Annotated in this window: 53 protein-coding genes (1 of these 53 running past the window's edge); 21 read left to right on the top strand and 32 right to left on the bottom strand. The window is 71.1% G+C overall.

The features are described 5' to 3' along the window. Positions 1–160 precede the first annotated feature (160 nt). The 3 genes from ASC58_RS00005 to ASC58_RS00020 form a co-directional block, all read right to left on the bottom strand. Positions 161–667 carry a histidine kinase dimerization/phospho-acceptor domain-containing protein gene (locus tag ASC58_RS00005; protein ID WP_369796170.1) on the bottom strand — a complete coding sequence of 169 codons (507 nt, stop codon included), beginning with the start codon at positions 665–667 and terminating at the stop codon, positions 161–163. A gap of 807 nt (positions 668–1,474) precedes the next feature. Next, entirely contained in the window at positions 1,475–1,903 is a 429-nt protein-coding gene (locus ASC58_RS20375) for a nuclear transport factor 2 family protein (RefSeq protein WP_162246801.1), read from the bottom strand. Between the two features lie 184 nt (positions 1,904–2,087). Beyond that, positions 2,088–2,870 carry an alpha/beta fold hydrolase gene (locus tag ASC58_RS00020; RefSeq protein ID WP_056918012.1) on the bottom strand — a complete coding sequence of 261 codons (783 nt, stop codon included), beginning with the start codon at positions 2,868–2,870 and terminating at the stop codon, positions 2,088–2,090. A gap of 211 nt (positions 2,871–3,081) precedes the next feature. Here ASC58_RS00020 and cysM point away from each other — a divergent pair, with 211 nt between their 5' ends. Continuing rightward, complete coding sequence (cysM, locus tag ASC58_RS00025; RefSeq protein WP_056918013.1) at positions 3,082–3,969, top strand: cysteine synthase CysM; 888 nt, start codon at positions 3,082–3,084, stop codon at positions 3,967–3,969. Positions 3,970–4,060: 91 nt separating this feature from the next. On the opposite strand, the gene ASC58_RS00030 is transcribed toward cysM, so the two are convergent. Beyond that, positions 4,061–4,426 carry a hypothetical protein gene (locus tag ASC58_RS00030; protein ID WP_056918014.1) on the bottom strand — a complete coding sequence of 122 codons (366 nt, stop codon included), beginning with the start codon at positions 4,424–4,426 and terminating at the stop codon, positions 4,061–4,063. A gap of 271 nt (positions 4,427–4,697) precedes the next feature. Here ASC58_RS00030 and ASC58_RS00035 point away from each other — a divergent pair, with 271 nt between their 5' ends. After that, positions 4,698–5,318, top strand: a complete 621-nt coding sequence (locus ASC58_RS00035; RefSeq protein WP_157598312.1) for a hypothetical protein — start codon at positions 4,698–4,700, stop codon at positions 5,316–5,318. Between the two features lie 247 nt (positions 5,319–5,565). Then, complete coding sequence (locus ASC58_RS00040) at positions 5,566–6,735, top strand: low temperature requirement protein A (RefSeq protein WP_056918016.1); 1,170 nt, start codon at positions 5,566–5,568, stop codon at positions 6,733–6,735. 287 nt (positions 6,736–7,022) lie between these two features. On the opposite strand, the gene ASC58_RS00045 is transcribed toward ASC58_RS00040, so the two are convergent. Both ASC58_RS00045 and ASC58_RS00050 read right to left on the bottom strand, forming a co-directional pair. Beyond that, positions 7,023–7,418: a hypothetical protein gene (locus ASC58_RS00045; RefSeq protein ID WP_235529028.1), complete on the bottom strand. Its 396-nt coding sequence runs from the start codon at positions 7,416–7,418 to the stop codon at positions 7,023–7,025. Positions 7,419–7,621: 203 nt separating this feature from the next. Continuing rightward, positions 7,622–8,860: a helix-turn-helix domain-containing protein gene (locus tag ASC58_RS00050; protein WP_056918017.1), complete on the bottom strand. Its 1,239-nt coding sequence runs from the start codon at positions 8,858–8,860 to the stop codon at positions 7,622–7,624. Positions 8,861–8,994: 134 nt separating this feature from the next. On the opposite strand from ASC58_RS00050, the gene ASC58_RS00055 reads away from it, so the two are divergent. Next, on the top strand, positions 8,995–10,785 hold the full coding sequence (locus ASC58_RS00055; protein WP_056918018.1) for an NAD(P)/FAD-dependent oxidoreductase: 1,791 nt from the start codon (positions 8,995–8,997) through the stop codon (positions 10,783–10,785). Positions 10,786–10,892: 107 nt separating this feature from the next. Here ASC58_RS00055 and ASC58_RS00060 read toward each other — a convergent pair whose 3' ends face one another. After that, positions 10,893–11,852: an SDR family NAD(P)-dependent oxidoreductase gene (locus ASC58_RS00060; RefSeq protein WP_056918019.1), complete on the bottom strand. Its 960-nt coding sequence runs from the start codon at positions 11,850–11,852 to the stop codon at positions 10,893–10,895. A gap of 61 nt (positions 11,853–11,913) precedes the next feature. Between ASC58_RS00060 and ASC58_RS00065 the strand changes: the two genes are divergently transcribed. The 3 genes from ASC58_RS00065 (at position 11,914) to ASC58_RS00075 (ending at position 14,348) form a co-directional block, all read left to right on the top strand. After that, positions 11,914–12,258, top strand: coding sequence for a nucleoside triphosphate pyrophosphohydrolase (locus ASC58_RS00065; RefSeq protein WP_056918020.1), 345 nt, complete (start codon positions 11,914–11,916; stop codon positions 12,256–12,258). Between the two features lie 25 nt (positions 12,259–12,283). Next, positions 12,284–12,847, top strand: coding sequence for a DinB family protein (locus tag ASC58_RS00070; protein ID WP_056918021.1), 564 nt, complete (start codon positions 12,284–12,286; stop codon positions 12,845–12,847). A 115-nt stretch (positions 12,848–12,962) separates the two neighbouring features. Then, the gene (locus tag ASC58_RS00075; protein WP_056918022.1) at positions 12,963–14,348 is read left to right on the top strand and encodes an HNH endonuclease signature motif containing protein; all 1,386 of its coding nucleotides are present in this window, start codon (positions 12,963–12,965) and stop codon (positions 14,346–14,348) included. A gap of 123 nt (positions 14,349–14,471) precedes the next feature. Here the strand turns inward: ASC58_RS00075 and acnA are convergent, their stop codons facing one another. The 5 genes from acnA to ASC58_RS00100 all read right to left on the bottom strand — a co-directional run bounded on the left by acnA (position 14,472) and on the right by ASC58_RS00100 (position 22,397). After that, positions 14,472–17,264, bottom strand: a complete 2,793-nt coding sequence (gene acnA / locus ASC58_RS00080; protein ID WP_056918023.1) for an aconitate hydratase AcnA — start codon at positions 17,262–17,264, stop codon at positions 14,472–14,474. Positions 17,265–17,368: 104 nt separating this feature from the next. After that, entirely contained in the window at positions 17,369–17,899 is a 531-nt protein-coding gene (locus ASC58_RS00085) for a thioesterase family protein (protein WP_056918024.1), read from the bottom strand. A gap of 81 nt (positions 17,900–17,980) precedes the next feature. Beyond that, on the bottom strand, positions 17,981–19,096 hold the full coding sequence (locus ASC58_RS00090) for an MFS transporter (protein WP_056918025.1): 1,116 nt from the start codon (positions 19,094–19,096) through the stop codon (positions 17,981–17,983). Positions 19,097–19,146: 50 nt separating this feature from the next. Then, positions 19,147–20,442, bottom strand: coding sequence for a class I SAM-dependent RNA methyltransferase (locus tag ASC58_RS00095; RefSeq protein WP_056918026.1), 1,296 nt, complete (start codon positions 20,440–20,442; stop codon positions 19,147–19,149). Next, the gene (locus tag ASC58_RS00100) at positions 20,439–22,397 is read right to left on the bottom strand and encodes an APC family permease (protein WP_157581555.1); all 1,959 of its coding nucleotides are present in this window, start codon (positions 22,395–22,397) and stop codon (positions 20,439–20,441) included. Before ASC58_RS00100 ends, ASC58_RS00095 begins: the two co-directional genes overlap by 4 nt. 151 nt (positions 22,398–22,548) lie before the next feature. On the opposite strand from ASC58_RS00100, the gene ASC58_RS00105 reads away from it, so the two are divergent. Beyond that, complete coding sequence (locus ASC58_RS00105; RefSeq protein ID WP_056917145.1) at positions 22,549–23,217, top strand: TrkA family potassium uptake protein; 669 nt, start codon at positions 22,549–22,551, stop codon at positions 23,215–23,217. A 14-nt stretch (positions 23,218–23,231) separates the two neighbouring features. Beyond that, on the top strand, positions 23,232–23,915 hold the full coding sequence (locus ASC58_RS00110) for a TrkA family potassium uptake protein (protein ID WP_056914834.1): 684 nt from the start codon (positions 23,232–23,234) through the stop codon (positions 23,913–23,915). A 2-nt stretch (positions 23,916–23,917) separates the two neighbouring features. Here ASC58_RS00110 and ASC58_RS00115 read toward each other — a convergent pair whose 3' ends face one another. The 5 genes from ASC58_RS00115 to ASC58_RS00135 form a co-directional block, all read right to left on the bottom strand. After that, positions 23,918–24,652, bottom strand: coding sequence for a DUF3159 domain-containing protein (locus ASC58_RS00115; protein WP_235529029.1), 735 nt, complete (start codon positions 24,650–24,652; stop codon positions 23,918–23,920). Continuing rightward, positions 24,642–24,959, bottom strand: coding sequence for an OB-fold nucleic acid binding domain-containing protein (locus ASC58_RS00120; protein ID WP_056917147.1), 318 nt, complete (start codon positions 24,957–24,959; stop codon positions 24,642–24,644). The genes ASC58_RS00115 and ASC58_RS00120 overlap by 11 nt, the downstream gene beginning before the upstream one ends. 116 nt (positions 24,960–25,075) lie before the next feature. Beyond that, entirely contained in the window at positions 25,076–25,918 is an 843-nt protein-coding gene (locus ASC58_RS00125) for a DUF3710 domain-containing protein (protein ID WP_056918027.1), read from the bottom strand. An 8-nt stretch (positions 25,919–25,926) separates the two neighbouring features. Further along, complete coding sequence (gene dut / locus ASC58_RS00130) at positions 25,927–26,406, bottom strand: dUTP diphosphatase (protein ID WP_056918028.1); 480 nt, start codon at positions 26,404–26,406, stop codon at positions 25,927–25,929. 32 nt (positions 26,407–26,438) lie between these two features. Beyond that, entirely contained in the window at positions 26,439–26,738 is a 300-nt protein-coding gene (locus ASC58_RS00135; protein ID WP_056883993.1) for a DUF4193 domain-containing protein, read from the bottom strand. A 442-nt stretch (positions 26,739–27,180) separates the two neighbouring features. Between ASC58_RS00135 and ASC58_RS00140 the strand changes: the two genes are divergently transcribed. Further along, positions 27,181–27,366, top strand: coding sequence for a hypothetical protein (locus tag ASC58_RS00140; protein WP_056914835.1), 186 nt, complete (start codon positions 27,181–27,183; stop codon positions 27,364–27,366). Between the two features lie 160 nt (positions 27,367–27,526). Here the strand turns inward: ASC58_RS00140 and ASC58_RS00145 are convergent, their stop codons facing one another. The 3 genes from ASC58_RS00145 to ASC58_RS00155 are packed head-to-tail and all read right to left on the bottom strand — an operon-like array spanning position 27,527 to position 30,173. Continuing rightward, on the bottom strand, positions 27,527–28,387 hold the full coding sequence (locus ASC58_RS00145; RefSeq protein ID WP_056918029.1) for an inositol monophosphatase family protein: 861 nt from the start codon (positions 28,385–28,387) through the stop codon (positions 27,527–27,529). A gap of 2 nt (positions 28,388–28,389) precedes the next feature. Continuing rightward, the gene (locus tag ASC58_RS00150; RefSeq protein ID WP_235529030.1) at positions 28,390–29,541 is read right to left on the bottom strand and encodes a ferrochelatase; all 1,152 of its coding nucleotides are present in this window, start codon (positions 29,539–29,541) and stop codon (positions 28,390–28,392) included. Further along, positions 29,538–30,173 (bottom strand): trimeric intracellular cation channel family protein, encoded by a 636-nt coding sequence (locus ASC58_RS00155; RefSeq protein ID WP_056918030.1) that lies wholly within the window; start codon positions 30,171–30,173, stop codon positions 29,538–29,540. The genes ASC58_RS00150 and ASC58_RS00155 overlap by 4 nt, the downstream gene beginning before the upstream one ends. A gap of 94 nt (positions 30,174–30,267) precedes the next feature. Between ASC58_RS00155 and sepH the strand changes: the two genes are divergently transcribed. Then, the gene (gene sepH, locus ASC58_RS00160) at positions 30,268–31,584 is read left to right on the top strand and encodes a septation protein SepH (protein WP_056914838.1); all 1,317 of its coding nucleotides are present in this window, start codon (positions 30,268–30,270) and stop codon (positions 31,582–31,584) included. 5 nt (positions 31,585–31,589) lie between these two features. On the opposite strand, the gene ASC58_RS00165 is transcribed toward sepH, so the two are convergent. From ASC58_RS00165 to ASC58_RS00190, 6 genes are all read right to left on the bottom strand, one after another. Beyond that, complete coding sequence (locus ASC58_RS00165) at positions 31,590–32,264, bottom strand: thymidine kinase (protein ID WP_056914839.1); 675 nt, start codon at positions 32,262–32,264, stop codon at positions 31,590–31,592. A gap of 11 nt (positions 32,265–32,275) precedes the next feature. After that, a complete protein-coding gene (locus tag ASC58_RS00170; RefSeq protein WP_056918031.1) occupies positions 32,276–33,496 on the bottom strand; it encodes an alkaline phosphatase family protein in 1,221 nt (406 codons plus the stop codon). A gap of 66 nt (positions 33,497–33,562) precedes the next feature. Next, positions 33,563–34,165, bottom strand: coding sequence for a DUF5998 family protein (locus ASC58_RS00175; protein WP_056914841.1), 603 nt, complete (start codon positions 34,163–34,165; stop codon positions 33,563–33,565). Between the two features lie 85 nt (positions 34,166–34,250). Next, complete coding sequence (locus ASC58_RS00180; protein ID WP_056918032.1) at positions 34,251–36,917, bottom strand: bifunctional GNAT family N-acetyltransferase/acetate--CoA ligase family protein; 2,667 nt, start codon at positions 36,915–36,917, stop codon at positions 34,251–34,253. Between the two features lie 69 nt (positions 36,918–36,986). Further along, positions 36,987–38,417 (bottom strand): hypothetical protein, encoded by a 1,431-nt coding sequence (locus ASC58_RS00185; RefSeq protein WP_056918033.1) that lies wholly within the window; start codon positions 38,415–38,417, stop codon positions 36,987–36,989. Next, on the bottom strand, positions 38,414–38,935 hold the full coding sequence (locus tag ASC58_RS00190; protein WP_200947694.1) for an RNA polymerase sigma factor: 522 nt from the start codon (positions 38,933–38,935) through the stop codon (positions 38,414–38,416). Before ASC58_RS00190 ends, ASC58_RS00185 begins: the two co-directional genes overlap by 4 nt. A 99-nt stretch (positions 38,936–39,034) precedes the next feature. On the opposite strand from ASC58_RS00190, the gene ASC58_RS00195 reads away from it, so the two are divergent. The 8 genes from ASC58_RS00195 (at position 39,035) to ASC58_RS00230 (ending at position 48,230) form a co-directional block, all read left to right on the top strand. Then, a complete protein-coding gene (locus ASC58_RS00195) occupies positions 39,035–39,682 on the top strand; it encodes a nitroreductase family protein (protein ID WP_056918034.1) in 648 nt (215 codons plus the stop codon). A 65-nt stretch (positions 39,683–39,747) separates the two neighbouring features. Further along, positions 39,748–42,192, top strand: a complete 2,445-nt coding sequence (locus tag ASC58_RS00200) for a DNA topoisomerase (ATP-hydrolyzing) subunit A (protein WP_056914846.1) — start codon at positions 39,748–39,750, stop codon at positions 42,190–42,192. Further along, a complete protein-coding gene (locus ASC58_RS00205) occupies positions 42,189–43,265 on the top strand; it encodes a sucrase ferredoxin (protein ID WP_056918035.1) in 1,077 nt (358 codons plus the stop codon). The genes ASC58_RS00200 and ASC58_RS00205 overlap by 4 nt, the downstream gene beginning before the upstream one ends. Before the next feature lie 174 nt (positions 43,266–43,439). Continuing rightward, positions 43,440–44,708 carry an ABC transporter substrate-binding protein gene (locus ASC58_RS00210; protein ID WP_056918036.1) on the top strand — a complete coding sequence of 423 codons (1,269 nt, stop codon included), beginning with the start codon at positions 43,440–43,442 and terminating at the stop codon, positions 44,706–44,708. Between the two features lie 155 nt (positions 44,709–44,863). After that, complete coding sequence (locus tag ASC58_RS00215) at positions 44,864–45,949, top strand: carbohydrate ABC transporter permease (RefSeq protein WP_082552796.1); 1,086 nt, start codon at positions 44,864–44,866, stop codon at positions 45,947–45,949. Position 45,950: 1 nt separating this feature from the next. Beyond that, complete coding sequence (locus ASC58_RS00220) at positions 45,951–46,865, top strand: carbohydrate ABC transporter permease (RefSeq protein WP_056914849.1); 915 nt, start codon at positions 45,951–45,953, stop codon at positions 46,863–46,865. Positions 46,866–46,892: 27 nt separating this feature from the next. Beyond that, the gene (locus ASC58_RS00225) at positions 46,893–47,117 is read left to right on the top strand and encodes a hypothetical protein (RefSeq protein ID WP_056914850.1); all 225 of its coding nucleotides are present in this window, start codon (positions 46,893–46,895) and stop codon (positions 47,115–47,117) included. 18 nt (positions 47,118–47,135) lie between these two features. Then, positions 47,136–48,230 (top strand): LacI family DNA-binding transcriptional regulator, encoded by a 1,095-nt coding sequence (locus tag ASC58_RS00230; protein WP_082552797.1) that lies wholly within the window; start codon positions 47,136–47,138, stop codon positions 48,228–48,230. A gap of 48 nt (positions 48,231–48,278) precedes the next feature. Here the strand turns inward: ASC58_RS00230 and ASC58_RS00235 are convergent, their stop codons facing one another. Together ASC58_RS00235 and ASC58_RS00240 are read right to left on the bottom strand one after the other, a co-directional pair. Beyond that, on the bottom strand, positions 48,279–49,715 hold the full coding sequence (locus ASC58_RS00235; RefSeq protein WP_056914851.1) for an APC family permease: 1,437 nt from the start codon (positions 49,713–49,715) through the stop codon (positions 48,279–48,281). Positions 49,716–49,820: 105 nt separating this feature from the next. Beyond that, positions 49,821–51,968, bottom strand: a complete 2,148-nt coding sequence (locus tag ASC58_RS00240; protein ID WP_056918037.1) for a type IIA DNA topoisomerase subunit B — start codon at positions 51,966–51,968, stop codon at positions 49,821–49,823. Between the two features lie 381 nt (positions 51,969–52,349). On the opposite strand from ASC58_RS00240, the gene ASC58_RS00245 reads away from it, so the two are divergent. Further along, entirely contained in the window at positions 52,350–52,571 is a 222-nt protein-coding gene (locus tag ASC58_RS00245; protein ID WP_056914853.1) for a hypothetical protein, read from the top strand. Positions 52,572–52,594: 23 nt separating this feature from the next. Beyond that, positions 52,595–53,077, top strand: coding sequence for a DUF456 domain-containing protein (locus ASC58_RS00250; protein ID WP_056918038.1), 483 nt, complete (start codon positions 52,595–52,597; stop codon positions 53,075–53,077). A gap of 3 nt (positions 53,078–53,080) precedes the next feature. On the opposite strand, the gene ASC58_RS00255 is transcribed toward ASC58_RS00250, so the two are convergent. From ASC58_RS00255 to ASC58_RS00270, 4 genes are all read right to left on the bottom strand, one after another. Continuing rightward, entirely contained in the window at positions 53,081–53,515 is a 435-nt protein-coding gene (locus ASC58_RS00255; RefSeq protein WP_056914855.1) for a DUF3040 domain-containing protein, read from the bottom strand. Between the two features lie 191 nt (positions 53,516–53,706). Beyond that, a complete protein-coding gene (dinB, locus tag ASC58_RS00260; RefSeq protein WP_056914856.1) occupies positions 53,707–54,984 on the bottom strand; it encodes a DNA polymerase IV in 1,278 nt (425 codons plus the stop codon). Beyond that, the gene (locus ASC58_RS00265) at positions 54,981–55,808 is read right to left on the bottom strand and encodes a methyltransferase domain-containing protein (protein WP_235529032.1); all 828 of its coding nucleotides are present in this window, start codon (positions 55,806–55,808) and stop codon (positions 54,981–54,983) included. The genes dinB and ASC58_RS00265 overlap by 4 nt, the downstream gene beginning before the upstream one ends. 1 nt (position 55,809) lies before the next feature. Next, positions 55,810–57,671, bottom strand: the 3' portion of a protein-coding gene (locus ASC58_RS00270; RefSeq protein WP_056918039.1) for a DNA polymerase III subunit alpha. Its footprint extends 2,266 nt past the window's final position; the window shows 1,862 of its 4,128 coding nt (coding positions 2,267–4,128); the start codon falls outside the window, past its right edge; its stop codon occupies positions 55,810–55,812.

Here is a 57,671-nt window from a genome sequence, read left to right on the forward strand (position 1 = left end):
GGGGGGCCTTGACGTACCCGCGACACGGCCGGTGGGGAGCCATCATTTCTGGGGGGCCTTGACGTACCCGCGACACGGCCGGTGGGGAGCCATCATTTCTCTCGATGACGAGCCATGTCCGTCGGGTCTCGCCTGAGTGTCGATGGCGCGGGTGTCGGGACTACGGGTGCACCTTTCGATCCACGTACTCGGCGAAGTCGACTGCTTCGCCCTCGCCCTCAGATGGGTAGGCGAGGTCGATCCATTCGGAGATCGAGGTCACCACGTCTTTGAGGTGGTGACCCGCCCGCCACACCGCCTCAAGGGAACGAGCGGCTCCCGGGGGGAATTCGTCCTGCTGGTCGATCAGCAACTCGGCGTGACCCAGGATCGTGGTCAGTGGTGTCCGAAGGTTGTGGTTCACGGTCTCGGCCATGGACCGGTTCAGCTCTCCGCGGGCGGCCGCCACCAGGCTGGTGACGTCGGTGATGACCGCCCAAGCGCCCTGCTGCTCGCCGTCGAGCCCCACTATCGGCGTGGCGTTGACCCGAAGGTGACGGACCGGCTGCCCCGGAGCCCTCACCGTGACGGTGGCGTCTTCGACCACCTCTCCTCTCGAGGCCCGCACGATCGGCACCTCATGCGGTTGGAGGACCCGGTCACCGCCCTCGGTGTAGAGGTGGAACACCTCCGCCAACGACTCGGCCCGCACGGCTGCGAACGGCTGATGCAGCAGGTGCTCGAGGCCCGGACTCAGCATCGACAACCATCCGGACCCGCCGAGGACTGCGACAGCAAGCCCGGAGCGGCACATCAGCGCCTGAAGAGCGGCTGGGTCGACCGGTTGGGCTGAGGCAGGAAGGCTGTCCTGGGTCGACCTCATGGTGCGTTCTGCCTCCGTTGTGGTTCGGGCTCCTCACCGAGCGAGCGCCCCGGGCCCCCGGGTCTGAGGACCGACGCTCCAGCGGTCCTTGCGGTTTGGAGCGCCCACGAAGGGGCGTCCCCTCACCGTGCCGGTGGCGCCGTGCTCATTTCGACCGGTTTGGCGGGGCATTTCTCGACCTCCTAGCCGAAGCATGGCCGCCTCCCCGACGAATGCGACCCAGTCGGCCAGAGAGCTTCGCAGTCTGGATACAAACGTGCGCTGAGCGGTCACCAGGACGCCCAGGTCGCCATGACCCGGCGCAGCTGCCCCAGTTCAGGTGTTGGAGCATTAGCCATCAGGCTAACGACGCAGTCGGTGCCCGACCGGGCGACCGATCGGGCACCGACTGCCGCGCTGAGTCAGGAGCGGGTGCTCTTGATGGCGTTGAGGATGAGGTTCGTGACGACCACCGGGTGGCTGATCATCGCGACGTGCGAGCTTCTGATCTCGACGGTGTGCGCCCTTGCCCTGGCGGCCATCGCGCGCTCGGCCTCAGGCGGGATGGCGCACCGCACGATCGCGGCAGTCGCTGCCCTACCGAGCTGAATCGCCTTGCAGGTGGATTCCGGCTCAGTCCTGCAGTTGAGGGCGGTGGCCCGACTGGGCCTGCACCGAGTCGTTGATGTCGGCTCCACCCTGCTCGACGAGCTCCGCGAAGAGCCGCCCACGCACGACGAGACCTTCCCGCACCGTGAACTGAGTGATCGCGCGCAGGTCGAACGGCTCACCCTGCTCGGTCGTGCCCCACCAGTGCCACTCACTCCACACGACATCGCCGTCCTGCACCGAAGCCGGAACCTCGGCGCGCAGATCCGGCACCCCAGTGAGAATCGGGCCCCAGTTCGCCTTCATCTGCGCCCGTCCGCCGAAGCCTCGGGCCGGATGAAAGGGCTGCTCGCTCTGGTAGTCCTCATGGATCAGTGCCGCCATGCCCTCGAGGTCGTGGGCGTTGGTCCGCTCGACCATCTGCCGGATGACCTCCATACCGGTTGCTGCCACGTCCCTCTCCTCAGCCTTCGCCCGCCCTGACAAGCGTCGCACGGCCGACCCAGCCAAACCACACCCCAGCGCACGGAGTTGACCGATGCGACGACTGGTGGCGCGGTGCCACAGTCGCAGCGTTGCCCGCCGCGCCATCCGCCCACGCCAACGGATGTCGCGTGGCTGGGGAGAGCAACCGCTCTCAGCTGGTGCTGTCGAGAATGAGTTGTACCGCTTCGTGCGGTGCATCCCATTGCGGAAAGTGACCGCACCGCTCGAACCAGTGCAGCACCGCGTCGGGAAACAGCTCCGTGGCGCGTGCGGCTTGTCTCGGCACGGTCACCAAGTCACGGCGCCCCCACCCGATCGTGACCCGGCCGGGCACTGTGCCAGCCGGGGCGCCCCGTTGCTTGGGCCCCTTCGTCAGGGCGTCCATGGCCGCTGCGGTCGCCGGGGAGTCGGCCAGGCCGCGCACGTCTGGCAGCACCGTGTCGCGCGAGAGCGCCCAGGGCCGCGCCGACAGCTGCGCCAGCAGCACGGTCCTGGCGACCGGGTTGCCGAGCAGTGACGGCAGCACGCCCCGCAGCGCCCTGACCAGAGCGATCGACGGCCGCAGGGTGGCACCGAAGGCCACCAGCTCGCGGTCGCTCCAGAAGCCGCCCGGGTCCAACGCCACGGTGTCGCCGCCGACTCCCCGCCGCGCGAGCTCGAGCACGATGCGGCCCCCCATCGACTGGCCCACGGTGGAGACCCCGTCAAGCCCCTGTTCCCGGGTGAACTCCGCGACGGAGTCGGTCAAGGTCGCGATCGATACCTCACCGGTCAGCGGAGGTGTCTCACCGAACCCCGGAAGGTCGACGGCGATGACCTCACGGTGCTCGGCTAGGTCGTCGATGATCGGAGCCCAGGACTGCCACCCTGCTCCCAGACCGTGCACGAGTAGCAACGGACTTCCGCTTCCGCGTCGAACATGGTTTAGCGTCACCCCGCGACGCTATCCCAAGCGGATCCGGCGGGTTTGGCCACCACAAGCCGATCGTCCGAAGGGAAGGAAGAATCCGCCGATGGTTTCACGGCATCCGCGGCGGAAAGACGCAGGTTCACCTCGAGCCGGGGTCGAGCAGTTGGCTTGCGGCTCTTCGGCTCTGCGCCGCCGTAGACTCCGGCGCGTGAGCAACCCTCCGGCGTACCCCACGATGGAGGACGTCATCGGCGACACCCCGCTCGTGCGTCTGCAGCGTCTGCCCGGACCGGAGAACGAACGTCGCGGCAATGTGCTGCTCGCCAAGCTCGAGGGGAACAACCCGGCCGGCTCGGTGAAGGACCGGCCAGCGATCGCCATGATCCGGGGCGCTGAGTTGCGAGGGGATATCTCCCCCGGCGACACCCTGCTGGAAGCCACCTCGGGCAACACCGGGATCGCCTTGGCGATGGCGGCGGCGATCAGCGGCTACCCCTTGGTCATCGTCATGCCCGAGGACGCCTCCACCGAGCGGATCCAGACGATGAAGGCGTACGGAGCCGACCTTGTCCTCACCCCGGCAGATGGCGGCATGGAAGAGGCTCGCGATGTCGTGACGCGGATGGAACGGGATGGTCGCGGCCGGGTCCTGGACCAGTTCGGCAACCCGGACAACCCCCGTTCCCACGAGGACGGGACGGGCCCGGAGCTCTGGCGTCAGACTGATGGACGGATCACGCACTTCGTGTCCGCGATGGGCACCACCGGCACGATCACCGGGGTCTCGCGGTTCCTGAAGTCTCGCAACCCCGACGTCCAGATCGTTGGGGCACAGCCCGCAGAGGGCTCCAAGATTCCCGGGATCCGCGCCTGGCCCCCGGAGTACGTGCCGAAGATCTTCGACCCGTCGGCGGTGGACCGGACCATGGAGGTCACCCAGACCGACGCCGAGGAGACGGCCCGCCGGCTGGCCCGCGAGGAGGGCATCTTCGGCGGTGTCTCCGCGGCCGGCGCCTGCTGGACCGCCCTGCAGGTCGCCCAAGAGGTCGAGGGGGCGACGATCATCTTCGTGGTCTGCGACCGCGGCGACCGGTACCTCTCCAGCGGCGTGTTCCCCGCCTGAGATCTGGCGCACCGGGCGATCTGGCGCCTTGCCCAGCGCTACGTTCATTGGCTCTTCCTGCGGGAGGATCCCCGCGGTTCCCACTGCGGGGTCAGTGAGACGAGCGGAGGCTCTGGGGGTGACCTTGGGAAGTCCGCAATAGGTACACGCTAAGCGCGACGACGAACAGGATCAGGGACACGGGACCGGCTATCGCGAGAACCCAACCCCTGAGCACAATTTCGATTGCCCGCAGCGTGCAGAGTGCTGCGACGCCGAGCGCGGTCCGTCGCAGCCAGGACGGGCCGAGAAGCCCGCGAGCGCACGCCGCAGCGAAGAAGGCAATGGTCAGAAACAGCACCACGTCGACCATGTCGGAGAGCAGTGCCAACGTGTCGATCAGGGCTGCGGACGCGCTCGAGGCGGCCACGCACAACCACAGCGGTGGGACGGCCGTCAGGACGGCGGCAGTTGCCATCGTCAAACCGGCAGCCCTGAGCTGGCGACCAACGCCGACCAGTGTGGATCGCGCCAGGAATGGACGCCCGGTCGCGGCCAGCCGGGCATCAGGTACGGCGCTCCACTGTCCAACTCCAGTCAGAGGGCAGCGGCAAGTTGGAGAGTCGCGCCCGGGCACGACCGGCACGGCTCCGGTCATCCCCCGTACCGGGGATGACAGGCGGGCCGCCCGACCGGCACGCTGAAGTCTCCCCCCCGGCCAGCGGTCGGGATCGTCACCGGGAGTCGAGATGCATGTGCGATCCACCCTGATCACGGCCGACCCCGCACGGCTCGAGGATGCCGTCCATTTCATCGAGACCGACGCACGCAAGATCGTCGAGGACCTGGCCGGCAATCTCGGCATGTCGCTGAAGGTGAACCGTGCGCTCGGAGTCGCGGTGGTGAACAGCTTCTGGGTGTCAGCCGACGCGATGCGGGAGAGTGACAAGCATGTGCGTTCGACCCGGGAGACCGCTGTCCACCGCGCGAGCGGCACGGTCTCCGCTGAGACCTACCGGGTTGCGAGCGTGGTGCGGGTGGCCCCTTGGGTGTCGGGGGCCGCGGTCCGGGTGACCCGAGCTGACGCGGACCCATCCCGGCTCGACTCGGTGGTCGCCGCCTACGAAGACACCGCCGTCCCGTGGCTCACCGAGACTGCGGGCTTCTGCGGAGCGCTCTTCGTCGCGCAGCAGCGCACGGGCCGCACCGTCAGCGAGACGATATGGAGCGACGAGGCCGCGCTGGCCGAGAGCCGGAGCGTGGCGGCTGCCATCAGGGTCGACACCGCAGCCGCCGCCGACCTGGCCGTACGAGGGCTCGAGGAGTACTCCCTCCTGTTCGGCACGGTGCGGCCCGCCCCCGCCGAGTGACCCTTATCTCCCGGGCGCCTACTCGACGGGCCCCCGGTCCCCTGATCGAAGGGGTTCGTCGAGCGCGTGCAACGTTGTGGTGCCCGAGCTGCAGGAGGCGGCATGTCGGCAGCGATGCTTGGCGATTGCGACGTCCAGCTCGGCCACGCCCCGACAAGGACGCTTTCGACCTGGGCCGACCTGGAGTAGCCCGGCTCACCGGGTGCGCAACGAAGCTGGTGCTGTCCGATCCGTCAGGGGATTGCCAATGGACGTAAATGCCGAGCCGGGCATCGACCAGGACGACCGGACCACAGACACCCTCGAGTTGTTCTTCGACCTGGTCTTCGTGTTTGCGATGTCCGAGGTGACCCAGTTGATGCTCGCCGAGGGCTCGTGGCTTGGACTCGGACGAGGCGCGTTGGCGCTGACTGCGGTGTGGTGGGCCTGGGTCTGCTACGCGTGGTTGACCAACACCACCGCAGATGCCGGAGTGGCGGCACGGATTCTGACCCTTGCCGCGATGGCAGCGATGCTGGTCGCGGCCACCGCGCTGCCAGATGCGTTCGGTTCTCGGGCCCTGCTGTTTGCAGTCGCCTACTTGTGTGTGCGGCTCGTGCATCTGGTGCTTCTGCTTCTTGATACGGGGCAAAACCGCGAGCAGCGTTCAGCCGCCATGCGTTTGCTGCCCACCCTGCTGGCCGGCGCCTGCCTTCTCGTGATCGCAGCGTTCCTCGACACCCCCTACCGTGAGTGGGCGTGGGTCCTCGCGGCGCTCATCGACCTAGGCGGCCCGCTGGTGCTCGGGGTCGGAGGACTTCGCGTACTACCGCGCTACTTCGTCGACCGGCACGGATCGATCATCATCATCGCCCTCGGCGAGACCATCCTCCAGGTCGGGACAGGAGCCCACCCACACCTCAGCGACGCTGGTGTGATCACAGCGGTCGTCCTGGCGTTGCTCATCGCTGGCCAACTCTGGTGGTCCTACTTCGGCCTCACCGACGCAGCCCAAGCACGACTCGTGTCCACTCCCGGACTAGCGCAGACCCGGCTGGCCCGCGACGCCTACAGCTACCTACACCTGCTCATCGTGGCCGGAATCGTGTTCTTCGCGCTGGGACTCCATCGGGCAATTGACAAGGTCTTCGATCCGCTCCCGCTGCTCCACGCCGTCGCCCTGACCGGGGGAGTTGCCCTTGCCTACGTAGGCGACGTCGCCTACCGCTGGCGCGACCACCACCGGCTAGCCGCAGATCGACTCATCGCCGCCGCAGCTTCGGGTGCCATCGTTGCTCCCGCCCTCTTCGCACCAGCCGTATTGACTCTTGCCGCATTGGTCGCCATCGGTGCGGTGCGCATCGTGTGGGAGGCGCGAGACCGCCTCGCTGCCACAGCCGAGCCCCAATCGAGTGAATACATGCCGCCACCGATCTAGTCGAGACCCGTGCGGTTGCAGAACGCCGACCGACTCAGGCGCGGGCGGGGGCACACCCTCTGGCGCGTTTTCGTAGGGCCGGACCGGTGCGGGCTTCCAGCAGGTCCCTCTGGCAGCAACGTGCAGCTCGGCAACCACGATCGATGGACTCGCGAAGAACCGCTGCAATACGCGCCCGCCGGGCCTGTCGAGCCTATGGGGCGAGCCGACGCGGCGGGATGGGGCAGGTTCTCGAGGGAGTGCGCTTGTTCAGGCGTGATGCAGGCCGAACCGAGCACGCGGCTTGCTCACAACCGAGGGACGTAGCGCTTGCCCTGGAGGGCGTCGTACACGAGCCCTGCGCTGCGGCGGGCCGCCAACAGCCGTACCCCTTCCGCCTCCAGGTCCGCGAGCACCTGGGTCAACCCCTCGCTGGTGAGGTGGTCGCCGAGCTCGACGCGCACCTCGCGGTACGCCTGTCTCATCGCCACCAGCTGGGCGTCGATGTGCCGCGTCGCCACCCAGGCGAGGGCCACCGGCTGGCGGCGCCACCCCGCATACGAGCGGTAGTCCGACGGGCAGTGGTCGAGCAGCCACGAGACGGCCGGCACCTGCCACCCGGGGCTCTCCGGCGGCGGCACGAGTGGCGGCCAGCCCGGCGGGACCGCCCCGAGGACCTCAGCCCGGCGGGCGCGGCTCGGCACGACCAGCTCCGGGCGGCGTGGCGGACGACCGGGTGTGGGAGTCGCCGCGTTCGAACATGTGTTCGAGTCTAGGTCATGCCGGGCTGTGCCGACAGCTACTCGCGACCGTTCGTGGCTCCGCGCCACGGATGGTGCTCAGCGAGGGTGACCCACGACCATTCCTGGGTCCGAGGCCATGAAGGGTGGCGCGGACGAGCCCTACCTCAGCGCAACGTCGCGTCGAGCCGGGCCAGCCGCGCGGCATACAGGGAGCTGGCGAGGCTGCCCACGGGCAGCACCGCGAGCAGGGCCTCGAGGGCGGCCACGTCGTCCGCTCCCCCACCGTCCACCCACCGTGCCAGCAGCCCCGCGTCCCCCGACCGCAGCACCGCCCCGCGCAGCGTCTCGTGCAGCTCGGCCCGCAGGAGGGCCACCTCCAGCGAGCCGGAGCCGGGGCGCAGCGGCCCGGCATACCGCTCCAGGGCGCGGGTCAGGTCACCGGCGGCCAGCGCCCGGCGCACGCTCCACACGTCGACGGACACCCCGTCACCGCCGAGGCGGTAGGGCGAGCCCTCCAGCCGCGGGCCGAGCACCTCGCGCAGGCGGTGCACCTCGGCGCGGACCGACGAGGGCACCCCGCGGTCGCCGTACAGCGCACCGGCGAGCTCGTCGGCGCTCCAGCCCGGCTCGCGCGACGTCAGCAGGGCGAGGATGTCGGCGCGGCGCGGGGTCAGCTCGTGCACCACCCCGCCAACGCGCACCGTGGGCCGGGCGCCGAGCAGGTTCACCCCGATCTGGGCCACGGCCCGCAGCGCCGGCTGGGACTGCGCCCGTCGCCGGAGCGCGTCGCCGCGCATCATCTCCTCGATCAGTCGGGCCGCGGTGCGCACCAACGCCCCTGCGGCGACGGGCTCGAGCCCGACCGGCGCCGACACGTCGAGCACGGCGACCATGTCACCGGTGCCGGGGTCGGTGATCGGGGCAGCCGAGCAGAGCCAGCCGTGGTGGGAGTGCACGAGGTGCTGCCCACCGACGAGGTCCACCGCCGAACCCGTCACGAGGCTCTGGCTGATCGCGTTGGTGCCGATCCCGCCCTCCGACCAGTTCGCCCCCTCGACGAACTCGATCGACTCCGCCACCCGCAGCGCTGCCGCCGAACCGATCCGCCACAGCACCTCCCCCGAGACGTCGGTGACCACGACGAGGTGGTCGTCGCTGATCGAGGAGTCCCCGAGCAGGCCCGTGACGACGGGGATGTATGGCGCGAGCGGGTGCTCGGCACGCAGCCGCACCGTGTCGTCGACCTCGTGGAACCGGCGGGGGCGTTGGCGTTCGGGGTCGATGCCCTGCGCCACCGCCCGCCGCCACGAGGCGGCGATCTGGTCGCTGACGCGCGCGTCGTCCTCCCCCGCGAGGACCCGGTCGTGCGCCTCGCGGAGCCCCGCGACGCTGCGTCGGCCCATGGCTGCACTCTCGCACGCACACGCCGGTTTCGGGAGTCCCGCGCGTCCCCCTCACCGGCTCACCAGGGCTCCGTGCAACGCCGGTGCAACGCCCCGTGTCGTGGACTGGCCTCCCCGGATGCAAAGGAGCAACCATGGGCACCTCCCCCAGCGACGTCGCCGAGGCGTGGCTCACGTCGTTCGACCAGGCCCTGCAGTCCCAGGACGTCGGCGGCGTGACGGACCTGTTCGCGGACGAGTGCTACTGGCGCGACCTCGTGGCCTTCACCTGGAACATCAGGACCATGGAGGGCCGGGAGCAGATCGCCGACATGCTCACGGCGACGCTCGGCCGCGTGCAACCCAAGGGCTGGGCGCTCGCCGAGCCGGCGACCGAGGCCGACGGGACCGTCGAGGCGTGGATCGACTTCGAGACGGCCGACGCCCGGGGCCACGGCCACCTGCGCCTCGTGGACGGCAAGGCGTTCACGCTGCTCACGACGATGACCGAGCTCAAGGGGTTCGAGGAGCCGAGTGGTCCGCGGCGGGTCAAGGGCGTCGAGCACGAGATCCACCAGGGTCGGCAGAGCTGGCTGGAGAAGAAGACCGCCGACGAAGCCGCCCTCGGCGACACGGAGCAGCCGTACGTCGTGGTGGTCGGCGGCGGCCAGGGCGGCATCGGTCTCGGCGCCCGCCTCAAGCGGCACGGCATACCGACCGTGATCCTGGAGAAGAACGACCGCCCGGGTGACTCGTGGCGCAAGCGGTACAAGTCGCTGCACCTGCACGACCCGGTCTGGTACGACCACCTCCCCTACCTCAAGTTCCCCGACCACTGGCCGGTCTTCGCCGCCAAGGACAAGATCGGCGACTGGCTCGAGCACTACACCGCGCTCATGGAGCTGAACTACTGGACGAGGTCGGAATGCCTTGGGGCGCAATGGGATGAGGCTGCCGGCGAGTGGGAGGTCAAGGTCAACCGTGACGGCAAGGACGTCACGCTGCGGCCGAAGCACCTCGTCATCGCGCTCGGCGTGAGCGGGTACCCGTTCATCCCCGCCTTCCCCGGCGCGGACACCTTCCGCGGCGAGCAGCACCACTCCTCCCAGCACCCCGGTGGCGACGCGTATGCCGGCAAGGACGTCGTCGTCATCGGTTCCAACAACAGCGCGCACGACATCTGTGCCTCCCTCTGGGAGGTCGGCGCGAGGCCGACGATGGTGCAGCGGTCGAGCACCCACATCGTGCGCAGCGAGTCGCTCATGGACCTCGCCCTGGGCGACCTCTACTCCGAGCGCGCCTTGGCCAACGGCGTGACGACGGAGAAGGCTGACCTGGTCTTCGCCTCACTCCCCTACCGGATCATGCCCGGCATCCTGAAGCCGGCGTACGACGAGATGCAGGTGCGCGACAAGGACTACTACGACGCGTTGCGCGAGGCCGGGTTCGACCTCGACTTCGGCGTCGACGGGTCCGGGCTCTTCATGAAGTACCTGCGACGGGGCTCCGGCTACTACATCGACGTCGGCGCCTCCCAGCTCGTCATCGACGGCCGGATTCCCGTGGTCAACGGCCAGGTCGACCACCTCACGGAGAGCTCGGTCGTCCTCGCCGACGGCACCGAGCTCCCGGCGGACGTGGTCGTCTACGCCACCGGCTACCAGTCGATGAACGGCTGGCTCGAGACGCTCATCTCCCCCGAGGTCGCCGACCGCGTCGGCAAGGTGTGGGGCTTCGGCTCCGACACCCCCAAGGACCCGGGCCCGTGGGAGGGCGAGCTGCGCAACATGTGGAAGCCGACCAACGTCGACCACCTGTGGATCCACGGCGGCAACCTGCACCAGTCACGCCACTACAGCCAGTTCCTCGCCCTCCAGCTCCGGGCGCGGTACGAAGGTCTCGAGACCCCCGTCTACGGGCTGCAGGAGTCGCACCACCCGCGCTGACGCGCGATGATTCTGCCAACAGCAGGGCTGGCCACGGCGCGCGCGGCCAGCCCTGCTGCATACCCGGACGGGAGCCCACCCGTATGGCGCGTGGCCGGGCCCCGCGCTCAGGCCAGGTTCTCGCCGGTGGCTCCGACGACGAACTCCCAGAACCGTTGGCGCTGTGGGGCGGTCTCCACCCCGACCGGTGCGTAGTGGGTGGGCCGACGGCTGCGGTCGTGCCAGAAGCCACCAGTGCCGATCGGGTCGTCGGTCGCGACGAGCCAGGTGACCGTGTCGGCCCCCTCTGCCGGTGAGCGCAGCAGCGGGCCCATGACCTTGTTGAACCCGGGCAGCGACTCGGTGACGCCCGGGGTGTCGGCCCAGCCCGGGTGCATGCTGTGGACGGACACGCGGCCGCGCAGCCGGTCGGCCCACTGCTCGGTGATGACGAGCTGCATGCGCTTGGTGCGCGCGTAGGCCGTGACCCCGGAGTAGTCGCCCTCGGCGTACTCGAGGTCGTCGACCGCGAGCTTCTGCCCGTAGGCGCCGCCGGAGGACACGACCACGACCCGTCCGCCGCGCAGGCTGTCGGCGAGCAGGGCGGTCATCAGATGCGGGCCCAGCACGTGGGTGGCGAGGGTGAGCTCGTGCCCCTGCGCGGTCGTGCGACGCTCGGGCGGAAGGACGCCGGCGTTGTGCACGAGGGCGTGGAGCTCCGGCACCCGCTTGGTGAAGTCAACGCAGAACTCGCGCACCGCGTCGAGGTCGCTGAGGTCGCAGGGCGCGATCTCCACCCGGGCCGAGGGCTCGGCCGCCACCAGCTCGGCACGAGCCGACTCCAGGCGTTCGGCGTTGCGCCCCAACAGGTGCGCGGTCGCGCCCAGGCCGGCGAGCTGTTGGGCCGCGGCCAGGCCGAGCCCGCCGCTGGCACCCGTCACGAGGACGTGCCGGCCGGCGAGGCAGGCGGGACGCGGGTCCGCGGGCCACCACGAGCGACGGATCCGTGGTCCCAGCCGCGTGTAGCCGAGGACCAGGGACTTGTCCATGGCCCAGTCGAGGGCACGGGCAGCGGGGTTGGGGGGCATGGGATCACGGTACGGGCGACCGGTGGGCAGCAGCGCGTCGGGCAGGACCTAGGGTGTTCCCATGCACGAGAAGCGCCACCGGAAGCTCGTCCGCGACCGGGTCCCCGCCATCATCCGATCGAAGGGCGAGGAGGCGCAGACCACGGTGCTCGCGCCGACCGAGTTCACCCCGGCCCTCCTCGACAAGCTCGTCGAGGAGAGCGTGGAGCTGCGCATGGCGCCGGCCCGCGGGCAGCTCGACGAGCTCGCGGACGTCTGGGAGGTGCTGACCACGGTGGTGACCGAGCTGGGGTTCACCCTCGACGAGGTCGAGCAGGCCGCCTCGTTCAAGCGCATCGTGCGCGGTGGATTCTCCGAGCGGGTGTGGCTCGAGTCGACCTCGGAGGTCCAAGCGGTCAGGAACTGACCGCTTCCCTTCCTACGCTGGTGTCATGACCACGACACCAGAGTCCAGCACCCAGCCGTCCGCCTCCAGCCGTGAGCGCGCCGACCTCGTGCAGGCACTGCGCAGGCACCGCGACTTCCTGCGCTTCGCCGTGCGAGGGATCGACGACGAGCAGGCCCGGCAGCGCACCACGGTCAGCGAGCTCACCCTCGGCGGCCTCGTGAAGCACGTGGCCGACACGGAGGTCCAGTGGGCGACCTTCATGACGGAGGGCGCCGGGACCGCCCCGGACATCGACTGGGAGTCGATCGACTGGAGCAACCCGCCGGCGGAGATCGCCGCCTACGCCGACTCCCACCGACTCAAGGACGACGAGACCCTCGCGGGACAGCTCGCGCGCTACGACGAGATCGCCCGCCACACCGACGAGCTCGTCCAGACCCTGGACCTCGACACGGACCACGAGCTGCCCAAGGCGCCGTGGTTCGAGCCGGGAGCACGCTGGTCCGTGCGCCGCGCCGTCCTGCACCTGCTGGCCGAGACCTCCCAGCACGCCGGCCACGCCGACATCATCCGTGAGTCGCTGGACGGCCAGAAGACGATGGGCTGAGGCCCTGCGCATCGGGGAACAGACCTCGCGCGTCACACGAATGCTGTTGTGCACCAACGGTTTCAGACGTATCTGGCACTGAGGCACTGTCAGTGGTCGCACCTACAGTGAGTTCATGGCAGTTGCACCGCAGGAGTATGCCGGGCAGGGCGGGGACCACCCCGCCCGGCCGGTCCTCGGCGCCCTGTCCTCAGCCCTCGTCGCGTTGACGGACTCCCAGCCGGAACGGCTGTGGGCGCTGTCCGAGGGTGAGGTGGTCGGGGCGGTCCGGGCGCTCGGGGAGCTGTCGGCCACCGTGGACGCGCACCTGGTCGCCGTGCTCGCCGAAGCCAAGGCCCGCGGCCTCGGCACGGGTGATGGCTGGGGGCCGGTGGACTGGGCCCGGTCCCTGGCCCCGCTGCTGCCGCTGCGCACGCTGACCGACGCCGACACCGTGGCCCGAGCCGCTCGGGACCCACGGCTCGGCCCGGTGGTCGAGGCCGCGACCACAGCCGCGACCAGGGAAATCGGTGACCCCGACACGGCGACCGGGGTGCTTCCGGTCGGCAAGGCGGCCCAGCTCGTCCGCTTCCACCGGTCCGTCGCCGGGCTGGCAGATCCCGACCAGCTCGACGAGGCACTCGGCACGCTCCTGGACGGTGCCACCGGTCCTCGTGGCCTGAGCGAGCGCGACCTGGCCATCTGCCTGCGCCGCACGGGTGACCTGCTGCGCCCTGATGGGCTCGTCGAGCGCGACGCCGACACGGTCCGGGCGCATCGCTCCCTCACCAAGGCCCGCGGTCCCGTCGGGCTGTCCCGCTACACCCTGCTGCTCGACGACGAGGGCGCCGCTGTCGTCGACGCGGCCGTCGAGGCCCTTGCCCGGCCCCACCGCGACGAGGACACCGGCGAGCTCGACCACCGGACTCCTGCCGCGCGACGCGCCGATGCCCTGGTCGACCTGGTGACCCGCGCCGTGTCGGCCCCTGACGGGCTGCCGCGCCAGGCCAGGACGACGATGCTCGTCACCGTCCCGCTCGAGGTGCTGCAGCGGCGGGCTCGGGGCGACGGCCTCACCCTCACCGGCGATGTCCTGACCACCGACGCCGTCCGGCGACTGGCGTGCGACGCCGAGGTCGTCCCGGTCGTGCTCGGCAGTCGCGGAGAGGTCCTCGACCAAGGCACCGCCGTGCGGCTGTTCACGACCGCCCAGATCCGCCACCTGTGGGTGCGCGACCGGCACTGCACCTTCCCGGGGTGCAGCAAGCCAGCCCGGTGGACCGACGCGCACCATCTCGTGCACTGGGCCGACGGCGGACGCACCGACATCGACAACGCAGCCCTGCTCTGCCGGGCGCACCACACGGTCGTCCACCGGGAACGGCTGCGTGGCGCCGTGGTCGACACCCGACACGGACCGACCGTCGTCTGGGACCTGGCGCCCGGCTCCTACGACACCCGGCGCACCCCGAGCCCGGGCGCTCGCGCCCAGCAGGGCCCACCGGACCCCGAACGACCCTGATCCCGCCCCATACCCCGCCCCCGGCGGGGCCACAGGCGTGTCCCCAGTGCTTCAGGACGCGAGGGGTATGCCGCGTGGTGACCACGCGGCATACCCATCGGTCGTGTTGCGGGAGAACCGAACTCAGCTGTTGACGAGCGACCTCAGGACGTACTGGAGGATGCCGCCGTTGCGGTAGTAGTCCGCCTCGCCGGGGGTGTCGATGCGGACGACCGCGTCGAACTCGACCGGGTCGGCACCGTCGCGGGTGGCGGTGACCTTGACCGTCTTCGGCGTCGTGCCCTCGTTGAGGGCGGTGATGCCGGAGACCGCGAAGGTCTCGGTGCCGTCGAGGCCGAGTGAGTCGGCGTTCTGCCCGGCCGGGTACTGCAGCGGGATGACACCCATGCCGATGAGGTTCGAGCGGTGGATGCGCTCATACGACTCGGCGATGACGGCCTTCACACCCAGCAGTCGCGTGCCCTTGGCTGCCCAGTCGCGCGACGAGCCCGAGCCGTACTCCTTGCCCGACAGGATGACGAGCGGGACACCGGCCTCCTGGTAGGCGGCCGACGCCTCGAAGATCGTCGTCTGCTCGCCGCCGGACAGGAAGTTCCGGGTGAACCCGCCCTCGACACCGTCGAGCAGCAGGTTCTTCAGGCGGATGTTGGCGAAGGTGCCACGGATCATGACCTCGTGGTTGCCGCGCCGCGAACCGTAGGAGTTGAAGTCCTTGCGCTCGACACCGTGCTCGGCGAGGTACTTGCCGGCGGGGCTGTCTGCCTTGATCGAACCCGCCGGGCTGATGTGGTCGGTCGTGACCGAGTCACCCAGCTTGGCCAGGACGCGCGCTCCCGTGATGTCCTCGACGGGCGTGGTGTCCATGGACATGCCGTCGAAGTACGGGGGCTTGCGGACGTAGGTCGACTCGGCGTCCCAGTCGAAGGTCTTGCCCTCGGGCGTCGGCAGCGACTGCCAGCGCTCGTCACCGGCGAAGACGTCGGCGTAGTCGGAGGTGAACATCTCCTGGTTGATCGAGGAGGCGATGGTCCGCTCGACGTCGTCCGGGGTCGGCCAGATGTCCTTGAGGAAGACCTCGTTGCCCGACGTGTCGGTGCCCAGGGCCTGGGTCTCGAAGTCGAAGTCCATCGTGCCGGCCAGCGCGTACGCGATGACGAGGGGCGGCGACGCCAGGTAGTTCATCTTCACGTCGGGGTTGATGCGCCCCTCGAAGTTGCGGTTGCCCGACAGCACCGACACGACCGCCAGGTCGTTGTCGTTGATGGCCTTGGAGATCTCGTCGCTCAGCGGGCCGGAGTTGCCGATGCAGGTGGTGCAGCCGTAGCCCACGAGGTGGAAGCCCAGCTTCTCGAGGTAGGGCCACATGCCGGCCTTCTCGTAGTAGTCGGTGACGACCTTGGAGCCGGGAGCCATCGAGGTCTTCACCCACGGCGCCACGGCGAGGCCGCGGTCGACGGCGTTCTTGGCCAGCATGGCCGCCGCCATCATCACCGACGGGTTCGAGGTGTTGGTGCACGAGGTGATCGACGCGATGGACACGATGCCGTGGTCGATCTCGAAGGTCGTGCCCTCGGCCGAGGTCACCGAGACCCTGCGGGACGGGCGACCGGCGCCGTCACCCTGGTCGGCCGGCTTGTCGCCACCGTTGGTGCCGTCGGTCGCGCCCTGCGGCGACGGGTCGCTGGCGGGGAAGCTGCTGGCGACACCGGCGTCGCCCTCGTCGTGGGAGACGTAGGTGGGGAGGACCTTGCGGAACGAGGTCTTGGCGTCGGTGAGCGCGATGCGGTCCTGCGGGCGCTTCGGCCCGGCGATGGACGGCACGACGGTGGACAGGTCGAGCTCGAGGTACTCGGAGTAGCGCGCCTCGGGCTGGTCGGGGCCGGCCTTGAGCCACATGCCCTGCTCCTTGGCGTAGGCCTCGACGAGCGCGACCGACTGCTCCGAGCGACCGGTGAGGCGCAGGTACTCCAGCGTCACGTCGTCGATCGGGAAGATCGCGCAGGTGGAGCCGAACTCCGGGCTCATGTTGCCGATGGTGGCGCGGTTGGCCAGCGGCACCTGGGCGACGCCCTCGCCGTAGAACTCGACGAACTTGCCGACCACGCCGTGCTTGCGCAGCTGCTCGGTGATGGTGAGGACCACGTCGGTCGCGGTGGCACCGGACGGGATCGAGCCGGACAGCTTGAAGCCGACGACGCGCGGGATGAGCATCGACACGGGCTGGCCGAGCATGGCCGCCTCGGCCTCGATGCCGCCGACGCCCCAGCCGAGCACGCCGAGGCCGTTGACCATCGTCGTGTGCGAGTCGGTGCCGACGCAGGTGTCGGGGTACGCCACGCCGTCGCGGACCATGACGGTGCGGGCGAGGTGCTCGATGTTGACCTGGTGGACGATGCCGGTGCCCGGGGGCACGACCTTGAAGTCCTCGAACGCGGTCTGGCCCCAGCGCAGGAACTGGTAGCGCTCGCCGTTGCGCTGGTACTCGATCTCGACGTTGCGCTCGAAGGCGTCCTTGCGCCCGAACACGTCGATGATCACGGAGTGGTCGATGACCATCTCGGCGGGGCTGAGCGGGTTGATCTTGGCCGGGTCGCCACCGAGGTCGCTGACCGCCTCGCGCATGGTCGCGAGGTCGACGATGCACGGGACACCGGTGAAGTCCTGCATGAGGACGCGCGCCGGCGTGAACTGGATCTCGGTGTCGGGCTCGGCGTTCGCGTCCCAGCCACCGAGGGCACGGATGTGGTCGGCCGTGATGTTGGCGCCGTCCTCGGTGCGCAGGAGGTTCTCCAGGAGCACCTTCAGGCTGTACGGGAGGGTCTCGCTGCCCTCGACCGTGGACAGTCGGTAGACCTCGTAGGACTGGTCGCCGACCGTGAGTTCACCGTGGGCGTTGAAGCTGTTCGTGCTGGCCACTGCCTGCTCCTTCGATGCTCAGTTGTGTGCGTCGTTGCACTCTGATGTCGATCTCGATTTATCTTGACGTCAAGATATCACGTCGGCCGTGCGTGGTCGCGTGGTCAGGCTGGGACTCGATCCTCGTCCAATGCGCTGCGCAGCGAAAGTGGCAGCTCCCGTTTGGTCCGCTCGGCGAGACCGGCCGCGACGTACGTGATCGTCAGGACGGCGCAGAGCATGCCGTCGGAGGCACGGTGGATATCGTGCCGCAGGGTGAAGCTCGTCGTGCCCACCCGCACCGGTCGCACGACGATGTCCGCCCGGTCCCCCGCCGACAGGCTCGCCAGCCACTCGATGTCGGCGTGCCGCACGAGCGGCAGGGCGTCGGCCGCACGGGCCTGCTCCAACCCGTACCCACGGGAGGCGAGGTAGGCCAGCCGCGCGTCGTCGCACCACGCGAGGTACCACGCGTTGAACACCACCCCGACCTGGTCCACCTCGTAGAAGTGCACCTCCACGTGGTGGGTGAAGGCGGCGGGCTCGCCCCGGGACCCACTCGCAGGTTGGGTCGGGGGCTCGCCCTGAGGCTCGCTCAGGGGTTGGATCTGGGACTCACGCTGGGACTCGGTCTGGGGCTCGGGCGGGATCGACACGACGAGCGAGCCTAGGTCACCGGAACCGACGGCCCGGCACCGCAGGGGCAGGTGTGGCGGCGGGCCTGGTCCCTGCGACCGTCACCGACGGGACGGCACGCAGAGCAGGAGCGCGGCGAGACAGACGGCTGCGGGGAACAGCAGCCCGGCCGGGAACCCGGCCGCCGTGGCGATCGCCCCCACCAGGACCGCACCGACGGCCGTCCCACCGTCGAACCCGACGTTCCAGCCGGCACTGGCCACCGGGATGTGCGCCGGGTCCACCCGGGCGAAGGCGACCACGAGGGTGAGGTTCTGCAGGGCCCCGTAGGCGACGCCGACCAGTGCGGCACCGGGGAGCAGGAGCGCCAGGTCTCCCCCGCTGGCGGCCCCCCAGGCGCAGACGGCAAGCCCAGCCGCCCCGGTGAGGAGCAGCGGCGCGAGGAAGCGCTCGGCGCCATACCGGTCGGAGAGGTGACCGGCGCCCCAGCGGCAGGCGGCCGTCCCCACGCCGAGGACGAGCAGGACGGCAGCCGAGGCGGTGCCCGACCGGACGATCTGGGGCACGAAGGTGAGCAACCCTCCCCCGGCCATGGTCACGGCGAACAGCACGCCGGTGGGGCGGGCGACCGCGACGACACCCGCGCGGTCGAGCCGCGGCGCCTGCTCGGTGACCCGGTCGAGCGGGCCCAGCGCCCGGGCCACGGCGAAGGCGAAGGGCGCGGCCAGGACGGGCAGGCCGCCGAGGGCGAACACCCATCCGAAGCCCCACCGGTCGGCGACGGCGACGGAGGCGGGCAGGAGCACGAGGTTCGGCACGGCCACGGCGAGGCCGTAGGCGCCGATGGCCGCGCCCCGCCGGTGGGCCGGCACGAGGTGGGCGGCGACCGCCGACCCGGTGACCGTGAGGATGCCGAACCCCGCACCCCGGACCGCGGACAGGGCGAGGACGGACCAGAGGGCGTCCGACAGCAGGTAGAGCGGCGAGGCCACCCCCATGAGCACCACGCCGACCGCGATGACCGGGCCGTGCCCGAACCTGCGCAGCAACGCGGGCACGGCGAACTGCGTGAGGACCGTGGCTGCGAGCAGGACACCGTTGACCAGCCCCGATCCGGCCTCGTCGGCGCCGCCGCGGACGGCCCACAGCGGGGCGACGGAGAGCAGGGCGGCGTACCCGCTGAAGCCCAGGACGGACAGCATCCCGAGCGCCGGCATGCCCGGCAACCGCCACACCGACCCCGTGGTGGCGTGAGGTGCGCTCCCCCTCACCGTTCGAACAGGGCGACGCACTCGACGTGGTGCGTCATCGGGAACGCGTCGAAGGCGCGCAGCTCCCTCAGTTCGTAGCCGGCCTCGCGCAGGTAGGACGTGTCACGGGCCAGCGCCGCCGGGTCGCACGCGACGTAGGCGATGGCGCGCGGGGACAACCGGGTCACCTGGCCGACGACGTCCTTGCCCGCACCCGTCCGTGGCGGGTCGAGGACGACGAGGTCGGCGGTGAGCGGCAGGAGCGGGTGGCGACGCAGCTTGCGTGACCGCTGGCCGCGACGGCCGGCGGGACCCGACTTCGTCGCTCGCGGCACCCCGAACGCGTCGTCGACCCGCGCCCGCACCGCCAGGACCGACGGGTATGCCGCGAGGTTGCCGGCCGCGGCGGCGACGGCACCCGCGTCGGACTCGACCGCGACGACCTTGCCCTGCGGGCCGACGGCCCGCCCGAGGGCGGCGGCGAACAGGCCGACCCCCGAGTAGAGGTCGAGGGCGATCTCGCCCTCGCGCGGGCCGAGCATGCCGAGCACGGTCTCGACGAAGGTCGCTGCGGCACCGGGGTGGACCTGCCAGAACCCCCGGGCCGACACCTCGAAGTCGGCGACGAACGACGCGGCCTCGACGTGCTCGACGACGGTCGGGGCGTCGGCCTCGCCGGACGGCACGCGGACGACGACGGCCTCCCCTCGCGAGGGGGCGACGACGTCGACCGCGTCCTCACCGTCCCAGTGCCCACGCAGCACCTCGGTCGCGAGGATGCGCTCGTCGGCGATGAGGCAGGTGTCGACCGGGACGACGTCGTGGGACCGGTGCTGGCGCAGGCCGGCCCGGCCCACCTCGTCGACGGCGAACTCGACGCGGGTGCGCCACCCGAGCCCGTCGTGGTCGCCGGGCACCGGCTCGACGACGACCTCGACGTCGAGCTTGGCGATGCGGGAGAACTGTTCGCGGACCACGGTGGCCTTGAGGTCGCGCTGGTGCGCGACCCGGACGTGCTGGAAGTCGCAGCCGCCGCACAGGCCGGGCGCGGCATACGGGCAGGGGGCGGCGACGCGGTGCTCGCTGGCGTCGAGGACCTCGACGCAGTCGGCGCGGACGAACCGCTGGCCGTCCCGCGCCTCGGTGACCCGCACCCGGACCCGCTCACCGGGCAGCGCGTGCCGGACGAAGACGACGCGTCCCTCGTGGCGAGCGATGCAGAAGCCGCCGTGGGCGATCGGGCCGACCTCCACCTCGACCTCGTCGCCGACCCGCAGGTCGGCCTGCCCTGAAGCCTGCTCGGTGACGGTCACTGGCCGAGCCGGACCGAACCGGCGGTGGGCCCGTCGAACCGCTCCTCCTGGCCCTCGGAGGACGCGAGCTGCCACGGCACGCTCGCGACCATGACCCCGGGGGTGAACAACAGCCGGCCCTTGAGGCGCAACGCACTCTGGTTGTGCAGGACCTGCTCGTACCACTTGCCCAGGACGTACTCGGGGATGTAGACGACCACGACGTCGCGGGGGTGGCCGGAGCGCAGCGACTTCACGTAGTCGACGACGGGACGGGTGATCTCGCGGTAGGGCGAGTCGAGCGCCTTGAGCGGCACCGGGATGTCGCGGCGGTCCCACTCGTCCTGCAGCGCCTTGGTCTCGTCGGGCTCGACGTTGACGGTGATGGCCTCGAGCTTGGAGGGACGGGTGGCCCGCGCGTAGGCCAAGGCCCGCAGCGTCGGCTTGTGGATCTTGGAGACCAGCACGATCGCGTGCACCCGGCTGGGGAGCATCTGCGCGTCGACGTCGTCGTCGGAGACCCGCAGCTCGGCGCGGACCCGCTCGTAGTGCTTGTGGATGCCGAGCATGAGGAAGAACAGGACGACCATCGCGGCGATGGCGTAACCGGCGCCGTGGGTGAACTTCGTCAGCAGCACGACGACCAGGACGATGCCGGACATGGTGGCGCCGACCGCGTTGATGACGCGGCTGCGCTTCATCCGCGACCGCTCGGAGGCGTCGCGCTCGAGGCGCAGGTGGCGGTTCCAGTGGCGGATCATCCCCGTCTGGCTGAGCGTGAAGGACACGAAGACACCGACGATGTACAGCTGGATCAGCTTGGTGACCTCGGCGTTGTACAGGACGATGAGGAAGGCAGCCGCCCCGGCGAGGATGAGGATGCCGTTGGAGAAGGCGAGCCGGTCACCACGGGTGTGCAGCTGGCGCGGGAGGTAGCCGTCCTTGGCCAGGATCGAGCCGAGCACCGGGAAGCCGTTGAAGGCCGTGTTGGCGGCGAGGATGAGGATCAGGCCCGCGACGATCGACACGAGGATCACGCCGGGGTGGAAGCCCTGGAAGACCGCCTTGGCGACCTGGCCCATGATCGTGTCCTGCACGTACCCGGGACCGACCGGCTTGCCGTCGCGGAGCAGCTGGGTCGCCGGGTCCTCGGCGTACTTGATGCCGGTCCACTTCGCGAGGGTGAGCATCGACATGAGCATGGTGATGGCGATGACGCCCATGAGCAGCAGCGTGCTGGCGGCGTTGCGGCTCTTGGGCTTCTTGAACGCCGGCACACCGTTGGAGATGGCCTCGACCCCGGTGAGGGCGGCACAGCCGGACGAGAACGCGCGCAGCAGGAGGAACAGCATCGCGAAGCTGCCGAGCTGCCCGTACCCGTCCTCCGGCACGAGGGTCAGCCCCGCGCTCTCGGCCTGCGGCAGGTTGCCGGTGACCTCGCGGACGACGCCGACGATGCCCATGCCGATGACGCTGAGCATGAACAGGTAGACCGGGACGGCGAACGCCTGCCCCGACTCGCGCACCCCGCGGAGGTTCATCGCCGTGAGGAGGACCACGAGCCCGACGGCGACGATCACCTCGTGGCCTCGGATGAACGGCAGTGCAGCAGCGGCGTTCTGGACACCGGAGGAGATCGACACCGCGACCGTGAGGACGTAGTCGACGAGCAGCGCCGAGGCCACCGTCAGGCCGGCCTTGGGACCGAGGTTGGTGTTGGCCACCTCGTAGTCGCCACCACCCGAGGGGTAGGCGTGGACGTTCTGGCGGTAGGACGCGACGACGACGAGCATGACCGCGACGACGCACAACCCGATCTGCCACGAGTGCGTCAGCGCGAGCGCACCACCGGCGAGGCCGAGGGTCAGGAAGATCTCGTCCGGCGCGTACGCCACGGACGACAACGCGTCGCTGGCGAAGATGGGCAGCGCCAGCTTCTTGGGGAGCAGGGTGTCGCCGAGGCGGTCGCTGCGCATCGCGCGACCGACAAGCACACGCTTGAGGACGCGTCCGGGAGTTGCCACGGCGAACACTCTAGGCGGCGCACGGGGTCGCTGTGCGAGACCCTGCCGCGGACCCGCGCGGCAGCGTGCACGAGGGGGTATGCCGCGGTGTAGCGTCACCGTCGTGCACTTCGTGATCATGGGCTGCGGCCGAGTGGGCTCGTCCCTCGCGCTGAGCCTCGAGAGCCAGGGCCACGACGTCGCGGTGATCGACCAGGAGGAGTCCGCGTTCCGGCGCCTGGGCTCCGCGTTCGAGGGTCGCCGGGTCACCGGTGTCGGTTTCGACCGCGACACCCTGGCCGAGGCCGGCATCTCCGACGCGTACGCCTTCGCCGCCGTGTCCAGTGGTGACAACTCCAACATCCTCGCGGCCCGGGTGGCCCGCGAGACCTTCGGCGTCGAGCACGTCGTGGCGCGCATCTACGACCCCGGCCGCGCCGAGGTCTACCAGCGCCTCGGCATACCCACCGTCGCCACCGTGAAGTGGACGTCCGACCAGATGCTGCGCCGCCTGCTCCCCCAGGGCCACGTGCCCGAGCTGGTGGACCCGTCGGGCAAGGTCGTCATCGCCGAGGTCACCGTGAACCCCGGGTGGGTCGGACGGCTCGTCAGCGAGCTCGAGAGCGTCACCGGCACGCGCACCGCCTACCTGACGCGACTCGGCTCCGGCATCCTGCCGACCGCCGAGACCGTGTTCCAGGAGGGCGACCTGCTGCACGTCGCCGCCCTCGCGTCCGAGCTCCCGGCCGCGGAGCGCACCCTCGACGCCCCGCCCGCCCCGTCCGGGCACTGAGCAGAAGGAACCACATGCGCGTCGTCATCGCCGGGGCCGGGAGCGTCGGGCGCTCCATCGCCCGGGAGCTGCTGCACAACGGCCACCAGGTCCTCCTCATGGACAAGGACCGCAAGGACATCCAGTCCAGCCGCGTCCCCGAGGCCAACTGGCTGCTGGCGGACGCGTGCGAGATCACGGCCCTGCACGAGGCCGGCCTGGCCGAGTGCGACGTCGTCGTCGCCGCGACCGGTGACGACAAGGTCAACCTCGTCGTCTCCCTGCTGGCCAAGACCGAGTTCGGTGTGCCCCGCACGGTGGCCCGCGTCAACAACCCCAAGAACGAGTGGATGTTCGACGAGGCCTGGGGTGTCGACGTGGCCGTCTCGACCCCGCGCCTGATGACCGCCCTCGTGGAGGAGGCCGTCAGCGTCGGCGACCTCGTGCGCATCTTCCAGTTCCAGCAGGGCAAGGCGACGATGGTCGAGCTGACCCTGCCGCCGGACAGCCCCTACGCCGGCAAGCGGGTCGGCGACGTCGACTTCCCCGGCGAGACCGTCCTGGTCGGCATCATCCGCGAGGACCACCCGATCGCCCCCAGCCGCGACGACTCGCTGGAGCCGCACGACGAGCTGCTCTTCATCTCGACGCCGGAGTTCGAGGACGAGCTCGAGGCGATGCTCAGCCCCGGCGACCGCAACCCCCGCGGCGAGGCCTGAGCTCAGCCGCTCTCGGCGGTGGACCCCTCCAGGTCCTGCGGCGTCTGGCCGCGCACGAGCATCAGCCCCATCACGGCGAGCCCGGCGAGCCACAACGGCCAGCCCAGCGCCACCTTGGCCACACCGAGCCAGGCCACCTCACCCGCGAAGTAGAGCGGGAGCATGATGGCCACGCGCACGGCATACATCACGACGAGCACCATCGTCAGGCGCTGGCAGACGCGGACCAGGCCCCGGTCGCGGTGCCAGGAGAAGGGGTCCTCGGCAGCGCGGGGGTCGCCGGCGCCGACCATGAACCCGACCAGCGGCCACCGGCTGACGACCGAGACGAGGGCGGCGACACCCCATGCCGCGCTCGTGAGGATGCCCGGCAGGAACGCGTCCTGGGCCCGGCCGCTGCGCAGCGCGAAGAACGCGGCGATCGCCGTGGCCAGGGCGGCCGACCCGACGAACTGCAGGCTCTGGCGCTGGGCCAGCCGCACCACGGCGAGCACGACGATGACGGCCGCGGCAGCGATGACGGCCGTCCGCACGTCCTTGGTCGCGGTCCACACCACGACGAACGCGACGGTCGGCAGGGCCGTCTCGAGCGACCCGCGCCACCCGCCGAGGGCCTTGGAGAGCCGTTGGCGGATGACCTCCTCGACGGTCGCGGGCGGAACCGGCGCCCCGGTCGGCGCGGGTTCGTCCACCCCGGTCACACCGTCGTGGGCTCCGAGCTCGCGGTCAGTGGGCACGCAGCGGGACGATCTCGTAGGACGGGTTGAAGATCGTGGGGATGCCCCGGTAGTAGGTCACCCGGCCCTGGGCCCGCAGGTAGGTGCCCGGCTCGATCCCGGCGATCGACCGTCGGCCCAGCCAGACGAGGTTGATGGTGCGGCTGCCGTCGTAGAGGTCGATGACCAGGGCCGGCACGTTGACGCGCGGGCGCAGCGTCACGGCGCGGACGGTGCCGGACACGGTGGCCCGCTGACGGTCGAGCAGGTCGCACATCGGGGTGCAGCCCAGGCGGGCCGCGTCCTCGCGCAGCTCGTCGGCCTCCATCTGGGTGACCGACTTGGTGAGGCGCTCACCGAGCCGCGCGATCGCCGACTTGTGGTGTCCCTGAGGACCCTTGGTGCCGCGGGGCGGGGTGGTCTGCACATCGTGGGCCATGGTGGTTACCGGACCTCGGTGATCTCGGGGCCACGCTCGAACGGCTTGAGGTCGTCGGTGTGGACGGTGGTGTCGGCGTCCTCGGACGCCTCGGGGTCGACGTCGCCGTCGGACTCTGCGTCGGGCTGGACCGGCAGCGTGAGCGTGAGCATCTCCCGTGGTGCCATCGCGTTGTCACCGCGGACGACGACCACGCTCCGGACGACCTCGAGCAGCGGGGCCGCCGCGTCGTCGTCGATCGCGGCGCGACCGGAGAACACGGCCCGCAAGAACCAGCGCGGTCCGTCGACGCCGGCGAAGCGGGCGGGGGCGAAGACCGTGCGGCCGTCAGGTCCGGCGGACGGCATCCGGGTGCGCAGCTCGGTGCCGAGGGCGCCGTGCACCTCGTCGGCGGTGCCGCCCTGGGTGAGGATGGACTCGGCGATCTCCGAACGGATCTCGTCCCAGATGCCCATCGTCTTCGGTGCGGCGAAGGCCTGCAGCTGGACGGCCGAGTCGCCGATCACGGCAGTGGCACCGACGACCTGGTCAGCCGCCTCGTCCACCTCGAGCCGCAGCTCCATGCCGGCGACGCCGCGGATGCGCAGCGCACCGAGGTCGAGCCTGCCGTCGTCGGTGGTGTCGACCTCGGAGCTGTCGTGCGGGCCGTTGCCCTCACGGTCGACCGGGGCCGCCTTGGCAGCCGGGGCCGCGGCGGTGTCGTCAGCCGCGACGTCGGTCGAGCCGGACTCGTCGGCGTTCGCTGCATCGGTCGGCTCGTCGAGCTCGGTCGCGTCGAGCGCCGGGTCGAGGGTCTTGTCGACCTCGTCGGTCTGCTCGGACTTCTTGCCTCGTCGGAAGATGGCCACTGGAGTGTTCAGTCCTTCGTTGTCTGGGGGTGGTTGCCGAAGCCGCCACTGGCACCATGACCAGTGTCCCCCCGGGAGGTGTCCTCGAGCGAATCCACCTCGAGGAAGTCGGCGACGGCGACCTGCTGCACCACGAGCTGGGCGATCCGGTCGCCGCGGTGGACGGTGAACTCCTCGCGCGGGTCGAGGTTGACGAGGTTCACGAGAACCTCTCCGCGGTAGCCCGCATCGACCGTGCCCGGGGCGTTGACGATGGTGATGCCGTGCCGGGCCGCGAGGCCGGACCGCGGGTGCACCAGGCCGACGTAGCCGTCGGGCAGGGCGAGGGCGACGCCGGTGGGGACCAGGGCCCGCTCCCCCGGTGCGAGGGTCACGTCGGTCGCGGCGTGCAGGTCGGCCCCGGCGTCACTGGGGTGCGCGTAGGACGGGACCGGCAGGTCGGGGTCGAGCCGGCGCAAGGGTACGGAGACGCGGATAGGGCCAGTCACGTGGACTGACCCTATCGGTGGTTGGTGCGTGCTCAGGCTGCGCACTCCCGGCACACCATCTGCCCGTTGACCTCCTTGGCCAGCTGGCTGCGGTGGTGCACGAGGAAGCAGCGCGAACAGGTGAACTCGTCGTACTGGCGCGGGATCACCCGCACCGACAGCTCCTCGCCGGACAGGTCTGCGCCGGGGAGCTCGAAGCCCTCGGCCTGCTCCGTCTCGTCGACGTCGACGCTCGAAGCGCTCTTGTCGACCCGGCGGGACTTCAGTTCCTCGATCGAGTCCTCGGACAGCTCGTCATCGGTCTTGCGCGGCGCGTCGTAGTCAGTCGCCATAGTCGCTGTCGCTCTCCCTCTTCAGTCGCATCTGTGCCCGCTCGATGATCGAGAAGGCAAGTCGCCGGTGTTAACGCTGATCGTCGTGGTTTTGTGCCCACCGCCGGCGGGGATTGTGCCCTATCTCGCTGGCGCCGTCACCATCGCGTCCACCACAGCGTCCGCAGCGCCTCCCCAGACCGTCGGCAACCGGCCCAAACCGGCGCCGTGCCGGCCCAAGAACCGGTCTCGGTTCATCCAAGGTTCACCCAAGGGACGCAACCCCGAGTGGGCTCCGGGGCGTCTGCCACCGTAGAGTCCTGTCTCCGCCCGACCCGGGACCGAGGGTGCGCGAGCACCTCGGAGCCCCTGAGACACAGGACCCCGGCCCGACCCGGATCCACCTGGATTCACCTGGATCCACCCGAACCGACTCGTGACACGACTCAGAGAGGGGTGCAGCATGACCGAGTTCCACACCGAGATCACCCGCCGCGCCAGCCGCGCAGTGCAGTCCCTGCGGACCGCGCAGGAGGCCGGCGACGACTACCTGGCCTCTGTCCGCGAGGCCGAGCTGGAGAACCTGGCCCGCCTCGCCGACGAGCACGGCCTGCGCATCCCCGACCTCGCGGGGTACCACGCAGCCTGACGCCGCCTGACCCAGCCCGACGCCGCGAACGGCGCGACCGCCACCGCGGTCGCGCCGTTCGCGCTGGGTGGGACGTGCGACCGGCCGACTCCGCGCCGATCTGCTGCGCGCCGGCCCACTCCGAGCCGGCCCACTCCGAGCCGGCCCACTCGGCGCCGGCCTACTCCCCGCCGACCGACTCCACAGCCCGCCGGACGAGCGGCTCGAGCTCGGCGTGCAGCGCGGGCGCCGCCCCCACGACCATGTCCTGGTCGGGAGCCAGGTCGCCCAGCCCGGTGAAGACCCCGCCGGACTCGGTGAGCACCAGCCACGCAGCCGCCATGTCCCACGGGTTGAGGCCGCGCTCGAAGTAGCAGTCGAGGGTGCCGGCGGCCACGGCGCAGATGTCCAGCGCCGCGCTGCCGATCCGGCGGATGTCGCGCAGGTGCGGCAGCACCTGCACGAGCAGGGTGGCCTGCCACAGCCGCCGACGGGTGTCGTAGCCGAAGCCCGTGCCCGCGAGCGCGTGGCCGAGTCCGGGCGGGTCGGCGATGACGAGCCGGCGGGCGTCGCCGTCGCCTCGTCGCAGCCGGGCGCCCCCACCGAGGCGGGCGTGGAAGAGCTCCCCCGTGACCGGGTTCACGACGGCACCCGCGACCGGGCGCCACGCCCCCGGGGTCGTGGGGTCGCCGACGACGGCGGCGACGGACACGGCATACGAGGGGATGCCGTAGAGGTAGTTGACCGTCCCGTCGATGGGGTCGACGACCCACGTGATCTCGGACTCGCGGTCGGTGCCGCCCTCCTCCTCGCCGAGGAAGCCGTCGCCCGGGCGGGCGGCCTGCAGCCGCGTGCGCAGGAGGTCCTGGGAGCGCTGGTCCATCACGGTCACGACGTCGGTGGCCGTGCTCTTGGTCTTGGAGACCCCGAGGTCGGCGGGCCGGTCGTCGACGATGAGGCGACCGGCCTCGAGGGCGACCTCGACGGCGAGGCGTTCGAGCTCGACGAGGACCACGGCGTCCGGGACGGTCAGCGCGGACACGGTCAGTCCTGCCCGCACAACGCCGGCTTGGCGACCCGGAGGTTCGGGCAGCACCCCGGCGCGCACGTCGACCGCAACGGGTCGCGACCCGGCCAGGACGGCTGGACCGGCTGCTCCCCCCGGGCCACGGCGGCGCGCTCCTCGACGAGGTCGACCAGGCCGGAGACGAACTCCGGGTCGATGCCGACCGTGGGGACGCGCACCAGCTGGATGCCCAGCTTCTCCGCCGTGGCAGCCGCCTCGGTGTCGAGGTCGTAGACCACCTCCATGTGGTCGGAGACGAACCCGATCGGCGACACGACAACGACCTGCGCGCCCTCGGCCGCCAGCTCCTCGAGCCGGTCGTTGACGTCTGGCTCGAGCCACGGCTGGCTCGGCGGACCCGACCGCGAGCAGAACACGAGCTCACCGGACAGGTCCGTGTCGAGCGTGGCGTTGACCTCGTCGGTGATCGCCGCACCGAGGGCGATGTGCTGGCGGCTGTAGGCGCTGCCGTCCTCGTCACCCGGGCCGGACGTCTCGTCCATGGCGGTGGGGATGGAGTGGGTGACGAACAGGAGCCGTATGGCGCCGGCGTCCGTCCCGCCGCGCAGCACCTCCCGCACGGACTCGGTGACGAGCCGGCTGTTGGTGCGCGAGAACCCCGGGTGGTTGGCGTAGGTGCGGATCTTGTCGATGGCGATGTCGATACCGGCCTCGGCGACCTCCGCCTGCGCCCCGGCGAGGTCCTCGCGGTACTGGCGGCAGGAGGAGTAGCAGGAGTAGGCGCTGGTCATCACCGTGACGAGCCGCGACAGGCCCTGGTCGTGGGCCTCGCGCAGCGCCTCCGGGACGAACGGCGTGAAGTTGCGGTTGCCCCAGATGACCGGCGTCGTGATGCCCCGACGGTCGAGCTCGCCGCGCAGCGCCGCGATGAGGGCACGGTTCTGGTCGTTGATCGGGCTGCGGCCGCCGAACCCGTAGTAGTGCTCACCGACCTCCTCGAGCCGCTCGTCGGGGATGTTCTTGCCCGCGGTGACCGTCCGCAGGAACGGCAGGACGTCCTCCGGCTTCTCCGGCCCGCCGAAGGACAGCAGCAGGATCCCGTCGTAGGGCTCCAGCGGCGAGGCCTCCGGGCTGTTGTCGGCAGTGGGGTCGGGGTGGGGGGTGCTCACGTGAGTTCTCCGGTTCGCAGGGGCTTGGGGGCGTGCACATCGAGGACGACGGCGATCATGCGCACGGCGAAGACCAGGGCGACGCAGCCCCAGATCACCACCGGGCCGACCCGGTCGAAGTGGTGGGCGGTGACGACCAGGGCGGACCCCAGGAGGGCGGGCAGCGCATACATCTCCCGGCGCAGCACCTCGGGCACCTGCCCGGCGAGGACGTCGCGGACGATGCCGCCGCCGACGGCGGTGATGCCGCCGACGATCACGGCCGTGAGGGGGTCCATCCCCGCATCGAGGGCCTTGAGCGACCCGCCGATCGCGAACACGGCCAGCCCGGCCGCGTCGAGCACCCGGACGAACCGCGAGATGCGTTCGATCCCGGGGTGGTAGACGAACGTCACGAGCCCGGCGACCAGGGCGCTGGTGAGGAGTCGCCAGTCGGAGATGCCCACCGGGGGCAGCGCACCGATGAGGACGTCCCGCATCACCCCACCGCCGAGGGCGGCCGCACCGGACAGCACGAGGACCCCGAACAGGTCGAGGCGCTTCTTCACCGCGACGAGTCCACCGGACAACGCGAAGGCGAAGACGCCGACCAGGTCGAGGGCCAGTTGGAGATGGGGGTCGAAGGTGAGCATCGCGAGGTCAAAACTACCCTCGCGGCGTGGTCGCTTCCTCGGCGAGGCCCGTGGTGGCAGAGTCGACCACGATGTGGCGATACGGGAGAAGGCAATGCGCAACCTGCGGCTGATCGGTGTCCATGAGGACGGTCAGCAGCTGCTGCTGTCCGATTCCGGGGGCGAGCAGTTCAGCGTCCCCCTCGACGAGCCCCTGCGAGCGGCGGTCCGACGCGACCGTCCGCGCCTCGGCCAGCTCCAGATCGAGATCGACGGAGGCATGCGGCCTCGGGAGGTCCAGGCGATGATCCGCGCCGGCCTGAGTGCCGACGACGTCGCCGACCGCTCCGGGTGGACGGTGGAGAAGGTCCGTCGTTACGAGGGCCCGATCCTCGCCGAGCGCGAGTACGTCGCCGGCCTCGCCCGCGCCGTCAGGCTCCGCGGTCGCGCCGGTGCGGGGTCGACCACCCCCACCCTCTCGGCGCGCGTCAGTGCCCGGCTCTCCGGCCGTGGCGTCGACCCCGCGGCAGCGCTGTGGGACTCCGCCCGCAACGAGGCCGGCGAGTGGACGGTCCTCGTCACGTTCCCGGCCGGCGGCCGCGAGCGCGAGGCGCGCTGGCACTTCGACGTGCCGGCCCGCACCGTCACCGCGGCCGACGACGAGGCGCGCTGGCTGAGCGAGGAGGACACCGGCAGCGGCGCCTCCCCCCTGCCGACCCCGCACCTCGCGACCCCGCCCGTCCGCGCCACGACCGTGTATGACGTGGAGGCCGAGGGCGGCGTGCAGGCCACCCCGCGCCGCGCTGCTCCCCAGCGCACCGAGGAGCCCCTCGACCTCATGACCGCGATGCGCGAGCGCGCGTCGCACCGGGGTCGCCCGCGCCGCCGCAAGGCGTCGGCGACGCAGACCCCCGGCGACGACGCCCCTCGTGAGGACGCGCTCCCCCTGGAGGATCTCGCCTACGACCCCGAGACGATGCCGCCGCCGCCCGCGGCGCGAGGCCCGCACCCGCTCGACCCCGTCGAGGAGTCCGCAGCGTCACGCGACGACGCAGTGGTCCTCGAGGCACCCGACGAGGTCGTCCCCGACCCGGGGGTCGAGCCCTCGCTCGAGGCCGAGGCCGAGGTGGAGGTCGAGGACGTCGCCACGGTCACCGACCCCGCTGTCGAGACCGCTGCCGCCCCCGAGCCGACTCCGGAACCCACTCCTGCGCCCGAACCCGCGGCCCAGCCCGAACCGGCCCAGCAGGTCGACCGACTGGGCGCCGTCGAGGCCGGGGCCGACGACCGGCACGAGGACGTCGGGCCTGCCGCGGAGAAGGCCGACCAGGACGACGCGCCTGCGGCGAAGCCGCGCCCGGCGAAGAAGGCCGGCCGACGCAGCGTCCCGAGCTGGGACGACGTCATGTTCGGGGCCAGGACCCGCGACTGACTGGACTACTGCTGCGGCACCGGGCACAGGTCGAGGTCGAACGGCAGCACGTCGGGCGACTCTGCTGCGGCCCGGGCCGCGGCGGAGTTCATCCGCCGCATGAAGTGGCGCCGGCACAGCACCTCGTACTCCACGAGCGTCTCGCTGCCGGGCTTGGTGTCACCGACCACGACCTGCTCGCCCTCGACGACCATGACGCCGTCCACGACGCGCGCGTTGTGCGTGGCTCGCTTCCCGCACCAGCACAGCGCCTCGACCTGGAGCACCTGCACCTTGTCGGCGAGCTCGATCATGCGGCGCGAACCCGGGAACAGCTGGGTGCGGAAGTCGGCGGTGATGCCGAACGCGAACACGTCGATCGCCATCTCGTCGACGAGGCGGGCGAGCTGCTCCACCTGCACCGGTGTGTAGAACTGCACCTCGTCGCAGATGAGGTAGTCCACCCGCACGCCGTTCGTGGCGTGCTCGACGACCGCGTCCCAGAAGTCGAGGTCGTCGCCCACCTCGTGGGCCGCCGTGGAGAGACCGAGCCGCGACGAGAGCACGTCGGTCCCGGCGCGGTCCATCTTCGTGTAGATCAGGCCGGACCGGCCGCGGGCCTGGTGGTTGTGGTCCATCTGGAGGGCAAGGGTCGACTTGCCGCAGTCCATGGTCCCGGAGAAGAAGACGAGCTCAGCCACGAGGGAACACCCTAGGCGGTGTCCCGGGCCGGCACGTGGAAGAGGGGTATGGCGGACTCGTCCGCCGTCAGCGAACCGTGCAGCCCCACCAGCGCGAGCAGCTCGGGCCGCGCCCGCCGGGAGTCCACGATGGCGAAGTTGTCGCGCATGGCGACGACGACGTCACCGATGCGGGCCAGGTTCTCGGCGCTCACCGGCCCGAACCACCCTTCGCGGATCGCCTCCTCCCGTGACCTGATCCAGGCCCGCTCGCGCACGCGCTCGACCCAGACCTGCTCGACGTCGGCCGCCGCGCCGTCCTCGCAGTAGAGCTGCAGGGCCCGGGCCTCGCCCCCGACGTGGCGCACCCCCGCCGCCAGCTCGGGGTCGTGGGCCAGGTCGATGCGCAGGGCGTGCGGGGCGTCCACCATGCCGTGGTCGGCGGTGACGTAGACGGCGGTGTCCGACGGGACGGAGCGGCACAGGCGGGCCAGCTCGGCGTCGATCGCCTCGAGCTCGTCGCCCCACTCCCACGACTGGCACCCGTGCACGTGCCCGACCTTGTCGAGCTCACCCCAGTACAGGTAGACCAGCGAGCGCTTCGACGCCCGCACGGCCGCCACCGAGGCGTCCACCCGCGACTCGAGCGTGTCGGCCGCCTTGAACCGGCCGCCGCGCAGCGCCGCCCGGGTCAGGCCGGACCCGTCGAAGAACCCGGGACCGATGCGGGTGACCGACACCCCCGCCCGCTCGACCTGCTCGAACACGGTGGGCTGCGGCTGCCAGGTCAGCGGGTCGGGTCCGTCCTCCCACGACAGCTGGTTGACGAGGCGGTCCTCCCCAGGGACCAGCACCTCGTACCCGAGCAGCCCGTGGCTGCCCGGAGGGAGCCCGGTGCCGAACGTCCCCATCGACGTCGCCGTCGTCGACGGGAACCCCGCCGTGATCCGGTATGCCGCGGGGAGCAGGGACCGCAGGAACGGTGCGTGACCTCCGCGGCGACGGATCAGCTCGTACCCGAGCCCGTCGACGAGGACGACCACGGCACGGCGCGACGGGCCGAAGGCCAGGCCGGAGTTGCCGGCCTCGTCCAGCCCGTCCGGGCCCGTGCTGGCAGGGCCGGTCGGCTGCGTCGAGCTGCCGGCCAGGGCACCGGCGAACCGGTCCACTCCGAGCGTCGCCGCCACCGCCGGCAGGACTCCTGCGAGTCCCGCCGCGTCGTAGCGCGGGTGGAGCAGACCTTCGTGGGGCACGGCCTACGCCGTCGCCGTCAGGGAGACCGGCCGGCGGCGGGGCACGGACGTGGGAGGAGGCACGGGTCAGCTGCCGATGCTCGTCGACAGCGCCTGTGCGAAGTCCAGTGCCTGCTGGAGGGCGACCTCACCCTCGGCGTCGGCGCTGATGCGCAGGGAGATGTCGTCCGAGGCGACGCTGCCCTCGTAGCCGTGGTCGGCGTCGCAGTCGGGGTCGGCGCAGGAGGCGGGCATCAGGTCGATGCGGCTCACCGCTCCCCAGCCGAGGGTGAGCGTGATCTCGCGACCGAGCGACCCGGGCTGGTAGTCCTGGGGGCGCGCGACGACGTGGGTGACCATAACTCCACGGACCGCGCTGAGCGGGACGCTCTCGGTGGTCGCCGTCGCCACGTCCTCCTGGCCCGGCCCGCCGTCGGTGTGGTCGTCCGCGTGGGCGATGACCAGGCGGCTCATGGTCAGGGCCAGGACCGTGATGTGGCGGCGCACCACGTCGTGGTCGAAGGTCGTCTCCTGGTGCACGAGGTGCGACACGACCTCGTCCCCACCGAGGGCCGCGCGGACGACGTCACCGACGAGGGCCGGGTAGTAGCCGGCCTGCTGGATCGCTCGGGTGAGGTCGTCGGGGAGAGCCAGCGGCGGCGGTGCGGGGTGGGAGGAGGTGGAGCCCATAACGCCCATCCTGCCCTAGTACGCGGCCCCCTGCCGGTGGCCGGCCCGTGCCGGGGGTCCCGCACCAGCGTGACCTGCGGTGATGTCAGGTCAGGGTGCGTCGGCCCGGGTCCTTGCGACGAGGCGTGGGGGCCACCACGGCCTCGGCGCCGAGCACGTCGACCCCGGAGGGGTGGGCGTTGACCGGGTTGAGCACGAGGCTCGAGACCTCGGGCAGGTTGTCCGCGAGCACCGAGACGCGGGCGATGAGGTCGGCGAGTGCCGCGCGGTGGACCGGGGTCGACCCCCGGTGGCCGTGCAGCATCGGCGAGGACTTGACCGAGGAGATGAGGTCGGAGACGTCGACGTCGGTGAGCGGCGGGATGCGGTGGCCGATGTCGCCGAGCAGGTCGGTGGGCGGCCCCGCGATGCTGAACGACACGACGGGCCCGAACAGCGGGTCCTCGTCGGAGCGCACCACGCAGGAGACGCCGGGGGTGGCCATCCGCTGGACGACGAACGAGTTGGCGGACAGCGGCGCGAGCCGTTCGGTGAGACCGGCGAAGGCCTCGCGCACCTGGCCCTCGGTGCGCAGGTCGACCCGGATCCCCGACAGGCCCGGCTGGTGGCGCATGAGGGGGGCGACCGACTTGATCACCACGGGGTAGCCGACGGCCTCGGCCGCCGCCACCGCGTCGTCGACGGTCCGGGCCGGCACGCTCCCCCACAGGTCGACGCCGTAGGCCGACAGCAACGAGGTGACCTCGGCATGGGTGAGGCGGCGCCCCTCGGGCGACTCGGTGAGGACGCGTTCGACCAGGGCCTCGGCCGCCTCGCGGTCGATCCCGACGGGGTTGACCTGCACCCCCCGGTCCTTGGAGCGCCACTCGGAGTACCGGGTGGCTGCGGCCAGGGCCCGCACCGCGTCCTCGGGCATCGCATAGGCCGGGACGACCTCGACCCGTCCTGCGCCCGGCTGGTCGGACAACCGGTCGAGCACACCCCGCATCCCGAGGAACGTTGCGAGACAGGGCTTGTCGGAGGCGATCGCCGCATCGCGCACCGCCGCGGCCACCTCGGCGTCCTCGGTGACCAGGGGCGGGATGAAGCAGGTGAGGACGCTGTCGACCTCTGGGTCGCCGAACGCGTCGGCCAGGGCGGCGGCGAAGTGCTCACCCCTGGCGTCGCTGGGCAACGACACCGGTCCGTGCGCCACCTCGAGCCCCCAGCTCACGCAGGCCTCGGCGGTGAGCGCGCCCAGGGCGTCGGAGTTGCCGACGATCGCGACCCGGTTGCCCTGGGGCAGGGGTTGGTGCACCACGAGCTGGGCGACGTCGAACATCTGGTGGACGTTCTCGACCCGGATGACACCGGCCTGGCGCAGCATCGCGTCGAACGCCTCGGGGCGCACCCGGGTGGGCCGCGCCCGGTGGCCGGGTGGCACGCCATACGACGACACCCCGGACTTGACGACGATGACCGGCTTGGTCGTGGCGAGCCGGCGCGCGATGCGCGAGAACTTGCGCGGGTTGCCCATGGACTCGAGGTAGAGCCCCACGGCGTCGGTGTCGTCGTCGTCGATCCAGTACTGCATGAAGTCGTTGCCGGAGACGTCGACGCGGTTGCCGGCGGAGGCGAACACCGAGATCCCGAGCCCGCGGCGGGCGGCGGACGCGAGGACGGCGATGCCGAGCGCCCCGCTCTGCGCGAAGAGCCCGAGTCGTCCGGCCGGGGGCAGCTCGGGGGCGAGGGAGGCGTTGAGGCGCACGCTCGGGTGGTTGTTGATGACGCCGAAGGAGTTGGGTCCGAGGACCCGCATGCCCGCGGCCCGCGCGGTGGCCAGCAGCTCGCGCTGCAGCTCCTCCCCCGCCGGTCCTGCCTCGGCGAACCCGGCCGACACCACGAGCAGCGTCTTCACGCCCGCCTCCGCGCAGTCGGCGACGACGTCGAGGACCTCCTCGGCGGGCACGGCGACCACGGCCAGGTCGACCTCGTCGGGGATCTCGGAGACACGGGCGTGCGCGTGCAGCCCGAGCACCTCCATGGCCTCGCGGTTGACGGCGTACACCGCGCCGTTGAAGCCGGCCGACTGGATGTTGGACAGGATGTGGTGGCCGATCGAGTCGCTGCGCCGGCTCGCGCCGACCACGGCGATGGTGTCGGGGAAGAGCACCGAACGCATGCTCACCGACTCCGCGCGGTGCTCCCGCGACAGCCGCACGGCCTCGGACCGTTCGGTGGGCCGGATCTGGAACCGCACCGAGACCACGCCGTCCTCGAAGCGCCGGCTGACCTCGTACCCCGCCTCGCTGAAGACCGAGATCATCTTGCGGTTCTGCGGGAGCACCTCGGCGGTGAACTCCTCGATGCCCGACTCCCAGGCGATCACCGCGAGGTGTTCGAGCAGGACCGAACCGATCCCCTTGCCCTGGAAGGAGTCGGAGATGTTGAAGGCCACCTCCGCGCTCGTCGCGGTGATCTTGTCGTAGCGACCGATGCCGATGATCGCGCCGCGCACGGTGGCGACGAGGGCAACACGGTCGTGGTAGTCCACGTTGGTGAACCGCGTGACGTCGCGGTCGCTGAGCTTGCGCAGCGGCGCGAAGAACCGCATGTAGATCGACTCGTCGGATTGCCCCGCGTGGAACCGGTGCACGGCCTCGACGTCGGACGGCGTGATCGGCCGCAGGTGGGCGACCGAGCCGTCGCGGAGCACGACGTCGGCCTCCCACTGCGTCGGGTACCCCACAGGGCGCCCTGCGGCCTCGGTCATGCGGCCTCGCTCGCGGCCCGACTCATGCACGAAGCATGGCACGAGCCTGCACCCGGGTGGGTGACCGGCTCAGCGACGCAGGGGCACCGTCTCGAAGGTCGAGCCGGCGTCGGTGCTGAGCCAGTACGAACCACCTCCGCTGAAGGCGTAGACCAGCCCGCCCCCGGCCGCCCCGGCCCACGCGGTGTCCGTCGAACCACCCGGTGCGACCGGCGCCCACGCGGCGCCACCGGTGCTGCTTGCGAGCATCGTCGTCGGCGACGGCACCTCCCCGGTGCTCGCCGGGAGGGCCTGTCGCACGGCGACGAGGTGGGTGGCATCGGTCGCGGTCAACCACACCCCCGCCCGGGTGGGGGTGCCCAGCCCGGGCGCCGGCCGCGAGCGCCAGGAGCCGCCCCGGTCGGTGGACGTCACGACGGTCCAGCGGCTGTCGGGGGCGTCGGCGGACGGGCACAGGCCGACGAGGGTGCCACGGGTGTTGGCCGTGGCCGCCAGCGTCAGTCCCTGCGACGGGTCGCAGCCCTCGGGTACGGGCAGCGCCGTGGGCGTGCCCGAGACGCGGATGGCGGGCAGTGGCTGCTGGGCGCCCGTGGACGTGCCGTTGAGGTAGGCGTCCGGTCCGTCCATCGCGATCCAGGCGTTCTCGACGACCTTGGCCAGCCCCTCGACCCGGACCGCCGTCGTGGTCCGGTCGGTGACCGACCCGGTGCGGACCTGCAGGTCCGAGCACCCGAGCGTGGCCGCCGCACCCTGGTGGGTGCAGCGGGCCGCGGTGGCCATCCAGACCCGCGAGCCGTCGGTCTCCAGCGACAGCACGGTGCGCCCACCCACGTCGACGGGGGTCCAGCTCCGTCCGCCGTCGGTGGTGCGCCGGACCTCGGTGCCGAAGACGTACCCGACCTGCGGGTTCGCGAACCGCACGCCCACGAGCTGGTGCGGTCCTGCCGGGGTGACGAGTGGTCCGCGGGTCGTGAGGTCGGTGAAGGAGGCGCGCGTCGACCAGGTCCGCCCGTTGTCGTCGGAGCCGACGACGGCGGTGCAGTCGCCCGTGGCGCAGACCCCCGCGCCGAGGGCGTAGAGGTGACCGCCGCCCGCGTTGGTCATCGAGGCCAGGCCGAAGCCGACCGGCACGGGCAGGATCTTGCTGGCCGGTGTGGTGCGGCTCGGGGACGACGTCGTGGCCTCGCCGGTGGCGGGCGGGCCGGGCTGGACGGTCCGGGTCACGGTCACCGTGGGCTGCGGGGTCCCGGAGGTCGTGGCAACGGTCCTCGTCGGGGTGTCCGACGCCGTCTGCAGGTCCGGGACGTTCCCGGTGCCGACGACGACGGAGCCGGCGACCACCGCAGCGGCAGCGGCGGCACCGAGCCAGAGGAGGGCGCCGCGGCGGTGCGGGCGGCGCGACTCGGCCACCATCGCCTCCCAGCGCTCCTCGCCTGCGGGGAGCTCGCGGACGTCGGCGCGTTCGCGCGCGAAGAAGTCCTCGAGGGGGTCGCGGTTCATCTCGTCTCTCCCAGGATCTTCGCCATGCGCTGGCGTGCGTCGAACAGGTCCCGCTTCACGGTGCCCTCGGACTTCTCGAGCTGTCTGGCCACGGTGGCCACGGGCAGGTCGGCGAAGTAGTGCAGGAGCACGACCACCCGCAGCCGGTCCGGCAGCTGCTGGACGGCGTCGCGGACGGTGAGCGCGGTCGCCAGGTCGGGGGCCGGGGTGAAGTCGTCGCGACCGGCCTGGTGCCGCTCGTACGCCACCGCCTCGCGGCCGCGCTTGCGCCAGTGGTCGCGCACGAGGTTGGCGGCCACGGTGTAGAGCCACGCCCTGGGGTCGTCGACCTTGCCGAACTCCCGGAACAGCTTGAGGAACGCCTCCGTGGCCACGTCATGGCCGAGGTCGGTGTCGCCCACCAACCGGGCCGTCCACCCCGCGAGGCGGCCGTAGTGGACGTCGTAGACCTCGCGGACGGCAGCCTCGACGTCGACCCGGTCCCGCGTCGCCACTGCCACCCCTCCCCTGAGAGCCACGGCGGTCATCGTCGTCATGCCTGGTGGACGCCGCACCCCCGCGCGTGGTTGGGCCCATCCTGTCAGCGCCTCGTCGCCCGTTCGCGACAGGATGGGGTCATGGAGCTCTCGCAGGTGGTCCGTCGCCGTCGGATGGTGCGTCGCTTCGACCCCGACCGCCCGGTCCCGGGGGACGTCCTCGAGCGGATCCTGTATGCCGCGCAGCGGGCTCCCAGCGCCGGGTTCAGCCAGGGGTGGGACTTCGTCGTGCTCGAGGGACCGTCGCAGACCGAGGCCTTCTGGGCCGCCACCCGCGACGGTGAGCGCGAGCCGGACGCGTGGCTGCGGGGCGTGTCGGCGGCCCCCGTCCTGGTCCTCTGCCTGTCCGACCCCACTGCCTACCTCGACCGCTACGCCGAGCCCGACAAGGGCTGGACCGACCGCGACCCGGCTCGCTGGCCGGTGCCCTACTGGGACGTCGACACCGGCATGGCGGCGATGCTCATGCTGCTCACGGCGGTCGACGAGGGCCTCGGCGCCCTCTTCTTCGGGGTGCCCCCGGACCGGCACCCGCAGGTGAGGCGGGCCCACGGCATACCGCAGGACCGGCGGCTCGTCGGGGTGGTCGCGCTGGGCCACGAGCGGGAGCGGACCACGTCCCCGTCGCTGCGGCGCGGTCGGCGCAGCGAGCAGGAGGTCGTGCACCGGGGTCGCTTCGGGGGTGGTCGGGGAACCGGCCCCGGCGAGTCGGCGACCGAGCCCGTCTAGCCGTGGTCCAAGATTGGGACGACCCCCGCGCCCCGCGGGACGACTGCTAGGAGTGGCACCCAGGTATGGCCCGCAAGACCCCGTCAGCACCCGTGGACGAGCCGTTCGTCGAGCGGATCGTCGACATCGACGTCCGCGAGGAGATGCAGGGGGCGTTCCTCGAGTACGCCGTCTCCGTCATCCACTCGCGCGCCCTGCCCGACGCCCGTGACGGCCTCAAGCCGGTCCAGCGACGGATCCTGTACTCCATGAACGAGATGGGCCTGCGCCCCGAGCGCGGCCACGTCAAGTCCTCCCGCGTCGTCGGCGACGTCATGGGCAAGTACCACCCGCACGGCGACACGGCCATCTACGACGCCCTCGTCCGCATGGCCCAGCCGTTCACGATGCGCCTGCCCCTCGTCGACGGGCACGGCAACTTCGGCTCGCTCGACGACGGGCCGGCCGCCTCCCGGTACACCGAGGCCCGTCCCGCTCCTGCCGCCGTCCTCATGACGACCGGGCTCGACGAGGAGACGGTCGAGTTCGTCCCCAACTACGACGACCAGCTCCTGCAGCCCGAGGTGATGCCGGCGGCGTTCCCCAACCTGCTCGTCAACGGCGCCAGCGGCATCGCGGTGGGCATGGCGACCAACATGGCCCCGCACAACCTCGTCGAGGTCATCGGCGCGGCCCGCCACCTCATCGCCAACCCCACCTGCTCGCTGGACGACCTGATGAAGTTCGTCCCCGGTCCGGACCTGCCCGCGGGCGGGCGCATCGTCGGGCTCGACGGCATCCGCGACGCCTACCTCACCGGCCGCGGCAGCTTCAAGACCCGCGCCACCACCCGCATCGAGAAGACCTCGCCGCGCAGGATGGGCATCGTCGTCACCGAGCTGCCCTACCTCGTGGGCCCCGAGAAGGTCATCGAGAAGATCAAGGACGCCGTCCAGTCCAAGAAGCTCCAGGGCATCTCGGACGTCAAGGACCTCACCGACCGCAAGCACGGCCTGCAGCTGGTCATCGAGGTGAAGAACGGCTTCAACCCCGACGCCGTCCTCGAGCAGCTCTACAAGCTGACCCCCATGGAGGACTCGTTCTCCATCAACAACGTCGCCCTCGTCGGTGGTCAGCCGCGCACCCTCGGGCTCAAGGACCTGCTCAAGGTCTACGTCGACTTCCGCACCGACGTGGTCCGGCGTCGCACCGAGTACCGGCTCGGCAAGCGCAAGGACCGCCTGCACCTGGTCGAGGGACTGCTCATCGCGATCCTCGACATCGACGAGGTCATCCAGGTGATCCGGACCTCCGACGACGGCAACACCGCCAAGGCACGCCTCATGGACGTCTTCGACCTCACCGACCCGCAGGCGACCTACATCCTCGACCTGCAGCTGCGCCGGCTCACGAAGTTCTCGCGCATGGAGCTCGAGACCGAGAAGTCCGACCTCGAGCGCCAGATCGAGGAGCTCGAGGCGATCCTGGGCGACGAGAAGCTGCTCCTGAGGACGGTGTCGACCGAGCTCGCCGACGTCGCCAAGGCCCACGGCACGCCCCGCCGCACGGTCCTGCTCGAGTCGGCCGGCGTCCCCGCCACCACGGCGTCGCCGCTGGAGGTGGCCGACGACCCGTGCTGGGTCCTGCTCTCCTCCACCGGGCTGATGGCGCGCACCAACGGCGCCGACCCCATCCCCGCCGACGGCGCGCGCAGCAAGCACGACGCCCTCGTCGGAGCGGTCCGCACCACGGCGCGCGGCGAGGTCGGGCTGGTCACGTCCCGTGGCCGGCTCATCCGCCTCTCGGCCCTGGAGCTGCCGACGCTGCCCCCGACCAACGGGGCCCCCTCGCTGTCCGGCGGTGCGCCCCTCGCGGCATACGTCGACCTGCCGTCCGGTGAGGAACCCCTGACCATCGTCAGCCTCGTGGCCGACGCCCCGGGCATCGCCCTCGGCACGGCCCAGGGCGTGGTCAAGCGCGTCACGACCGACTACCCCGGCCGCACCGACTTCGAGCTCATCTCGCTCAAGGACGGCGACCAGGTCGTCGGCGCCGTGGGCCTGACCAGCGGTGACGAGGACCTCGTCTTCATCACCACCGACGCCCAGCTGCTGCGGTTCGGCGCCTCGGCGGTTCGCCCCCAGGGACGTGCCGCCGGCGGGATGGCCGGCATCAAGCTCGCTGCCGGCGCCACCGTCGCCTTCTTCGGCGCCGTGCCGCAGGGCGCCGACGCCGTCGTCGTCACGTCCTCCGGCTCCTCCGGCGCCCTCCCCGGCACCGAGCCCGGCTCGATCAAGGCCACGCCCTACTCGGAGTACCCGCCCAAGGGTCGGGCGACCGGCGGCGTGCGCTGCCACCGGTTCCTGCGCGGTGAGGACACGCTGGTCCTCGCCTGGGCCGGGCCGTTGCCCGCCAAGGCCTCCGGCGCCAACGGCGTCGCCCTCGAGCTCCCGGAGCCGACCGGTCGACGCGACGGCTCCGGCGTCCCCGCCCCGGCCGCCATCGCCCGCATCGCGGGTCCCCCGCAGTGACCCCGACGGGTTCAAGGTCAACCTCAGGGTCAGGGTCAGGGCACGGGACCCCGGCTCCCGACGCCTGCTCGGTCGGGTTCGACCGGGCCGGCGTCTCCGCCTACGGCACCGCAGCCCGGGCGGACTTCTTCGTGGCGCTCGAGCAGCCGGGCCCCTGGGGCCGCGACGCCGCCACCCAGTCGCACCTCCCTACCGACCTCGGGTCGGCCCTCGCCGAGGCCTGCAGCAGCAGGGGCGGGCGGCTCAGCCTGATCCGACGCCCGGGCCGCCACCCCGACGACTCGCACGACCCGGCGCCGGCCGGCCACACGGCATACCTCGCCTGGGCGGGTGAGCAGCCGTGGCTGCTCACCGGACGTGTCGCCGACCCCGCTGTCCTCCTCGACGTCGACCTCGACGCCCTGGCCCGCGGCGACCGAGACGCCGTGACGCGGTCCCTGCCCGGTATGGCGCCGTGCCCGCCGGTGCTCCTCGTCTGCACCAACGGGCGGCGCGACGTCTGCTGCGCCGTGCGAGGGCGACCGGTCGCCCTCGACGCAGCCGCCGAGGCGCCTGGCCGGGTCTGGGAGGCCTCGCACACCGGCGGCCACCGGTTCGCCCCGACCGGCGTGCTGCTCCCCCACGGCGCGACGCTGGCGCGCCTCGACGCGACGCTGGCCGGGGAGGTCCTGGCCGCGGCCGGGCACGGGGCCCTCCCGCTCGGCCTGCTCGGCCCCGCCCACGACCGTGGGCGCAGCGCCCTCGCACCCGGCGCCCAGGCGGCGGAGTCGCACGTGCGCCACCTCGTCTCGGAGGTCTCGCTCACCGCGTTCACCGTGACCGAGCTGGCGCGGGTCTCGACACCCCCCGCAGGCACCCCCGCAGACACTGCCTCAGACACCCCCTTGGACACCCCCGACGGCACCCCGCAGGCAGCGGTCGGCACGGGCGGAAGCACCTTCGAGGTGGTCCACGAGGACGGCCGGAGCTGGGTCGTGCACTGCGAAAGACTGCTGCTCGCAGGGGAATTGCCCGAGTCGTGCGGCAAGCACCCTGTCCACGTGTCGGTCTGGGACACCCGCGTCGCCTCCTGAGCGACGGTCGTCCACGCTCGGTTTCCCGGCAGTTACGTAATCGTTACCGCCTTGTCCTCATGAAGCGATTGCCACAGGCGAGCGCAAACGTTTACATGGGGCCGTTACCTCAGCGCTGAGGCACGTCCGCCTCAGCACGACGCGAGAAATGGAGGCGGGCGCATGGCCCTCCGAATGAACAAGCGGCACACCTTCACGGTGCTTGCCGGTGCAGTGTCCGTTGCGCTCGTCGCAGCGGCCTGTGGTGGCGGCGGCGGCGGCGGCAACGCTGCTGCGTCCTCCGGGGCTGACGCCCGCGGCCCCATCACCTACGTCCAGGGCAAGGACAACAGCAACCTGCTCGCTCCGCAGGCGGCCCGCTGGAACGCGGCCCACCCGACCGAGAAGGTCACGATCAAGGAGCAGTCCGACCAGGCCGACCAGCAGCACGACGACCTGGTGCAGAACTTCCAGGCCAAGAGCACGGCGTACGACGTCGTCTCGGTCGACGTCGTCTGGACCGCGGAGTTCGCCGCCAAGGGCTGGCTGACCCCCCTCAAGGACAAGTTCGCCCTGCCGACCACCGGATTCCTGGCCCCGACCGTCAAGGCCGCCACGTACAACAACACGCTGTACGCGGCACCCACCTCCTCCGACGGCGCGATGCTCTACTACCGCTCCGACCTCGTGAAGACGCCGCCGAAGACGTTCGACGAGATGTGGTCGATGTGCTCCATCGCCAAGCAGAACGGCATGGACTGCTACGCGGGCCAGTTCGCCAAGTACGAGGGCGGCACCTGCAACGCGACCGAGTGGATGAACGCCTACGGCGCCAAGGTCGTCGACGACGCCGGCAAGCCGACCGTCGACTCCCCCGAGGCGGCTGCCGGCCTGAAGGCCCTGGCCGACCACTACAAGAACGGTGACATCCCCAAGCAGGCCATCACCTACCAGGAGGAGCAGAGCCGCGCTGCGTTCCAGGACGGCAAGCTGCTGTTCCTGCGCAACTGGCCCTACGTCTACAACCTGGCCAGCACCGACGCCTCCTCGAAGGTCAAGGGCAAGTTCGCCGTCGCCCCGCTGCCCGGCGTGGACGGCCCCGGCACCTCGACCCTCGGTGGCCACATGGCCGCGATCAGCGCCTTCTCGAAGAACAAGGCCACGGCCCTGGACTTCCTGAAGTTCCTGACCAGCCCCGAGGAGCAGAAGACCAACATGGAGAAGGGTTCGCTGGCTCCGGTCATCGAGTCGATCTACACCGACCAGGCCCTCGTCGCCAAGTACCCGTACCTGCCGACGCTCAAGGAGTCCATCTCCAACGCGGTGTCGCGTCCCGTCACCCCGTTCTACCCGGCCGTGAGCAAGGCCATCCAGGAGAACTTCTACGCAGCCATCCAGGGTCAGAAGACCCCCGAGGCCGCCGTGAAGGACATGCAGGCCGCCATGCAGGCCGCCTCCGGCTGATCCACGCCGCCTGACCCGAGTCGTGGGGACGGTTCCTCCGGGAACCGTCCCCACGGCCGGGCCGCACCATCGTCGAGTACGTCGTCGCACCGAACGTCGCCGAGCGCGAAACACATCACGGTCTTTCCACCATCGCTTCCGGGCAAGGAGCAGGCATGAGCGCAGTCGCACAGTCGACGCAGGGGTCGACGAAGAAATCGCCCCCCACCAAGAAGCCCAAGGGGCTCAACGACGCCCAGAGACGTCAAGGCCTCCTGCTGGTCCTGCCGACCTTGGCCTTCCTCGCAGCCGTCATCCTCTATCCCCTGGTCCGAGCGGTGTTCGACTCCTTCAAGAAGGACGAAGGACTCGACCCGGCCACCGGCCTGTTCGTCCAGGGCGGCAGTGCCGGCGTCTCCAACTACACCCACTGGCTGCTGCAGCAGTGTGGCAACGTCGACTGCCCGCCCGGCACCCTCGGCGCACAGTTCTACAGCGCCTTCTGGGTCACCCTCTTCTTCACCGTCGTCAGCGTCGTGGTCGAGATCGGCCTCGGCATGTGGTTCGCGATGATCATGAACCGCGACTTCAAGGGCCGTGGCCTCGTCCGCGCCGCCATCCTCGTGCCTTGGGCCATCCCCACCGCTGTGACCGCCAAGCTCTGGTTCTTCATCTTCGCCTTCGACGGCATCGCCAACAAGCTCCTCGGCTTCGTCGGGATCCCGGCCCAGCTGTGGACCAGCGACCCGACGGCGGCCAAGTTCGCCATCATCATCGCCGACGTCTGGAAGACCACGCCGTTCATGGCGCTGCTCATCCTCGCCGGCCTGCAGCTCATCCCCGGCGACGTCTACGAGGCCGCCCAGATCGACGGCGCCACCAAGTGGCAGACGTTCGTGCGCATCACCCTCCCGCTGGTCAAGGTGCCGCTCATGGTGGCCGTGCTGTTCCGCACCCTCGACGTGCTGCGCATCTACGACCTGCCGGCGATCCTCACCAACGGCGGTGGAGGCACGACCTCCCTGTCGATGCTCGTGATCGACCAGATCCGCCAGGGCGGGTTCAACAACGCCTCCGCCCTCTCGACGATCATCTTCCTGCTGATCGCCATCGTCGCCTTCCTCTTCATCCGGTTCGGCGGGGCCGACGTCATCCAGCGACCGCCGACCTCGAAGAAGAAGGACGACGACGCTCCGACCCGCGGCCAGGCTGCCCAGGTGGGCAACCCCGTCGCCGCCAACGCGACCTCGACGGGAGCCTGACATGACCGCGGCAACCACCACCTCGACCACGGCACCCCCCACCAGCGGGCGCACCGAGGCCCAGGAGATCCACTTCAAGAGCAACCGCAACGCCAAGATCCGGATGTACATCGGACTCGCGGCGCTGGTGATCTGGGGTCTGGCCCCGTTCTACTGGATGGTCGTCACGGCCTTCCGCGACGTGGGCTACACGTTCGACACCAGCCCGTGGCCGACCCACGTGACGCTGGACAACTTCCGGACGGCGTTCTCCACCGGCCGCGGCAACCACTTCGGTGCCGCGCTGGTGCACTCCGTCATCATCGGCGTCGTCACCACCGTGGTCGCCATGCTCGTCGGCGTCTTCGCGTCCTACGCGCTGGCCCGGCTCAACTTCCCGGGCAAGTACGTCGTCCTCGGTGTCATCCTCGGGTCCTCCATGTTCCCGGGTGTGGCCCTGGTGACGCCGCTGTTCCAGCTCTTCACGAACCTCGGCTGGCGCGACGGAGCCAACTACCAGGCCCTGATCATCCCGAACATCTCGTTCGCGCTACCGCTGACGATCTACACGCTGACGGCGTTCTTGGCAGAGATGCCGTGGGAACTCGAGGAATCGGCGCGCATCGACGGCTGCACCCCGGGCCAGGCCTTCCGCAAGATCATGCTGCCGCTCGCGGCGCCGGGTCTGTTCACGACGGCGATCCTGGCCTTCATCGCCAGCTGGAACGAGTTCCTCCTGGCCTCGCAGTTCTCCACGGCGCAGACGCAGACGGTGACGGTGGCCATCGCCCAGTTCACCGGCTCCCAGCCCCACCAGGAGCCCTACACCGCCGTCATGGCGGCAGGAACCATCGTCACCGTGCCGCTCATCATCATGGTGCTGATCTTCCAGCGGGCCATCGTGTCCGGTCTGACGGCCGGAGGTGTGAAGGGCTAGGCCCTGCGCCTATCCCCCACATCTGCAATGGGACTGTTCAACCCAGGAAGCGGCACTGGCGGTCAGCGGGCCAGGGCCCAACGACTCGACACGCTGCTCGGCATCATCGGGGTCTTCACCTTCATGGCCGTCGTGCAGACGGTCGTCCTGGAGGTGCGCGGGGAGCCGGCGGGAACATCCGCCGTGCTCCTCGCGGTCCTCCTCGCGATCCTGTACGCGGTCTGGCGAGCACGGAAGAACACCGGAGTCTGAGCCTCCAGGACGGGTGTCATGACAACCATTGGCGACGTTGCCAAGGCCGCGGGAGTGTCCGTGGCGACGGTCTCGCGCGCGCTGCGCGGCGTCGACCGCGTCAGCCCGCGCACCCGGGACCGCGTCCTCGCGGCGGCCACCGAGCTGCACTACGTCGCCTCCCCCGCCGCCACCTCCCTGGTCTCGGGGCGGACGCGGGGCATCGGGGTCATCACGCCGTACTTCAACCGGTGGTTCTTCGCCACCGTCGTGACCGGCATCGAGAAGGCGCTGCGCGACGAGGGGCACCACGTGCTGCTGTGCGACCTCGAGAGCCACACCTTCGACGCCCGCCTGCCCATCACCCAGAACATGCTCTGGAAACGGGTCGACGGGGTCATCATCCTCAACGTGCCGCCCGACCCGCAGGAGCGCGACCTGCTCGACCGGCTGGGCCTGCCCGTCGTCACCGTCGGCAACCGCCAGCCGGGGTGGCCGTCCGTCCGCATCGACGACCGGGCCGCGATGGCGATGGCCGTCGAGTACGTCGTGGGGCTCGGGCACCGCGAGATCGCGTATGCCGGGACGGTGCCGGCCTCGGTGTCGCACCTGCAGACCCCGTTCGACCGCCGGGAGGCGTTCGACGAGGTGCTGGCCCGGCACGGCATACCGAACCGTCCGGAGTGGACCCTGCGGTGCGACTGGACCGCTGACGGTGCCGCCGAGCACGCCGATCGGTTGTTCGCCGCCGCGGAGCGACCCACCTGCGTCGTCGCCGCCTCCGACGAGATGGCCTTCGGGGTGATCAGTGCCGCCCGTCGGCGCGGCCTGCAGGTCCCCGGCGACGTGTCGGTCATCGGCATCGACGACCACGTCCACTCCCGCATCCACGACCTCACGACGGTGCGCCAGGACGTCGAGGCGCAGGGCCGGCACGCCGGCTCGCTCATGCTCTCGGCGCTGCACGGCCACGACGTGAGCAGCACGCACGACGAGGTCCTCGGGGTCGAGCTCGTGGTCCGTGGCTCGACGGCACCGCCCTCACGCTCCCGGGCGAACCGGACCGACCGCCCGACGCGGGCGCGCACGGCACCGAGGTCCGGTGCCCTCGGTGCCGTACAGGCGCCTGCCTGAGCCCTGGTCGGCCCAGCGCGGGCCTTCTCGGGCCCGTCCGGCCGTCGTCTAGTTGACCGAGCCCTCGCGCTCGCCGAGCTCCTCCGGGTCGCGGATGTAGGTCTTCTTGGCCCGCAGCGCCCGGTTGGCGAACCAGGTGATCGCCCAGAGCACCACGCCGATGGCCAGCAGGATCCCGGCGATCTTGTACTGCTCCCCCGCTCGGCCGGTGACCGGCAGCACGAAGAAGAAGCAGAGCAGGGCGCCGACGACCGGCAGCACGGTCGGTGCGACGAAGTGCTTCCGGTCGATGGTGTCCTTGCGGAGCACGAGGACGCAGATGTTGACGATCGTGAAGACGCCGAGCAGCAGCAGCGACGTCGTCCCACCGAGCGTCTCCGTGGCCGAGGTGCTCGCCCCGGAGACGTAGGTGATCAGGCCGAAGGCGAGCAGCGTCGTGAAGATGATCGCCGCCCACGGCGTCTGCCGCGACGAGTGGACCTTGCCCAGGAAGGGCGGCAGCACCTCCTGGCGGGCCATGCCGTAGAGCAGCCGGCTCGCCATGAGCATGTTGATCAGCGCCGAGTTGGCCACGGCGAACATCGAGATGAAGGGCAGCAGGGTGTCGATCGGCACGCCGGGCGCGGCCCGCTCGACGACGGTCACCAGCGGGGTCTCGCTGTCCCCGAGGATGCCGACGGGCACGATGGCCACCGAGAAGAGCGCGACGAGCACGTAGATGACACCGGTGACGCTGATGCCGGTGATCATCATCTTGGGGAAGTTCTTGACCGGGTCCTTGGTCTCCTCGGCCATGTTGACCGAGTCCTCGAAGCCGACCATCGCGAAGAACGCGAGGGACGTCGCCGCCGTGACGGCCAGGAACGCGCTCTTGTCGCTCGGGCTGTCGAACACCATGGTCCGGCTGAAGTCGGTCTTGCCGGCGAACAGGGCGTAGAACCCGACGAGGATGACGAGCAGCAGACCGGACAGCTCGACGAGGGTGAGCACGATGTTGGCCCGCACGCTCTCGCCGACGCCACGGAAGTTCACGACCGCGACGAGGGCCATGAACGCCAACGCCACGACGAGGATCAGCGAGGTGTTGTCGCTGTCGAGCCCGAACCCCTTGGCCATGTTGGACGCGAACGCCCTCGACGCGGTCGAGGCGCTCGTGATGCCGGAACACATCACGGTGAAGGCGACGATGAAGGTCAGGAAGTGCACCCCGAAGGCCTTGTGCGTGTAGAGCGCCGCCCCGGCAGCCTGCGGGTACTTCGTCACGAGCTCGAGGTAGGAGAACGCGGTGATCATGGCGATGCCGAAGGCCACGATGAACGGCACCCACGCCGCCCCACCGACCTCCTGGGCCACCTTGCCGGTGAGGGCGTAGACACCGGTGCCGAGGATGTCGCCCACGATGAACAGCAGCAGGAGCTTGGGACCCATCACCCGCTTGAGCTCGGTCTGTTCTTCCCCGGTGTCGACGTTCGTGGTCGTGGACATGCAGAACCTCCTGGTCGCGGAGGTCGCCCTTCACGACCCCTGCAGGGCCCCACACTGACGCAGTTCGCCCACCTCGGCAACGAGCAACGCTGGTGGGCGGCGCCGTCAGGCGTCGATGCGCTCCCGGTCGAGCTCGGCTGCCGACTCGACGATGAAGTCCTTCCGGGGACCCACGTCGTTGCCCATGAGGAGGTCGAACACGTTCTCGGCCATCTCGGCGTCCGCGAGCGTCACGCGCCGCAGGGTCCGGTGCCGCGGGTCCATCGTGGTCTCCGCGAGCTGGTCGGCATCCATCTCGCCGAGGCCCTTGTAGCGCTGCAGCGGCTGCTTGATGTTCTTCCCGCGCTTGCCGAGGGAGGCGACCGTCGTCCGCATCTCCTTCTCGGAGTAGGTGTAGATGAGGTCGTTCTTCTTGGCACCGTTGTTGACGACCTCGATCCGGTGCAACGGGGGCACGGCGGCATACACCCTCCCGGCCTCGACCAGCGGGCGCATGTAGCGGAAGAAGAGGGTGAGCAGCAGCGTCCGGATGTGGGCGCCGTCGACGTCCGCGTCGGTCATGATGATGACCTTGCCGTAGCGCGCCGCGTCGAGGTCGAACGAGCGCCCGGAACCGGCCCCGATCACCTGGATGATCGCGGCGCACTCGGCGTTCTTGAGCATGTCCGAGACCGAGGCCTTCTGGACGTTGAGGATCTTGCCGCGGATCGGCAGCAGCGCCTGGTAGTCGCTGGAGCGGGCGAGCTTGGCGGTGCCGAGGGCGCTGTCGCCCTCGACGATGAACAGCTCGGACTTCTCGACCTCGGACGACCGGCAGTCGGCGAGCTTGGCAGGCAGCGTCGACGACTCGAGGGCGTTCTTGCGACGCTGGGTCTCCTTGTGCAGCCGGGCGCTGATCCGCGACTTCATCTCGGAGACGACCTTCTCCAGCAGCAGGGCCGCCTGGGCCTTCTCGCCCCGCTTCGTGGAGGTCAGGAGGCTGGTGAGCTCCTGCTCGACGACCTTGGAGACGATCGCGCGGACCGCGTTGGTCCCGAGGACCTCCTTGGTCTGCCCCTCGAACTGCGGCTCGGCCAAGCGGACCGTGACCACGGCGGTGAGGCCGGCGAGGACGTCGTCCTTCTCGGGCTTGTCGCTGCCGACCTTGAGGCGACGGCTGTTCACCTCGAGCTTCTTGCGGAACACCTTGAGCAGCGCCTGCTCGAAGCCGGCGATGTGGGTGCCGCCCTTGGGCGTGGCGATGATGTTGACGAAGGAGCTGACCTTCGCGTCGTACCCGGTGCCCCACCGGACCGCGATGTCGACGCCGCACTCGCGCTCGACGGCGGTCGGGGTCATGTGCCCCTTGCCGTCCAGGACCGGCACCGTCTCGGTGAAGGTGCCCGTGCCCTGCAGCCGCCACACCTCGGTCACCGCGGTGTCGGGGGCGAGGAACTCGGCGAACTCGGAGATGCCGCCGTCGTGGACGAAGGTCTCCTCGTGCGGCCCGTCGGCCCCCGGGGTGCCGGGAAGCCCACGCTCGTCGCGGATGACGATGGTGAGCCCCGGGACCAGGAACGAGGTCTGGCGCGCGCGCGAGACCAGGCTGGGGTAGTCGAACGCCGCGTCCTTGAGGAAGATCTGCTCGTCGGCCCAGTAACGCACCCGGGTGCCGGTGACGCCCCGCCTGGCCTTGCCGACGACGGCCAGCTCGCTGGAGCGCTCGTAGGGTGTGAAGGCGTGGTCCGGCGCCTTGTCCGCGGTCGCCACGTCCGGGAAGTACCCGGGCTCGCCGCGGCGGAAGCTCATCGCATAGGTCTTGCCGGTCCGGTCGACCTCGACGTCGAGGCGTGCCGAGAGGGCGTTGACCACGGACGCACCGACGCCGTGCAGACCACCGGACGCGGTGTAGGAACCGCCGCCGAACTTGCCCCCCGCGTGCAGCTTGGTGAAGACGACCTCGACCCCGGTGAGGCCGGTGCGCGGCTCGATGTCCACCGGGATGCCACGACCGTTGTCGCGGACCTCCACCGACCCGTCGCGGTAGAGGATCACCTCGATGCGGTCGCAGTGACCGCCGAGCGCCTCGTCCACCGCGTTGTCGATGATCTCCCACAGGCAGTGCATGAGGCCGCGGCCGTCGGTCGACCCGATGTACATGCCGGGACGCTTGCGCACGGCCTCGAGGCCCTCGAGGACCTGCAGGTGGTGGGCGCTGTAGTCCGACGTGGACTTCGTCGTCGCGGCCTTCTTCGCGGTGGTGGCTTCAGCCACGGGGTTCCCTTCTCGGTGCTCTGGCGGCCAGGTCGCTGACCGGTCCCCGCAGGGTAACCCGCGGCGCGGACAGGGCCGCGCAGGCACGCGGCACGTCCCGGGGTCGGTGGGCGTTGGTCCCATCGCGGGGCGACGGACCTGGCCCAGGGCCCCGTCCGGACCGATCTGGACCCGCCCGGACCCATCCACCGGACACCTGACCTACGAATCACCTGTTGCGACATGACATGACCCACATGGTGACCCAATACGAGCCGGGAAGAACGTGGCGTGCTTGACTGTTCTAACCGGCGCCGGACCCGGAAAGTTGTCTCACCCCTGTGACAACCCCGAACCGGCGGAGGACGTCTCATGGAGACAGACGAATGAAGGAAGGCTGACGTGACCACTGCACTGGCACCCTCTCTGAACGCGGCCGACCGCTGCGACCGCTGCGGCGCCCAGGCCTACGTGCGCGCTCGCCTTCACGCTGGTGGGGAACTGCTGTTCTGCGCCCACCACGGACGCGAGCACCTGCCGAAGCTGCGCGAGCACGCCGACATCCAGGACGAGAGCGAGCGGCTCCACGAGACGCCCGCGACCGTGCCGGACGAGGACCGGTAGACCGGCCGCTCCACCACTCCCTCGTGGAGGCCACCCTGTGGGTCCCCGCCGTCCTGATCGTGATCGGGCTGGTGGGGATCGTCGTCCCCGTGCTGCCCGGGCTGCTGCTCGTGCTCGCGGCCGTGCTCATCTGGGCCTTCGACACGGGTACGACCGCCGGCTGGTGGGTCTTCGCGCTCTGTGCGGCCCTCTACGTGGCCGGCATGGCCCTGCAGTACGCCCTCCCCGGTCGGCGCATGCGCGCGGCCGGGGTCCGTCGTTCGACGCTGCTGCTGGCGGTCCTGCTCGCCATCGTCGGGTTCTTCGTCATCCCGGTGGTGGGCGCCGCGGCGGGGTTCGTGGGCGGGATCTACCTCGTCGAGCTGGGCCACTCCCGCGACAGGTATGCCGCGTGGGCCTCGACCAGGGCCGCCCTCGGGGCGGTCTTCCTGTCGATCGGCATCGAGCTGTTGGCCGGGCTGGCGATCGCGACCACGTGGGTGGTCGCCGTGCTCGTCACGACCTGACGGCTAGTACCCGCCTGCGCCGCCGTCCTTGCGACGGTCCCAGCGCTCTTCCATCCGGTCCATGAACGACCCGGCCGTCCGACGAGACCTGGGGCCCTTGCCCTGACCGGCCTTGGGCCGGGCCATCGGGTGGCGGACGGTTCCGTCCGGCTGGACCGCGCCGAGGGCCGCCTTGCCGCGCCGGGGCGGGGTCAGGGCGAAGGCCACGGCGGCGACCATGATGGCGAAGCCGATGGCCCCGATCCACATCGTGGTGTTGACCCCCACGAGCACGAGGGCGAGGCCGAGGACCACACCGACCACGCCGATGGCCACCCGTCGTCGGGCAGCCGCACGAGCACCGGCACCCTGCATCTGCGACGCGAACTTGGGGTCCTCGGCGTACAGAGCCTGCTCCATCTGCTCGAGCAGCTGCTGTTCGTGCTCTGAGAGCGGCACAGTGACCTCCTGGCAATCGGCGTGCATGTGCTCCAACGCGCCAGGCCGCCGATTCGTTGCGCCTGCGAAGGAGCATCTTTGCCGGTCGGTGGCGTGGCGCCGACACCATCAGGATATGTCGCGCAGCGGTGTTGCACCATCCGTTCGCCGGCACCCGTCGAGGTGATCTGCGTCAGGGACCAAGGACCCGGTCAACGACCCGTCGCAGGGGGGTCACTGGGACGTCCCGGAGCACGTCGGTCGCGGTCCTTGTCGCTGATCAGGGCCGCCGGGCGGACGCTGCCGGCGCCGAACCGGGCACTGGCCCGGTCCACCGCCCGGTCCGCCTCCCGCCAGCCGTGGTCGGGCTCGTCGAGCAGGCCCTGGATGGGGGCACCCGCGCTGTCCACCAGACCCTCCATCCGCACCCCGACGAGGCGGATGCGGGCGCGCTGCAGGCCCAGCGCGTCATACAGGCTGCGCGCGGTCTCGTAGATCTCGCGGCTGACGTCGGTGGGGTCGCGCAGGGTCTTGCTTCGGGTGATCGTCGTGAAGTCCGAGAACCGCACGCGGACGGTCACGGTGCGTCCGAGCATGCCGGCGGAGCGGACCCGGGCCGCGGTGCGGTCGCTCAGCTTGAGCAGGTGGCGGTGGATCTGCACCGGGTCGTCGATGTCGAACTCGAACGTCTCGTCCGAACCGATGCTGCGCTCGCGGCGGACCGGTTCGACCCCTCGGGGGTCCCGACCCCACGACAGGTCGTGCAGGTGCGGGCCGGCCGACTCCCCCAGGGCTCGGCGCAGGGTGTCGAGGGGGGTGTGCGCGATGTCGGCGACGGTGTGCAGCCCGAGCCGCAGCAGCGTCTCCTCGGTCTTGTCGCCGACGCCCCACAGCGCGCCGACGGGGAGCTGCTGGACGAAGCTGACCACCTCGTCGCGGGGGACGACGACCAGGCCGTCGGGCTTGGCGAGGCCTGAGGCGAGCTTGGCGACGAACTTCGTCGGGGCGACGCCGACCGAGCAGGTGATGCCCTGCTCGTCGTGGATCGTGTCGCGGACCAGCTGGCCGATCCGCGCCGGGTTGCCGAGCCGACGGACCGAGCCCGCGACGTCGAGGAAGGCCTCGTCGAGCGAGAGGGGTTCGACGATGGGGGTGATGGTGTCGAAGGTGGCCATCACGGCGGCCGAGATCTGGCTGTAGAGCGCGTGGTCGGGGGCGATCACGGTGGCCTGCGGGCACAGGCGGCGGGCCCGCGACATCGGCATGGCCGATGCGACCCCGAAACGGCGGGCCTCGTAGGTCGCCGACAGCACCACGCCACGGTTGCCGCCACCGCCGATGATGACCGGGGTGCCGACGAGGTCGGGACGACTGAGCAGGGATGCGGACGCGTAGAAGGCGTCCATGTCGACGTGCAGGACGGTGCACCCGGTGTCGTCGGGCGGCCGGTCCGCACTGCGCGACGGCAGGGTGAACTGGCGACGGCTCACGTGCGGGCGAGGACGTGGACCGCGGCGCCGAGCTGCCCGAGGAACGCGAACTCGGGGTGCCGGTTGGCGGCGGCCTCGAGCTCGAGCAGCGCGGCACGGTCGGCGTCGGAGTCGATGAGCGCGGAGGGCACCAGGTCGCTGAACAGGCGGACCCCGTGGACGTCCTCCACGACGAGGCCGGTCTGCTCGACCATCGACCGGAGGGTGCTGGCGTCGAACCGCCGCGGCAGCGGGTCGGCTGCTCCCCAGCGCCCGTCCTCGCTGACGAGGGCCTGGTGGGCCTGGGTGAACTGGCCGGCGAGCACGCGGGCCAGGACGACGGCGAGGCGCTGCGCCGCGACGATGCTCAGGTGTCCACCGGGGGCGACCACCCCGGCGAGGGCGGTGAGGGTGGCCTGGGGGTCGTCGACGACCTCGAGCGTGCCGTGGCAGCAGACGAGGTCGACCAGCCGGTCGCCGACGATGGCGGCGAGGGAGTCGGCGTCACCCTGCACGGCGGTGACGCGGTCGGCCACCCCGCGCTCGGCGCTGCGGCGGGACAGCGACGCCAGGGCGTCGGGGCTGGGGTCGACGACGACGACCTGGTGGCCGAGCTCGGCGAGCGGGACGGCGAGGCCGCCGGTGCCGCCACCGAGGTCGAGGACCCGCAACGGCTGGATGTCACCGTCGGCGCGGGCAGCCTGCTGGGCGGCGAGCAGACCGGTCACCGCGGTCCACACCGCGGAGGTCCGCAATGCCGTCTCGACGCCACCGCGTCGGGTCCGCCACTGCTCGTCGGCCACCGCGGCCACCTCCTGTGCTTCCTGCTGGATCGTCCTGCTCACCCTAGTGGCCGGAGCTGCCGGGGCTGGAGTGCCACAGCTTGCGTGGTGCGGCGAGCTGTCCCAGGCCGGTGTCGTCGGGCACCTCGGCGCCCTGGGCCAGCGCCCGTGACCCGCGGACGTCCCCACCGGCCGGCTTGATGTCGGCGTAGGGCGACTGCTTGAAGCCCGACGCGTGCACCAGCACCCGGCGTCCTGCGGGACCTGCGGCGCGCTGGACCTCCTCGGCAGCCTCGGCCTGCTCCGTGGCGCTGCGTTCGCTGTCCTCCATCGCGGCATGCACGGCCTCGATCCCCCCGCGGGTCCAGGCCTCCCACAGCGGCGTCAGCTCCCACGCACCCGTGGCCCGCAACGAGATCCCCCGTGGTCCGGTACGCCGGACCACCCCCCGCACGAGCATCATCCAGGAGTGGAACACGGTCGCGGCGTAGGGCCCCTGGACGTCCTCGAAGAAGGTCGCGTCGACCGGTCCCGTGGAGTCGTCGAGGGTGAGGAACACGACCCGTCGCCCCGACCGGATCGGTGGCGTCTGGGTGGCGACCTTGACCCCGCACACCCAGACCGTGGACCGGCTGCGGGATCGCAGCAGGTCACGGCTGCGGGTCACCCCGAGCGCCTCGAGCAGCGGCGCGTAGAAGTCGACGACGTGGGCGCTGGCGTCCAGGCCGAGGATGTCGAGCTCGGCGCGGACGCGTTCGGGACCGGTGAGCTCCGGGAGCCCGGTGCCCGAGGTGAGCTCCGGTCGGTCGCCGAGGTCGAGGGTGAGCTGGGTCGGCTGCTCCGCGGCCGCCGTCACCGGCAGGGCGGCCTGCGACTGTCCCGCGGCGAGGGCCCGCACGCCCGACCCGTCGCTCACCCCCGCCTCCGGGGACCGTCCCCCGACCGGTATGCCGCGGGTCCCCCGGCCGCGCCGAGGGGCCGCCCGCTTGGCCGACCGGTCCAGCGCCCGGCCGTAGCGGTCGAGCTCGGCGACGTGCAGGAGCAGGTCACGGCGGGTCGTGCGCCCGCGGCGCCCGAGGCCGCCACTGCCCATGCCGCGTGATCCCACGGCACCGCCTCCTCCACCCCAGGCACCGCCGCCTCCTGCCCTCGGCACTCCCCCGGGACCACCCAGCGAACCCATGCCGTAGAGCGCGTCGAACCCACCGGCGAGGACGAGCCGCTCCGCGACCGGTCGGGAGACGTGCGCGCGGTGCCAGAAGTCGGCGAGCCCGGCGTAGGGCTGGCCCGCGACGATGCGGGCGACCTCGGCGTCGCTGATGCCCCGGACGTCGGACAGGGACAACCGGATGCCGTAACCGCGGGCGTCGGGCAGGTCGGGGTCGGGTCGCTCGGGGTCGAACGACCCGTGCCCGACCCCCTCGAAGGCCACGGACGGCTCGTCGAAGTCCTGCACCTGCACGTCGGTGGCGAGGTCGTCGAGGCGTTCGACCCGGTAGGCACCGGTCGAGGCGTTGACGTCGAGCCCGAGCACCGCGATGCCGAGCGACCGGGCGTCGTCGAGGATGAGCCGCTTGGGGTACATGCCGGGGTCGTGGGTGAGCACCCCGGACAGGAACGCCGCCGGGTGGTGGGTCTTGAGCCACGCCGAGTGGTAGGTCGGCAGGGCGAAGGCCGCCGCGTGGGCCTTGCAGAAACCGAACGACGCGAACGCCTTGAGCACCTCCCAGATCCGGTCGACGTCGGCCGGGTCGTAGCCGCGGGCCAGGGCCGCAGGTCGCCACCAGGCCTCGATCTCCACCTGACCTCGAGGGGTGCCCAGGGTGCGGCGCACCTCGTCGGCCTGGGCGAGGGACACCCCGGTCGTCTCGGCGACGATCATCAGCACCTGTTCGTGGAAGACGACGACCCCCTCGGTCTCCCGGA

Source organism: Phycicoccus sp. Root101, assembly GCF_001426245.1.
Taxonomy (GTDB): domain Bacteria; phylum Actinomycetota; class Actinomycetes; order Actinomycetales; family Dermatophilaceae; genus Pedococcus.

Excerpts from the sequence above, each read along its gene's own strand:
- ASC58_RS00185 (WP_056918033.1), bottom strand. The coding sequence starts at position 38,417 with ATGAACCGCGACCCCCTCGAGGACTTCTTCGCGCGCGAACGCGCCGAC.
- ASC58_RS00215 (WP_082552796.1), top strand. The coding sequence starts at position 44,864 with ATGAGCGCAGTCGCACAGTCGACGCAGGGGTCGACGAAGAAATCGCCC.
- ASC58_RS00055 (WP_056918018.1), top strand. The coding sequence starts at position 8,995 with ATGGGCACCTCCCCCAGCGACGTCGCCGAGGCGTGGCTCACGTCGTTC.
- ASC58_RS00180 (WP_056918032.1), bottom strand. The coding sequence starts at position 36,917 with ATGACCGAGGCCGCAGGGCGCCCTGTGGGGTACCCGACGCAGTGGGAG.
- ASC58_RS00060 (WP_056918019.1), bottom strand. The coding sequence starts at position 11,852 with ATGCCCCCCAACCCCGCTGCCCGTGCCCTCGACTGGGCCATGGACAAG.
- ASC58_RS00030 (WP_056918014.1), bottom strand. The coding sequence starts at position 4,426 with ATGGCAACTGCCGCCGTCCTGACGGCCGTCCCACCGCTGTGGTTGTGC.
- ASC58_RS00070 (WP_056918021.1), top strand. The coding sequence starts at position 12,284 with ATGACCACGACACCAGAGTCCAGCACCCAGCCGTCCGCCTCCAGCCGT.
- ASC58_RS00230 (WP_082552797.1), top strand. The coding sequence starts at position 47,136 with ATGACAACCATTGGCGACGTTGCCAAGGCCGCGGGAGTGTCCGTGGCG.
- ASC58_RS00110 (WP_056914834.1), top strand. The coding sequence starts at position 23,232 with ATGCGCGTCGTCATCGCCGGGGCCGGGAGCGTCGGGCGCTCCATCGCC.
- ASC58_RS00210 (WP_056918036.1), top strand. The coding sequence starts at position 43,440 with ATGAACAAGCGGCACACCTTCACGGTGCTTGCCGGTGCAGTGTCCGTT.
- ASC58_RS00220 (WP_056914849.1), top strand. The coding sequence starts at position 45,951 with ATGACCGCGGCAACCACCACCTCGACCACGGCACCCCCCACCAGCGGG.
- ASC58_RS00175 (WP_056914841.1), bottom strand. The coding sequence starts at position 34,165 with ATGGGCTCCACCTCCTCCCACCCCGCACCGCCGCCGCTGGCTCTCCCC.
- ASC58_RS00200 (WP_056914846.1), top strand. The coding sequence starts at position 39,748 with ATGGCCCGCAAGACCCCGTCAGCACCCGTGGACGAGCCGTTCGTCGAG.
- ASC58_RS00065 (WP_056918020.1), top strand. The coding sequence starts at position 11,914 with ATGCACGAGAAGCGCCACCGGAAGCTCGTCCGCGACCGGGTCCCCGCC.
- ASC58_RS00235 (WP_056914851.1), bottom strand. The coding sequence starts at position 49,715 with ATGTCCACGACCACGAACGTCGACACCGGGGAAGAACAGACCGAGCTC.
- ASC58_RS00155 (WP_056918030.1), bottom strand. The coding sequence starts at position 30,173 with ATGCTCACCTTCGACCCCCATCTCCAACTGGCCCTCGACCTGGTCGGC.
- ASC58_RS00140 (WP_056914835.1), top strand. The coding sequence starts at position 27,181 with ATGACCGAGTTCCACACCGAGATCACCCGCCGCGCCAGCCGCGCAGTG.
- ASC58_RS00075 (WP_056918022.1), top strand. The coding sequence starts at position 12,963 with ATGGCAGTTGCACCGCAGGAGTATGCCGGGCAGGGCGGGGACCACCCC.
- cysM (WP_056918013.1), top strand. The coding sequence starts at position 3,082 with ATGGAGGACGTCATCGGCGACACCCCGCTCGTGCGTCTGCAGCGTCTG.
- ASC58_RS00090 (WP_056918025.1), bottom strand. The coding sequence starts at position 19,096 with ATGCCGGCGCTCGGGATGCTGTCCGTCCTGGGCTTCAGCGGGTACGCC.
- ASC58_RS00225 (WP_056914850.1), top strand. The coding sequence starts at position 46,893 with ATGGGACTGTTCAACCCAGGAAGCGGCACTGGCGGTCAGCGGGCCAGG.
- ASC58_RS00035 (WP_157598312.1), top strand. The coding sequence starts at position 4,698 with ATGCATGTGCGATCCACCCTGATCACGGCCGACCCCGCACGGCTCGAG.
- sepH (WP_056914838.1), top strand. The coding sequence starts at position 30,268 with ATGCGCAACCTGCGGCTGATCGGTGTCCATGAGGACGGTCAGCAGCTG.
- ASC58_RS00050 (WP_056918017.1), bottom strand. The coding sequence starts at position 8,860 with ATGGGCCGACGCAGCGTCGCGGGGCTCCGCGAGGCGCACGACCGGGTC.
- ASC58_RS00195 (WP_056918034.1), top strand. The coding sequence starts at position 39,035 with ATGGAGCTCTCGCAGGTGGTCCGTCGCCGTCGGATGGTGCGTCGCTTC.
- ASC58_RS00120 (WP_056917147.1), bottom strand. The coding sequence starts at position 24,959 with ATGGAGGCCGACGAGCTGCGCGAGGACGCGGCCCGCCTGGGCTGCACC.
- ASC58_RS00100 (WP_157581555.1), bottom strand. The coding sequence starts at position 22,397 with ATGCGCAGCGACCGCCTCGGCGACACCCTGCTCCCCAAGAAGCTGGCG.
- ASC58_RS00040 (WP_056918016.1), top strand. The coding sequence starts at position 5,566 with ATGGACGTAAATGCCGAGCCGGGCATCGACCAGGACGACCGGACCACA.
- ASC58_RS00135 (WP_056883993.1), bottom strand. The coding sequence starts at position 26,738 with ATGGCGACTGACTACGACGCGCCGCGCAAGACCGATGACGAGCTGTCC.